The sequence below is a fragment of the Stenotrophomonas maltophilia genome, from assembly GCF_013464915.1.
In the GTDB taxonomy this organism is placed as follows: domain Bacteria; phylum Pseudomonadota; class Gammaproteobacteria; order Xanthomonadales; family Xanthomonadaceae; genus Stenotrophomonas; species Stenotrophomonas maltophilia_AT.
In genome coordinates this window covers 112,199-156,621 of record NZ_RAVT01000012.1, presented here as the reverse complement: position 1 = coordinate 156,621, position 44,423 = coordinate 112,199, and the positions used below count along the sequence as shown (strand labels likewise).

35 protein-coding genes (1 of these 35 cut by a window edge) are annotated in these 44,423 nt (G+C 68.6%); 19 read left to right on the top strand and 16 right to left on the bottom strand.

Annotation, left to right across the window (positions count from 1 at the left end; all coding sequences use genetic code 11):
* Positions 1–309: 309 nt before the first annotated feature.
* Positions 310–837, top strand: a complete 528-nt coding sequence (locus tag D7T59_RS04695) for a GNAT family N-acetyltransferase (RefSeq protein ID WP_180851096.1) — start codon at positions 310–312, stop codon at positions 835–837.
* A gap of 103 nt (positions 838–940) precedes the next feature.
* Here D7T59_RS04695 and D7T59_RS04690 read toward each other — a convergent pair whose 3' ends face one another.
* Positions 941–1,594: a YceH family protein gene (locus D7T59_RS04690; RefSeq protein ID WP_180851095.1), complete on the bottom strand. Its 654-nt coding sequence runs from the start codon at positions 1,592–1,594 to the stop codon at positions 941–943.
* A gap of 101 nt (positions 1,595–1,695) precedes the next feature.
* On the opposite strand from D7T59_RS04690, the gene D7T59_RS04685 reads away from it, so the two are divergent.
* The 4 genes from D7T59_RS04685 to plsB all read left to right on the top strand — a co-directional run bounded on the left by D7T59_RS04685 (position 1,696) and on the right by plsB (position 7,338).
* Complete coding sequence (locus D7T59_RS04685; protein WP_021202272.1) at positions 1,696–2,619, top strand: 5'-nucleotidase, lipoprotein e(P4) family; 924 nt, start codon at positions 1,696–1,698, stop codon at positions 2,617–2,619.
* Positions 2,616–3,341 (top strand): orotidine-5'-phosphate decarboxylase, encoded by a 726-nt coding sequence (gene pyrF, locus D7T59_RS04680; RefSeq protein ID WP_164139363.1) that lies wholly within the window; start codon positions 2,616–2,618, stop codon positions 3,339–3,341. Before D7T59_RS04685 ends, pyrF begins: the two co-directional genes overlap by 4 nt.
* 407 nt (positions 3,342–3,748) lie before the next feature.
* Entirely contained in the window at positions 3,749–4,702 is a 954-nt protein-coding gene (locus D7T59_RS04675) for a hypothetical protein (RefSeq protein WP_180851094.1), read from the top strand.
* The gene (plsB, locus tag D7T59_RS04670) at positions 4,702–7,338 is read left to right on the top strand and encodes a glycerol-3-phosphate 1-O-acyltransferase PlsB (RefSeq protein ID WP_043035304.1); all 2,637 of its coding nucleotides are present in this window, start codon (positions 4,702–4,704) and stop codon (positions 7,336–7,338) included. The genes D7T59_RS04675 and plsB overlap by 1 nt, the downstream gene beginning before the upstream one ends.
* 100 nt (positions 7,339–7,438) lie before the next feature.
* Here plsB and D7T59_RS04665 read toward each other — a convergent pair whose 3' ends face one another.
* Positions 7,439–7,642, bottom strand: a complete 204-nt coding sequence (locus tag D7T59_RS04665; RefSeq protein WP_049430910.1) for a YdcH family protein — start codon at positions 7,640–7,642, stop codon at positions 7,439–7,441.
* Between the two features lie 91 nt (positions 7,643–7,733).
* Between D7T59_RS04665 and ttcA the strand changes: the two genes are divergently transcribed.
* Genes ttcA through D7T59_RS04650 form a run of 3 tightly spaced genes read left to right on the top strand, consistent with a single transcriptional unit; the run spans position 7,734 to position 10,456 of the window.
* Positions 7,734–8,675: a tRNA 2-thiocytidine(32) synthetase TtcA gene (gene ttcA / locus D7T59_RS04660; RefSeq protein WP_180851093.1), complete on the top strand. Its 942-nt coding sequence runs from the start codon at positions 7,734–7,736 to the stop codon at positions 8,673–8,675.
* A 36-nt stretch (positions 8,676–8,711) separates the two neighbouring features.
* Positions 8,712–9,617: a recombination-associated protein RdgC gene (locus tag D7T59_RS04655; protein ID WP_005411825.1), complete on the top strand. Its 906-nt coding sequence runs from the start codon at positions 8,712–8,714 to the stop codon at positions 9,615–9,617.
* Between the two features lie 59 nt (positions 9,618–9,676).
* The gene (locus tag D7T59_RS04650) at positions 9,677–10,456 is read left to right on the top strand and encodes a M48 family metallopeptidase (protein ID WP_180851092.1); all 780 of its coding nucleotides are present in this window, start codon (positions 9,677–9,679) and stop codon (positions 10,454–10,456) included.
* 327 nt (positions 10,457–10,783) lie between these two features.
* Here the strand turns inward: D7T59_RS04650 and D7T59_RS04645 are convergent, their stop codons facing one another.
* Positions 10,784–11,650, bottom strand: a complete 867-nt coding sequence (locus D7T59_RS04645; RefSeq protein WP_164137139.1) for a methylglyoxal synthase — start codon at positions 11,648–11,650, stop codon at positions 10,784–10,786.
* A 159-nt stretch (positions 11,651–11,809) separates the two neighbouring features.
* Here D7T59_RS04645 and D7T59_RS04640 point away from each other — a divergent pair, with 159 nt between their 5' ends.
* Positions 11,810–14,230 (top strand): ATP-binding protein, encoded by a 2,421-nt coding sequence (locus D7T59_RS04640; RefSeq protein ID WP_219629883.1) that lies wholly within the window; start codon positions 11,810–11,812, stop codon positions 14,228–14,230.
* On the opposite strand, the gene D7T59_RS04635 is transcribed toward D7T59_RS04640, so the two are convergent.
* The 3 genes from D7T59_RS04635 to D7T59_RS04625 form a co-directional block, all read right to left on the bottom strand.
* Positions 14,216–15,661: an FAD-dependent oxidoreductase gene (locus D7T59_RS04635; RefSeq protein ID WP_164137140.1), complete on the bottom strand. Its 1,446-nt coding sequence runs from the start codon at positions 15,659–15,661 to the stop codon at positions 14,216–14,218. The two genes, D7T59_RS04640 and D7T59_RS04635, sit on opposite strands and share 15 nt — an antisense overlap.
* 95 nt (positions 15,662–15,756) lie before the next feature.
* Positions 15,757–20,211, bottom strand: a complete 4,455-nt coding sequence (gene gltB / locus D7T59_RS04630) for a glutamate synthase large subunit (RefSeq protein ID WP_180851091.1) — start codon at positions 20,209–20,211, stop codon at positions 15,757–15,759.
* Positions 20,212–20,386: 175 nt separating this feature from the next.
* Positions 20,387–20,776 carry an I78 family peptidase inhibitor gene (locus tag D7T59_RS04625; protein WP_099552806.1) on the bottom strand — a complete coding sequence of 130 codons (390 nt, stop codon included), beginning with the start codon at positions 20,774–20,776 and terminating at the stop codon, positions 20,387–20,389.
* A 112-nt stretch (positions 20,777–20,888) separates the two neighbouring features.
* Between D7T59_RS04625 and D7T59_RS04620 the strand changes: the two genes are divergently transcribed.
* Complete coding sequence (locus D7T59_RS04620; protein ID WP_180851090.1) at positions 20,889–21,944, top strand: DNA topoisomerase IB; 1,056 nt, start codon at positions 20,889–20,891, stop codon at positions 21,942–21,944.
* Here D7T59_RS04620 and D7T59_RS04615 read toward each other — a convergent pair.
* The gene (locus D7T59_RS04615; RefSeq protein WP_164137143.1) at positions 21,922–22,230 is read right to left on the bottom strand and encodes a hypothetical protein; all 309 of its coding nucleotides are present in this window, start codon (positions 22,228–22,230) and stop codon (positions 21,922–21,924) included. The two genes, D7T59_RS04620 and D7T59_RS04615, sit on opposite strands and share 23 nt — an antisense overlap.
* Before the next feature lie 166 nt (positions 22,231–22,396).
* Between D7T59_RS04615 and D7T59_RS04610 the strand changes: the two genes are divergently transcribed.
* Positions 22,397–23,812, top strand: a complete 1,416-nt coding sequence (locus D7T59_RS04610; protein ID WP_180851089.1) for an XVIPCD domain-containing protein — start codon at positions 22,397–22,399, stop codon at positions 23,810–23,812.
* Between the two features lie 3 nt (positions 23,813–23,815).
* Entirely contained in the window at positions 23,816–24,616 is an 801-nt protein-coding gene (locus D7T59_RS04605; protein ID WP_180851088.1) for a hypothetical protein, read from the top strand.
* On the opposite strand, the gene D7T59_RS04600 is transcribed toward D7T59_RS04605, so the two are convergent.
* Both D7T59_RS04600 and D7T59_RS04595 read right to left on the bottom strand, forming a co-directional pair.
* Positions 24,551–25,687: a serine hydrolase domain-containing protein gene (locus D7T59_RS04600; RefSeq protein ID WP_180851087.1), complete on the bottom strand. Its 1,137-nt coding sequence runs from the start codon at positions 25,685–25,687 to the stop codon at positions 24,551–24,553. The genes D7T59_RS04605 and D7T59_RS04600 overlap by 66 nt on opposite strands.
* A gap of 141 nt (positions 25,688–25,828) precedes the next feature.
* Positions 25,829–26,776: a helix-turn-helix transcriptional regulator gene (locus tag D7T59_RS04595; RefSeq protein WP_180851086.1), complete on the bottom strand. Its 948-nt coding sequence runs from the start codon at positions 26,774–26,776 to the stop codon at positions 25,829–25,831.
* A 130-nt stretch (positions 26,777–26,906) separates the two neighbouring features.
* On the opposite strand from D7T59_RS04595, the gene D7T59_RS04590 reads away from it, so the two are divergent.
* The 5 genes from D7T59_RS04590 to D7T59_RS04570 all read left to right on the top strand — a co-directional run bounded on the left by D7T59_RS04590 (position 26,907) and on the right by D7T59_RS04570 (position 33,275).
* The gene (locus tag D7T59_RS04590; RefSeq protein WP_239506904.1) at positions 26,907–27,299 is read left to right on the top strand and encodes a hypothetical protein; all 393 of its coding nucleotides are present in this window, start codon (positions 26,907–26,909) and stop codon (positions 27,297–27,299) included.
* Positions 27,289–28,509, top strand: a complete 1,221-nt coding sequence (locus D7T59_RS04585; protein WP_164137148.1) for an MFS transporter — start codon at positions 27,289–27,291, stop codon at positions 28,507–28,509. The genes D7T59_RS04590 and D7T59_RS04585 overlap by 11 nt, the downstream gene beginning before the upstream one ends.
* A gap of 17 nt (positions 28,510–28,526) precedes the next feature.
* Complete coding sequence (locus D7T59_RS04580) at positions 28,527–30,782, top strand: TonB-dependent receptor (protein WP_180851085.1); 2,256 nt, start codon at positions 28,527–28,529, stop codon at positions 30,780–30,782.
* A gap of 108 nt (positions 30,783–30,890) precedes the next feature.
* Positions 30,891–31,277, top strand: a complete 387-nt coding sequence (locus tag D7T59_RS04575) for a BlaI/MecI/CopY family transcriptional regulator (protein WP_049430885.1) — start codon at positions 30,891–30,893, stop codon at positions 31,275–31,277.
* A 3-nt stretch (positions 31,278–31,280) separates the two neighbouring features.
* Complete coding sequence (locus tag D7T59_RS04570; RefSeq protein WP_180851084.1) at positions 31,281–33,275, top strand: M56 family metallopeptidase; 1,995 nt, start codon at positions 31,281–31,283, stop codon at positions 33,273–33,275.
* A 67-nt stretch (positions 33,276–33,342) separates the two neighbouring features.
* Here D7T59_RS04570 and D7T59_RS04565 read toward each other — a convergent pair whose 3' ends face one another.
* The 4 genes from D7T59_RS04565 to D7T59_RS04550 all read right to left on the bottom strand — a co-directional run bounded on the left by D7T59_RS04565 (position 33,343) and on the right by D7T59_RS04550 (position 38,492).
* The gene (locus D7T59_RS04565; protein ID WP_180851030.1) at positions 33,343–33,657 is read right to left on the bottom strand and encodes an I78 family peptidase inhibitor; all 315 of its coding nucleotides are present in this window, start codon (positions 33,655–33,657) and stop codon (positions 33,343–33,345) included.
* Between the two features lie 66 nt (positions 33,658–33,723).
* Complete coding sequence (locus D7T59_RS04560) at positions 33,724–34,746, bottom strand: ribonuclease H-like domain-containing protein (RefSeq protein WP_180851031.1); 1,023 nt, start codon at positions 34,744–34,746, stop codon at positions 33,724–33,726.
* Complete coding sequence (locus D7T59_RS04555) at positions 34,743–37,232, bottom strand: DEAD/DEAH box helicase (RefSeq protein ID WP_180851032.1); 2,490 nt, start codon at positions 37,230–37,232, stop codon at positions 34,743–34,745. Before D7T59_RS04555 ends, D7T59_RS04560 begins: the two co-directional genes overlap by 4 nt.
* 93 nt (positions 37,233–37,325) lie before the next feature.
* Positions 37,326–38,492 (bottom strand): hypothetical protein, encoded by a 1,167-nt coding sequence (locus tag D7T59_RS04550; RefSeq protein WP_180851033.1) that lies wholly within the window; start codon positions 38,490–38,492, stop codon positions 37,326–37,328.
* Positions 38,493–38,735: 243 nt separating this feature from the next.
* On the opposite strand from D7T59_RS04550, the gene D7T59_RS04545 reads away from it, so the two are divergent.
* On the top strand, positions 38,736–39,209 hold the full coding sequence (locus D7T59_RS04545) for a hypothetical protein (RefSeq protein WP_180851097.1): 474 nt from the start codon (positions 38,736–38,738) through the stop codon (positions 39,207–39,209).
* A 40-nt stretch (positions 39,210–39,249) separates the two neighbouring features.
* Positions 39,250–39,924 (top strand): hypothetical protein, encoded by a 675-nt coding sequence (locus tag D7T59_RS04540; RefSeq protein WP_180851034.1) that lies wholly within the window; start codon positions 39,250–39,252, stop codon positions 39,922–39,924.
* Between the two features lie 90 nt (positions 39,925–40,014).
* Here the strand turns inward: D7T59_RS04540 and D7T59_RS04535 are convergent, their stop codons facing one another.
* The 3 genes in view from D7T59_RS04535 to D7T59_RS04525 are tightly spaced (each overlapping or abutting the next) and all read right to left on the bottom strand, a layout consistent with a single transcriptional unit that may run on beyond the window.
* Positions 40,015–41,823, bottom strand: a complete 1,809-nt coding sequence (locus D7T59_RS04535; RefSeq protein WP_180851035.1) for a hypothetical protein — start codon at positions 41,821–41,823, stop codon at positions 40,015–40,017.
* Complete coding sequence (locus D7T59_RS04530) at positions 41,820–43,994, bottom strand: hypothetical protein (RefSeq protein WP_180851036.1); 2,175 nt, start codon at positions 43,992–43,994, stop codon at positions 41,820–41,822. The genes D7T59_RS04535 and D7T59_RS04530 overlap by 4 nt, the downstream gene beginning before the upstream one ends.
* Positions 43,991–44,423: the final stretch of a BatA domain-containing protein gene (locus tag D7T59_RS04525; protein ID WP_164137158.1), read on the bottom strand. It continues 689 nt past the right edge of the window; 433 of the gene's 1,122 nt are visible here — the last part of the coding sequence; the start codon falls outside the window, past its right edge; its stop codon occupies positions 43,991–43,993. The genes D7T59_RS04530 and D7T59_RS04525 overlap by 4 nt, the downstream gene beginning before the upstream one ends.

The following is a 44,423-nucleotide window of genomic DNA, read 5'->3' as shown; positions in this document are numbered from 1 at the left end:
TCTGGGGCGAAAGGTTTGGTGTGGTAACCACCATTCTCCTCAGATGCCCCGGGTGAACAACCTACCGGGAAGTCACAGTTAGTCGACCAGCACTGGACTTGGCCGGGCGGGTGGGCTGGTCGGGACACGCCGTAAACCCGTCCATGGGGGCTCGGCCGCGGCATCCATGCCGCGGACGGTCCCGCCCAGCCCACCCGCCCGGCCTCTGACAGGTTCCGTGCGCGCCAGCCACGGAAAAGAGAAAAAACAGAATCAAAATCTACAGCCGGGCGTTGAGGCAGAATCGGGGTTTCGGCTGGAGGTCTGCCCATGCATCCCATCGAAAGTGAACGCCTGCGCCTGCGTGCGATCGAGCCCGATCGCGATGCGGCGCCGATGCTGGCGCTGCTGAACGATCCGGGCTTCGTGCGCTTCATCGGTGACCGCAACGTGCGCAGCGAGGAACAGGCGCGGGAGTACATCGCGCTGCGCGTGCTGCACAGCTATGCGTTGAACGGGTTCGGCATGTATGCCATCGAGCGGTTGTCCGATGGTGCCTGGCTGGGCAATGCCGGGCTGGTGCGGCGCGATGGCCTGCCGGGGCCGGACATCGGTTATGCGGTGCTCTCGGAATTCGCAGGGCAGGGCTATGCCGGTGAGGCGGCGCGGGCGGTATTCAATCACGCGCGCACGGTGCTGGGCCTGCAGGATCTGTACGGCATCACCGACCTGGACAATGTGGCGTCGGGGAAGATTCTGCTGGGGCTGGGCATGCACGAGCGCGGGGTGATCCAGCTGCCCGGCATCGACACGCCCAGTCGCCTGTTCGCTACCTTGGGGGCGGCCGACGTCGGGTAGTGCCGGCCGCTGGCCGGCAACCGGGTCATGCCTGGATGTCGGCCAGCGGCCGGCACTACCGGGTGCACCTGCGGTAGCGCCGGGCCATGCCCGGCGGATGCCTTCAGCCGCCGCGCAGTTCGGCCAGCTGCGCCTGCAGTTCGGCCACCGCGGCTTCCAGCTGGGCCACGCGTTCGGCCAGGCCGGGGTCGGCCGCGTCGTTGCCACTGCCGCCGCTGGCGTACTTCGCTGCCAGCGCCGCGCCGTCCACTTCACCGCACAACAGGTGCATGTAGCGGTCTTCGCGCTGGCCGCTGGCGCGCGGCAGCACCACCAGCAGCGCGCGCTGCTGCAGGCGCTCGATGGCGTGGCGGGCTTCGTCGGTGTCGGCAAAACGATGCAGGCGCTCGCTGCGCGAGACCAGCTCGCCCAGGGTCTGCGGCCCGCGCAGCAGCAGCATCGCCAGCAGCACGGTCTGCTGCCGGGTCAGGTCCAGCGCGCCCTGCAGCCGGTGTTCGTAACGGTCGGCGCGTGAAGAAAAGTGCTGGCGTGCCAGGCCCAGGGTTTCCAGCTGGCGCAGGGCGTGCTGCACGCTGCCGGCGTCGACGTTCATCACCGGCTCGCGGGCGGTCTTCTGGTTGGCGGCGGACTGGGCCGCATTGACCGTCAGCGGGTAGGTATCCGGTGTGGTTGCCTCCTTCTCCACCAGGCAGCCCAGCAGTCGGGCCTGCACGGCGTCGAGCAGGGGAACGTCGGGGGTCTGGACGGAATCGGTCATGGCGGCCTCCGGAAGGGCAACGGGTCAACCGCCAAGCATAGCCGTCCCGAGGCCGCCTTTGCCGGTAAAATGCGCCGGTATATCTGATTGCCGGTGAATCCATGCGTCGTCCTGTTTCCCTGTCCCTGACCCTGCTCGCCACCGCGGCACTGGGCCTGTCCGCCTGCAAGCGCGTGGATGCGCCTGCTGCCGAAGCCGCTGCCCCGGAGGCCCCGGCCGCTGCCGCCAAGGCTGATGGCGCGCTTGATGCGACCGCCAACGACAATCTCAACGCCGTGCTGTGGATGCAGCGCGCACAGGAGTACAAGGCGATCACCGAGCAGACCTACCGCGCCGCGGCCGACCACCTGGATGCCGCGCTGAAGGAAGCCCACTGGGACGCGCTGGTGCCGGAAGAACGTGGCAACGAGGCCAAGGGCCTGAAGCCGGCCGTGGTACTGGACGTGGACGAGACCGTGCTGGACAACTCGCCCTACCAGGCGCGCCTGGTGCGCGACGGCAAGGAATACGACGAGCTGAGCTGGGACCAGTGGGTGGCCGAGAAGAAGGCCAAGGCCATTCCGGGCGTGGTTGATTTCGCCAAGGCCGCCAACGCCAAGGGCGTGACCCTGCTGTACATCTCCAACCGTGCCGTGCACCTGAAGGACGCGACCCTGGCCAACCTGCGCGAGCAGGGCCTGCCGGTGGCCGATGACAGCGTGTTCCTCGGCCTGGGCACCGTGGTGGAGGGCTGCGAGCAGGCTGGCAGCGAGAAGAACTGCCGCCGCCGCCTGGCCGGGCAGAAGTACCGCGTGCTGATGCAGTTCGGCGACCAGCTGGGCGACTTCGTGGAAGTGACCGCCAACACCAACGAAGGCCGTGACGCCCTGCTGCAGCAGTACCACGACTGGTTCGGCGAACGCTGGTGGATGCTGCCGAACCCGACCTACGGCGGCTTCGAGCCGGCGCAGTTCAACAACGACTACAGCCAGTCGCGCCAGGCCCGCCACGACGCCAAGCGCGCTGCCCTGGACTACGCACCGTGAGCCGCGCGCCGCTGCCGCTGCGCGATGACGAGCGCCTGATCTTCGCGCTGGACGTGCCCGACCGCGTGCAGGCGTTGGAATGGGTCGATCGCCTCGGCGACAGCGTGGCGTTCTACAAGATCGGCATGGAACTGCTGGCGTCGGGCGAGTACTTCCAGGTGCTGGACGAGCTGGCCCGCCGCGACAAGCGCGTGTTCGTCGACCTGAAGTTCTTCGATATCCCGGCCACCGCCGCGGCGGTGATCAAGCGCCTGTCGCAGTGGCCGGTCAGCTACGCCACCATCCATGGCTGGCACCCGGCCATGATGGAGGCCTGCGCGGCCGCCAACAGCGGCGACATGCGCCTGCTGGCAGTGACCGTGCTGACCTCGATGGGCCGCCCGGACCTGGCGCAGATGGGCATCGACCGCGAACCGGTCGACGTGGTGGTCGAGCGCGCGCTGGCCGCCCAGGCCGCCGGTATCGATGGCGTGATCGCCTCGGGACAGGAAGCGGGGCCGATCCGCGCTGCCACGGGCGCAGGCTTCTCGATCGTCTGCCCGGGCATCCGTCCGGGTGGCCCGGTCGGCGACGACCAGAAGCGTACCGTTGGCGTGGCCCAGGCCTTCGCCGATGGCGCTGACGCCATCGTGGTGGGCCGTCCGATCCGCCTGGCCACCGATCCGCAGGCCGCAGCACGGGCGATCCAGCAGGAAATCGCGTCGGCGCTGGCTGCGCGCTGAGATTCCGCGGCCAGGGCTGCAGGCTCGAACGCCATCCCGCCCTGCGCGGGGTGGCGTTTCTGCATCTGCCAGGCAGTGGTTGTGCCCGAATCGCCGCAAAACCTGCCGTAGATTTCATGGGATCGTTGTGGTGGGAATCATACTTCAATTAAATCAATGATTTATTTGTGGTTACGTAAAGTGTTGCCTTAAGTTGAAGCGCAGCGTAGGATCGCCGCCATCCGGTCCTCGGGCCGGACATGTGCCACAACACTGTCCACCGGCCTTGTGCCGGCTTGAAGAGCCTGTGATCCCCGTGATCCCGGCTCTTTTTTTATGCGCGGGACCCGACCCCAGGTTGTCCCCCCTGCTTGCCGCTGTCACGTCACAGGCCGCAAGATGCGGACCGGTCCGGGGAATCCGAGTGCATGAGCGTGGCAGTGCGAGGAAGGTCTGCGCGTGGATGGGGGCTGGCAGCCATGCTGCTGCTGGCCGTGGCGGCGTGTCGTGAATCTGCCCAGGACCCGGCCAAGCCGGCGGCCGAGCCGGTCGCGGCGGTGCAGGCGATGGCGCTGCGCCTGGCCGAGGACGATCTGGTCGGCTACGCACAGCTGTCGGTACCGCCGAGCCAGTACCAGCGTCTGCAACAGGCCTGGACCGAGGGCCACAGCCAATGGCCGCTGACCGAACTGCCACTGGGCGACCAGCTGCTGCCGATGCTGGCTGCACTGCGCAAGCCCAACGCCGGTGCAGAACTGCAGCGCAGCTTCGATCGCCAGCTGGCCGGCCAGGCCGGCGCCGTGCGCCAGGCTGCACAGTCGATGGGCAACTTCGGTGTGCAGTACCTGCGCCACCAGAAGGGCTACACACCGGGCCAGCAGGCGCACTACATCGCCCTGGTCGAAACCCTGGCCGGCTGGGCGCAGGGCGCCCCGATCAGTGATCGTGCCCGCGCACGCAGCACCATCGCCGCGCTGGTCGGCGCCGCCAACAAGGTCGGCTTCGACGACGAAGCCGGCCTGCAGGCCGCGGGCATGGAAGGCAGCCTTGAGCAGCTGGCGCCGTTCATCCACACCCTCAAGGCGGTGCTGGGCAGCTACGGGCTGGGCGTGGACGACGCGTTGCGCAGCCTGCGCGGCGAACTGCTGTCGGTGGAAGGTGACAACGCGCTGGTACGCTTGCGCTACGACCTTGCTGGTCGCGAGATGAGCCTGCAGCTGCCGCTGAGCCGGCGCGAAGGCCACTGGTACCTGACCCGAACCCTGGCCGACACCGACGCCCTGCTGCGCAAGGCCGACGCGGCCCGCGCCGCAGCGGCCCCCGTACCGGCTGAAGCCCCCGCCGAGGGTGGGGAAGCGGCAACGCCACCGCCTAAGCCATAATGGCGCCGATGTCGAAACAGAACCCGCTGCCGTTCCCCGGCGAAGAATCCCAGTCGACGCCCGCCGATACGGTGCCGGCGTCCCCCTCGACCGGTACCGGGCCGAACCCGGTACCGCCGCCCGCGCACGCGCGTCCGGCCGGCCGCCGCCCGCTGTGGGCACGACTTCTGGGTCGCCTTGTCGAGCCGTGGCTGTCGCTGAAGATCGAGCCGGAAGACCCGGGCCAGTACAACGATGGCCGCCCGGTCATGTACGTGCTGGAAGACTACGGCCTGTCCAACGCGCTGATCCTGGACAAGGCCTGCCGCCAGGCCGGCCTGCCGTCGCCGCTGGTGCCGCTGGCCGGTGACCCGACCGGTCGCAAGCGCGCTTACCTGGCACTGTCGCGACGCAGCTCCAGCAATTCGCTGATCCCCGAGCAGCGCGGTGCCAAGACCCATTCCGATTCGCTGGCCAAGGTCCTGCAGGCGCACCGCGTGCGCGATGACCTGGACGTGCACCTGGTGCCGGTGTCGATCTTCGTTGGCCGCGCGCCGGACAAGCAGAGCGGCTGGTTCGCGGTGCTGTTCTCGGAAAACTGGGCGCTGGTCGGCCGCTTCCGCCGCCTGCTGGCGGTGCTGCTGAATGGCCGCAGCACCATCGTCCGCTTCGCGCCGCCGATCTCGCTGCGCAGCACCGTGGACGAAGGCCTGGAACCGGAGCGCACGGTGCGCAAGCTGCAGCGCGTGCTGCGCACCCATTTCCGCCGCATCCGTGAATCGGTGATCGGCCCTGACCTGTCGACCCGGCGCCTGCTGGTGGACCAGGTACTGGCCGCCGAACCGGTGCGTGAAGCGATCGCCGCGCAGGCCAAGCGCGACAATTCGAAGCCGGCCGATGCCTGGAAGAAGGCGCACGCCTACGCCTGGGAAATCGCCGCGGACTACTCCAGCCCGGTGGTGCGCTCGGCCAGCTTCATGCTCAGCCATGTGTGGAACCGCATCTATGCGGGCGTGCTGGTGCACCATCTGGACAAGTTCAAGGCCGCCGCACCGGGCCACGAAGTGGTCTACGTGCCCAGCCACCGCAGCCACATGGACTACCTGCTGCTGTCCTACCTGCTGTACGACCGTGGCATCGTGCCGCCGCACATCGTGGCCGGCATCAACCTGAACCTGCCGGTGGTCGGCACCCTGCTGCGCAAGGGCGGTGCGTTCTTCATCCGCCGCTCGATCCGTGGCAACGCACTGTACTCGGCGGTGCTCAGTGAATACGTCGCGCAGCTGGTTGCCGGTGGCTACTCGCTGGAGTACTTCGTCGAAGGTGGCCGTTCGCGCACCGGCCGCCTGCTGCAGCCCAAGGGCGGCATGATCTCGATGACCCTGCGCGCATTCCTGCGCCAGCCGCGCAAGCCGGTGCTGTTCCAGCCCATCTACATCGGCTACGAGAAGCTGATGGAAGGCGGCAGCTACCTGGACGAACTGTCCGGCCGGCCGAAGGAAAAGGAATCGATCTGGTCGCTGCTGTGGGGCATCCCCAAGGTGCTCAAGCAGAACTACGGCCAGGTGGTGGTGAACTTCGGCGAGCCGATCGCGCTGAACGACGTGCTGGCCGAGAAGGCCCCGGAGTGGAAGGGCGAGGCGGTCTCCGAGGACGAGAAGCCGGCGTGGCTGTCGACCACGGTGGATACGCTGGCCGAACGCATCCAGGTACGCATCAACGGCGCCGCCGACGTCAACCCGATCAACCTGCTGGCGCTGGCGCTGCTGTCCACGCCGAAGCACGCGATGGGCGAGGCCGACCTGATCGCGCAGATCGAGCTGTGCAAGACCCTGCTGGTCGAGATGCCGTATTCGGACCGGGTGACGGTGACCCCGCACTCGCCGGAGCGGATCATCGCCCATGCCGAGGAAATCAACGTCCTCACCCGCATCAAGCACCCGCTGGGCGATGTGCTCAGCGTCAGCGGCGATACCGCGGTGCTGCTGAGCTACTTCCGCAACAACGTGCTGCACCTGTTCACCGCCTCGTCGTGGGTGGCCTGCTGCTTCCAGAACAACCGCCGCATGAGCCGCACCGGCCTGGTCCAGCTGGGCCGCACGGTGTACCCGTTCCTGCAGGCCGAGCTGTTCCTGCCGTGGAGCGAGGACGAGTTCGCGCAGCGCATCGACCAGACCATCAACGTGTTCGTGCGCGAGGGCCTGCTGCAGAACGTCAACGATGACGACGGCGGTATCCTGGCGCGCAACACCGGGCAGACCGACGAGGTGTTCCGCCTGCGTGCGATCGGCCACTCGCTGCAGCAGGCGTTCGAGCGCTATTACATCGCCATCTCGGTGCTGGTGAAGAACGGCCCGGGCGTGCTGGGTGCGGCCGAGCTGGAAAGCCTGTGCCAGCAGGCGGCGCAGCGTTTGAGCCTGCTCTATGCACCGGCCGCGCCGGAGTTCTTCGACCGCACCCTGTTCCGCGGCTTCATCCAGAAGCTGCGCGAGCTGCGCCTGGTGTGGCCGGACGAGAACAGCAAGCTGCTGTTCGACGAGCGCCTGGATGCCTGGGCCAAGGACGCCAAGTTCATCCTCGGCCGCGAACTGCGCCACACCATCGAACGGGTCAGCCCGGAAGCGGCACGCCCGGACGAGCCTGCGCCGCAGGATTGAAGATAGCGCCGGGTTGTGCCCGGCGGGTGGCATGCCAATCAAGGTTGGCATCTACCGGGGCGAAGCAGTAGATCCACGCCATGCGTGGATGGGCCACCGCTCACGCCGGCTCGTCGGGAATCTGCAGGCTTTCCAGCTTGGCGATGCAGTCCTTCAACTGCAGCTTGCGCCGCTTCAGGCGCTTGGATTCCAGCTCGTCCTCGCCGTTGGCGGCCATGCGGGTGATCTGTTCATCCAGCAGGCGATGCTCGGCGCGCAGGGCGGCGAGGCGTTCGACGATCTCGGCGGGGCTGTAGGTGTCCACAGCCTCCGAGCATACACAGCGATGATGACTGCCGGGAGAGGGGAATTCCGACCCCCGGCCGGGGCGGCTCCGAGCCGTTAGAATGGGCCCCATGAGTGCCGTGATTTCCCTTCCCGATCCCCTGCCGCGTTCCCAGCCGCGCGCCGCCCGCGATCCGCGCGTGGCCGAGCGCGAGCAGCACAAGCTGGCCAAGCGCCTGCGCCGCCAGGTCGGCGAGGCGATCGCCGACTTCGGCATGATCGAGGCCGGCGACAAGGTGATGGTCTGCCTGTCCGGCGGCAAGGACAGCTACACCCTGCTGGACGTGCTGCTGCAGCTGCAGAAAAAGGCGCCGGTGCCGTTCGAACTGGTAGCGGTGAACCTGGACCAGAAGCAGCCGGACTTCCCCGAGCATGTGCTGCCGGAGTACCTGGCCGGGCTGGGCGTGCCGTACCACATCATCGAGCAGGACACCTATTCGGTGGTCAGCCGGGTCATTCCGGAAGGCAAGACCATGTGTTCGCTGTGTTCGCTGTGCTCGCGGCTGCGTCGTGGCGCGCTGTACAACTACGCCGAGATCCACGGCTTCACCAAGATCGCGCTGGGCCACCACCGTGACGACATGGTGGCCACGTTCTTCATGAACCTGTTCCACCACGCCAAGCTGTCGGGCATGCCGCCGAAGCTGCGCAGCGACGATGGCAGGCACGTGGTGATCCGGCCGCTGGCCTACGTGCGCGAAAGCGACATCGTCGAGTACGCACAGGCACGCCAGTTCCCGATCATTCCCTGCAACCTGTGCGGCAGCCAGGAGAACCTGCAGCGCCGCCAGGTCGGCCTGATGCTGAAGCAGTGGGAAAAGGACCACCCGGGCCGCATCGAGCAGATCGCGCGCGCCATGGGTGAAGTCCGGCCCTCGCAGCTGGCCGACACCACCCTGTTCGACTTCATGGCGCTGGGCCGTCGCGACGACGCGCCGCTGCCCGACGCCCATGCCTGGCTGGCCGGTTCCCCGGCCGACGCCGACGCAGATCCCGAGACGCCCGCCGTTTAAGGTCGGCCGCCCTTCCTCTTTGCCATCCGGAATTCCATGTTCTTTCGCAACCTGACGTTCTTCCGTTTCCCGACCACCACCGATTTTTCCGAAGTCGACACCCTGCTGCCACACGCCCTGCTCAAGCCGGTCGGCGCGCTGGAAATGAATTCGCGCGGCTTCATCTCGCCGTTCGGCCGCGAGGAGAAGGAACTGCTCTCCCACCGCATCGCCGAGCACCTGTGGCTGACCGTGGGCGGCGAGGACAAGATCCTGCCGGCGGCGGTGGTCAACGACCTGCTCGAACGCAAGCTGGAGGAGATCGAGGAGAAGGAAGGCCGCCGCCCGGGTGGCCGCGAGCGCAAGCGCATGAAGGACGACCTGCTGCATGAACTGCTGCCGCGCGCCTTCGTGAAGTCCTCGCGCAACGACGCCTTCATCGACCTGCAGCACGGCTACGTGGCGGTGGATACCTCCAGCCGCAAGACCGGCGAATACTTCATGTCCGACATCCGTGGCCTGCTCGGCAGCTTCCCGGCCATGCCGCTGAACGCCGAAGTCGCGCCGCGCTCGATCCTGACCGGCTGGATCGCCGGCGAGCCGCTGCCGACCGGGCTGAGCCTGGGCGAAGAGTGCGAGATGAAGGACCCGGTGGAAGGCGGTGCGGTGGTCAAGTGCCAGCACCAGGAGCTGCGCTGCGACGAGATCGACAAGCACCTGGACGCCGGCAAGCAGGTGACCAAGCTGGCGCTGATCTTCGAGGACAACCTGTCGTTCGTGATCGGCGACGACCTGATCGTGCGCAAGCTGAAGTTCCTCGACGGTGCCCTGGACCAGCTGGAGCACGCCGACGAAGACGGCCGCCGCGCCGAGTTCGACGCCCGGTTCGCCCTGCAGAGCGCCGAGATCCGCCGCCTGTTCCTGTTGCTGGAAGAAGCCTTCAAGCTCAGCAAGGCTGACTGAACAGGCAACCCGACGGCCGCCGGTCATCCGGCGGCCCGAAGCAGCGCTATGCTGAGCGCATGAGCCGTCTGCTGCGCCGCCTGATCAGCCCGACCCCGCCCGCCACCGTACAGCGCGACACCGTTCGCCTGCGCCTGGAGGATGCCGAGATCGAGGTGCTGCGCGTGCGCGACCCGCGTGCGCGGCGCATCAAACTGAGCGTGGACGAGCGCGGCGCGCGCCTGACCCTGCCGCCGCGGGCAAGCCTGGTGATGGGCGAACGCTTCCTGGAACAGCACCGCGACTGGCTGGCGCTGCAGCTGCGCCAGTACCAGGGGCAGGGCCTGCCGGCACCGCTGCAGCCCGGCGAAGACGGTGTGCTGCCACTGCGCGGCGAACTGCTGCCACTGCGCTGGCAGGAAGGTCGCTACGCGCGCCTGGAGATCGATGCGCACGGCGCCTGCGTGCAGTGGCCGACCCGTGGCGGTGATGCCACCCTGCGTCGCCTGCTGCGCGAGTTCTACGAAGCACAGACCCGCGCCGACGTCGGCCGCTGGTTGCCGAAGTACCTGCCCACCCTGCCGCGCGCGCCCAGCCGCCTGCGGCTGAAGGTGATGTCCTCGCAATGGGGCTCGCTGGCCCCCGACGGCAGCATGGCGCTGGACCTGGCATTGGTACTGGGCTGTTCGGAAGCGTTCGAGTACGTGCTGGTGCACGAACTCTGCCACCTGATCCAGCCCAATCACTCGCCCGCGTTCTGGCACGAAGTGGAGCAACGCTTCCCTGCCTGGCGCGAACAGCGCGATTACTTCCAGCTCGAAGGGCGACGCCTGAAAGCCATGCTCCGCCAGCTGTTGTAGAGCCGAGCCGATGCTCGGCTAACGCGCGTAGCGCGGATATTCAGCCCTCGCGATCAACAGCAGCCGAGCATGGCTCGGCTCTACAAAAGCGCGCGCAGCGCGCGACCCGCTCCTGCTCTTCTTTCTTCCTTCCGTGGTGGGCACACCGGAATCTGTCCGTGGCCGGGCGGGGKGGGTTGCGCAGGGGCGTGAGCCGCATGGATGCGGCGACCGAGCTTACAAGGACGTACTTGCAGCGACCCCTGCGCAATCCACCCCGCCCGGCCAAGCACGGCTTTGCCTTCGGATACCACCCACCACGAGGGGCTCAGCCGTTGGCCGAAACCCTCACCCCGCCCGCATCGCCGCCGCCGTCGCCCACCGCGCCGCCACCCGCGGTGCGGTAATGCACACCGCCTGGTCGGTCACCGTCGTCACCGCCCGCTCCAGCAACTGGATATCCGCCTCGTGCTGGCGCGCCACGTGCGGATCCTCGAAGAAGATCGCGCGCTGACAGCGTCCCTCCAGCACCCGGTCTGCAATCTGCGCGTCGCCGCCCATCGGGCCGCTCTGGTAGCGCGTCACCCAGGGTGTATCGCTGGGCCAGCCACGGCTCCAGGCCAGCTCGTTCAAGCGCTGGCCGGTAGTCCCGGTTGCCACCCGCTCACCGAAACGGGCCAGCACCTCGAAGTGCTCGTCGGCGAAGGCCAGCATCGCCGGCTTCATCGCGTCGTGCGCGATCAGCGCCAGCGTCTGCCCCTCGAACGCGTGCAGGTCGCCAGCCCCGGCATCGGCGGCCAGGCCGGCGTGGATGCGCTCCACCTCCACCCAGTCGCGCGCGGTGGCCACGGTGGAAATGAACGGCTTGCCGTGGATCACGCACTGCCGCTTCAGCGCCGTGGCTTCCGGAAACACGGAGGACGGATCGACCGGGTCGATCAGGTAGATCGCGCCATCCAGCGTTCGTTCCGGCCCCATGCCAACCACCTCGGCGACCAGCTTCATCAGGCCACCCTCGCGACCGTAGGGATAGCGGTGCAGGCCTGCGTATCCGGTCAGGAAGCCCTGTCGCTCGATCGCGTCATGGGTGCGGCCGACCGCGTGCAGCGACACGCCCAGCTCGCGCAGGCCGGGTTCGCTGACGCGCAGCCAGCGGAACAGGGCGGCGCGCGCATCGTGGTGATGGAGACGGTTGGCAGCCAGGCCGATGCGCATCGAATGCTCCGCAGATACGGGTGAAGGCGGCAGTGTATGTCGGCAGTCCCCTTCCTTGGCGCTTTTACAACTTTCTTCATTGCGCCTCGTCCACGCGCCGCTAGCGTGAGAGGCAGCGGTACCGCTGCGCGGCCGTTCATTTCCGCCCGCGAGAAGAGGATGCCCATTGTGAACGCCGCTGGCCTGCGTGCTGCCACCGCAGTCGTGGCCAGCCTGTTGTTGTTGCCTGCCATGGCCGCTGCTGCGGGTTGCAGGACGCCACTACGCATTGCCTGGCCCGCCGACCGCGCACCGCTGTCCTCCAGCGAGCAGGGCCGGCCGAGCGGGCTCAGCGCGGAGTACCTGAAGCTGCTGGGTGCGCAGCGACCCTTGCAGATGCAGCCATTGCCGGCCGCCGCCATCGCCGAAGGAACGGTGCCGCCCGGCACCCAGGCGCTGCTGGGCTGGCCGCGCTCGCAGTTGCCGGCGGGCTGGGTGGCCAGTGCTCCCTACGTGCAGCTGCCACAGGTCATCGTCCGGCGCCGGGATGCATCGCCGGTGCTGGGCCTGGATGCGTTGCGCGGAGGCACCGTGGCCAGTCCCGACCCGCTGTCGCTGATCGGGGCGCTGGCCGAACAGGCGCCGGGCGTGCAGCTGCTGCCCCCCGCTCCGATCGACGACGCCCTGTCGTTGCTGGGCACGGGCCTGGTCGATGCCGTGGTCGCCAATCTTGGAGAGGTCGAGGCCGCGTTGCGCAGCTATCAGGGCGAGCCGCTGGTAATCGCCGCGCCAACCGGAATCGACGACGCGCCGGTCCTGGCCACCGTTCCTGCCTGCGCCGAGGTCATCACGGTGTTCGAGCAGGCCGCGTCGCAGCTGTCCGCGAACGAACGTGAGGCGATCCGCACGGCCTGGTTGCCGGACCAGCCGCGACACCCATCATCGGCGTCACCCTTGCGCTGGCTGGTGCCGGCCTCGCTGACCCTGCTGGCGCTCGTGCTGGTGTACGCCTTCGGCTACTGGCGCGTGCATCGCGAGAGCGAACGGCGCCGTGTGGCTGCGCAACGCCTGCAGGAGGTGACCTCGAACCTGCCAGCGGTGGTCTATCAAGCGCGACGCTCCGCCACCGGCCGCTACAGCTTTTCCCAGATCGCAGGCGATGTGCAGGCGTTGTTCGGAATCAGCGTGCAAACCGCCCTGATCGATCAACAGCGCCTGCTGGCGGCGGTACATCCCGATGATCGCTCTGGGTTGATGGATGCCATCGACGCCGCTGCCCTCGCGCGGGGGCCGATCGACGTCACCTTCCGCATCTGCTCGCCACTGGGTTGGCGTTGGGTCCACTCGCATGGGCGGCCGCTGTCCCTGGACAGCAGCGACGTTGAATGGAGTGGCTACTGGATCGACATAAGCGAAGTGCAGTCGCGCACCCATGCGCTGGCCGAGGCGCGCCATGCGGCCGAGCAGGCAGCGCTGGCCAAGACCCATTTCCTGGCGACCATGAGCCACGAGATCCGTACGCCGATGAGCACCCTGCTGGGCATGCTCGAGCAGTTGGCGGGCAGCGATCTGGATCATCGCCAGCAACAGGTGCTGGTGACCGTGGGTGATGCTGCCCAGATGCTGCGCCAGATCCTGGACGATGTGCTGAACAGCCAACGGCTGCAGGCGTTGCCGGTGCAGCTGCGGCCCACGAGCGTGGCGGCACTGGTGCGTGCGGTGCAGCAGTTGCTGATGCCGGTGGCGGCCAGCCGGGGCCTGCATCTGCGGATCGAACTCGATCCGGATCTGCAGGCCGGATCGCTGGCCGACGGCCTGCGCCTGCGCCAGATCCTGTTCAACCTTGCCGGCAACGCGCTCAAGTTCACCGAGCATGGCGGCGTGGACCTGCGGGTGCAGGTGCTGCAGCAGCGCGATGGTGGCCAACGTCTTCGCCTGCAGGTAAGTGACAGCGGTGTGGGTATCAGTCCGGAGCGGCAACAGGCGGTGTTCGCTGCCTACACCCAGGCCGAGGCATCGACAACGCGGCGTTTCGGCGGCAGTGGCCTGGGCCTGGCGATCTGCCGTGAACTGGCCGCATCGATGGAAGCAGAACTTTGCCTGCGCAGCACGCCGGGCAAGGGCACCACCGTGTGGCTGGAACTGGATCTGGACGCCTGTGAGTTGCCTGCCGAGGCGTTGCCGCTTCCGACAGAGGCGGCGCGGCCACTGTCATCGGCCCGGGTGCTGGTGGCTGAAGACCATCCCACCAACCTGCATCTGCTGGAGCAGCGGCTGCACGATCTGGGACTGCAGGTGCACGCCTGCACCGATGGTCGCCAGGCCCTGGAGGCCTGGCAGGGGCGGGCGTTCGACCTGGTCATCACCGACTGCCACATGCCGCACATGGATGGCTTCGCCTTGGCACGGGCCATCCGTGCCGACGCCTGCGCGGTTCGCGCGCAGGTCCCGATCATCGCACTCACTGCCAGCGTGCTGGACCGCACCCGCGAGGCCTGCCGCGAAGCGGGCATCGATCATTTCCTGGCCAAGCCGGTAGAGGCGCAGGAACTGCGTGGCTTGCTGGCCGCGCTGCTGGTGCCGGAATCAGTGCGCCAGTAGGCGGATGATGCTGGCGGCAGCGTCGCGGCCTTCGGCTACGGCGGTTACCACCAGGTCGGCGCCACGCACCGCGTCGCCACCGGCGAACAGGCGTGGGTGCGCGGTCTGGAACGGCAGGCGGTCCTTGCCGCCGGCCACGATGCGGCCATTGGACTGGCCTTCCACGCCGTGTTCGGCCAGCCAGGCTGGCACCGTCGGCGAGAAGCCGAAAGCGATGATCACCACGTCCGCCTCCAGCAGCGATTCACTGCCGTCGATCGGCACCGCGTTCTGGCGGCCGTTGGCATCGGGCTCGCCCAGGCGGGTCTCGACCACGGTCACACCGATCACTTCGTCATCGGCACCGGCTTCGATCGACAGCGGCTGCCGGTTGAACAGGAACCGCACGCCTTCTTCGCGGGCATTGGCTACTTCGCGCGCACTGCCGGGCATGTTGGCCTCGTCGCGGCGGTAGGCACAGGTGACCTTGGCCGCGCCCAGGCGCACCGCGCTGCGCACGCAGTCCATGCCGGTATCGCCGCCACCGAGCACCACCACGCGCTTGCCATTGAGGTCGGGCAGGGCGATGGTGTCCTCCCAGCCGGCGATCGGCCTGCCCTTTGGATCATCGCCACTGACGATGCGGCTGTTCTGCACCAGGAATGGCAACGCCGGCAGCACGCCCTTCAGGTCCTGGCCGTCGAGGCCGCCATCGGTGTAGCGGTAGGCGCCGGTGCCGACGAACACCGCGTCGTGGCTGTCCAGCAGCTGCTGCACGCTGACATCGCGACCGATCTCCACACCGAGGCGGAACTGCACGCCCATGCCCTCGAGCACTTCGCGGCGGCGATGGATCACGTCCTTGTCCAGCTTGAAGCTGGGAATGCCGAACTGCAGCAGGCCGCCGATCTGCTCGTAGCGGTCGTAGACCACCGCAGCAATGCCGGCGCGCGCCAGGCGGTCGGCACAGGCCAACCCGGCCGGGCCGGCGCCGATCACCGCCACGCTGTGGCCGGTCGGCTGCACCGCGCCCAGGTCCGGGCGCCAGCCGGTGGCCAGCGCGGTATCGACGATGTACTTCTCGACCGCGCCGATGGTGACCGCGCCGAATTCCTCCAGTGTGCAGCTGCCTTCGCACAGCCGGTCCTGCGGGCAGACGCGGCCGCACACTTCCGGCAGCGGGTTGGTGCTGTGGCACAGCGTGGCCGCCTCGTGGATGCGGTTCTCCTGCACCAGCTGCAGCCACTGCGGAATGGCGTTGTGCACCGGGCACTTCCAGCTGCAGTAGGGGTTGCCGCAGTCCAGGCAGCGGCCGGCCTGGTACTGCGCGTCTTCCTTGCCGAATTTTCCGTACAGCTCACCCCAGTCGCCGGACGTGCGCAGTTCCACCGGAATGCGTTGCGGCATGGTGCGGGGCAGGTCGAGGAACTGGAAGGCGTGCTTGCGGCTCATGGCGGGCTCTGTGGTGTTTTCCGGATGCCGGCCAGCGGCCGGCACTACAGCGGTGGGGAGGTCGGGGCGCCAGCTGCGGACGGCGCCCCGCCTTGTCACGCCGCGCGGCGGAGGGTTTCGGTCAGCGACTCGATGCTGGCGGCCTTGGGTTTGACCAGCCAGAACTTGCCGATGTAATCGCGGAACTCGTCCAGGATCTGCTGCGCCCAGATGCTGCCGGTCAGCTCGCGGTGGCGGCCGATCAGGCGGTGCAGGTGCTGGCGGTAGTTCTCGAAGCCCTCGGCCGATACGCGGTGGATGTCGATCAGCTCGTGGTTGTAGCGGTCGACGAAATCGCGGTCGACGTCCAGCACGTAGGCCAGGCCACCGGTGAAGCCGGCGCCGAAGTTCAGGCCGACCTTGCCCAGCACCAGCACCACGCCATCGGTCATGTACTCGCAGCAGTGGTCGCCGGCACCTTCCACCACCGCCAGCGCGCCGGAATTGCGCACTGCGAAGCGCTCGCCCGCGCGGCCGGCGGCAAACAGCTCGCCACCGGTGGCGCCGTACAGGCAGGTGTTGCCGATGATGGCGGTGCTGCGGGCCTCGAAGCGCGCGCCGCGCGGCGGGCGCACCACCAGGCGGCCGCCGGCCATGCCCTTGCCGACGTAGTCGTTGGCTTCGCCTTCCACTTCCAGGTGCAGGCCACCGACGTTGAAGGCGCCGAAGCTCTGCCCGGCGCTGCCACGGAAGCGCAGTTCCAGCGGGGCGTCGGCCATGCCCTGGTTGCCGTGCGCGCGGGCCACGGCACCGGCCAGGCGGGTGCCGATGCTGCGGTCGGTGTTGTGGATCAGGAAGCGGTGTTCGCCGCCCTGCTTGTGCTCGATGGCCGGCGCCAGCAGGCCGTCCATCTGCGTGGCCAGGCTGTCCGGCGATTCGTACAGGCGCTGCGCGGCGCAGTGGCTGCCTTCGTACGTGGCATCGGCGAGCAGGCGCGACAGGTCCACGCGCACGCCCTCGCGCGGGGCGGCCTCGATCTGCCGCAGCAGGTCGGTGCGGCCGACGATCTCTTCCAGCGAACGCGCGCCCAGGTAGGACAGCCAGCCACGCACTTCCTCGGCCAGCAGGCGGAAGAAATTCTCCACGCGCTCGGGCTGGCCGGTGAAGTGGTTCTCGCGCAGGCGGTCATCCTGGGTGGCCACGCCGGTGGCGCAGTTGTTGAGGTGGCAGATGCGCAGGTACTTGCAGCCCAGCACGATCATCGGGCCGGTGCCGAAGCCGAAGCTGTCGGCGCCCAGCAGCGCGGCCTTGACCACGTCCAGGCCGGTCTTCAGGCCACCGTCGGTCTGCAGCAGGGTGCGCCCGCGCAGGTCGTTGGCGATCAGCGCCTGATGCGCTTCGGCCACGCCCAGCTCCCACGGGCCACCGGCATAGCGGATCGAGCTGACCGGCGAGGCGCCGGTGCCGCCGTCATGGCCGGAGATGGTGATCAGGTCGGCACCCGCCTTGACCACGCCGGCGGCAATCGTGCCCACGCCGGCATGGCTGACCAGCTTCACCGACACCAGCGCGGTCGGGTTGACCTGCTTGAGGTCGTAGATCAGCTGGGCCAGGTCTTCGATGGAATAGATGTCGTGGTGCGGCGGTGGCGAGATCAGGCCGATGCCCGGCCGGGCGTAGCGCAGGCGCGCGATCAGTTCGTTGACCTTGTGGCCCGGCAGCTGGCCGCCCTCGCCAGGCTTGGCCCCCTGCGCGACCTTGATCTGCAGCACTTCGGCGTTGACCAGATACTCGGCGGTGACGCCGAAGCGGCCCGAGGCCACCTGCTTGATCTTGCTGCGCTTTGCGGTGCCATAGCGGGCGGGATCCTCACCGCCTTCGCCGGAATTGCTGCGGCCGCCAAGGCGGTTCATGGCGATGGCCAGTGCTTCATGCGCTTCCGGCGACAGTGCGCCGAGGCTGATGGCGGCGGTGTCGAAGCGCGGGAACAGCGTGCTGGCCGGGGCGACCTCGTCCAGCGGCGTCGGCGTGGCCGCCGGCACCAGTTCCAGCAGGTCGCGCAGTGCCGACGGCGGCCGTGCATGCACGGCATCGCAGTACTGCTGCCACGCACGCGCGTCACCGCTGCGCGCCGCGCGCTGCAGGGTGGTGACCACGTCCGGGTTGTACATGTGGTACTCGCCGCCGTGCACGTACTTCAGCAGGCCGCCGACATCCACGTCCTGCTGCGCGTCCCAGGCCTGGCTGCACAGTTCGCGTGCATCGCCATCCAGGCGTGCGAAACCGGCGCCACCGATGCGCGAGGCGGTATCGGGGAAGCACAGGTCCACGACCTCCGGTTCCAGGCCGATGATCTCGAACAGCTGCGCACCGCGGTAGCTGGCCACGGTGCAGATGCCCATCTTCGAGATGATCTTCGACAGGCCCTTGTAGACACCCTTGCGGTAGCGGCGGCCGATCTGCGACTGCTCACCGCCCTTGCTCAGCTTGAGGATGCCGCGGCGACCGAGGTCGAACAGCGTCTGGTAGGCCAGGTACGGATACACCGCGGTGGCGCCGAAGCCGAGCAGGCAGGCCATGTGGTGCGGGTCGCGCGCGGTGCCGGTCTCGACGATCAGGTTCACATCGCAGCGCAGGCCCAGCCGCGAGAGGTGGTGATGGATGGCACTGGTGGCCAGCAGCGCATGCACCATCGGCCGCCCGGCCACCGGGTAGCGGTCGGACAGCAGCAGCATCACCATGCCATCGCGCGCGGCCTGCTCGGCCTCGGCGCAGATGCGTTCGATACCGGCGCGCAGGCCTTCATCTTCGCTGTAGGACAGGTCGAGCAGGCGGTTGGCCTGCACGTACTGGTCCATCTTCAGCAGCTGGCGCAGCTTGCGCTGGCTCAATACCGGCGAATTGAGGATGACGTGGTTCACCGTCTCCGGGCCGGCATGGAAGATGTTGGTCTCCTTGCCGAGCTGGGTGGACAGGGACATCGCGCAGTCTTCGCGCAGCGGGTCGATCGGCGGGTTGGTGACCTGCGCGAAGGCCTGGCGGAAATAGTCGTACAGCGGGCGGCTGCGCTGGCTCAGCACCGCCATCGGCGTGTCATCGCCCATCGAGCCAGTGGCTTCCTGCTCGGTCTCGGCCAGCGGACGCAGCACCTGCTCCACTTCCTCGCTGCTGAGCTGGTAGAGCTTGTGGTAGCTGCGCAGGGTGCCTTCGTCGAAGGGTTCTTCCACCAGCGACGGGTCGATCAGTTCGGTCTGCAGGTAGGTGACGCCCTGCTGCAGCCACTGCTTGTAGGGGGCGCGGCCGCGGTTGATGCGGTCCACTGCGTCGGAGTCGAGCAGGTCGCCACGCTTGAGGTCGATGGCCACCATCTCGCCGGGGCCGAGCTTGCCTTTGCGCACCACGCGCTCGGTCGGCACTTCCCACACGCCCGCTTCGGAGGCGACCAGGAAGTGGCGGTCGGCGGTCAGCATCCAGCGCGCCGGGCGCAGGCCGTTGCGGTCCAGCGTACACACCGCATAGCGGCTGTCGCAGGCGACGATGCCGGCCGGGCCGTCCCACGGCTCGCTGTTCAGGCCGTGGAACTCGTAGAACGCGGCCAGGTCCGGATCCTTGAATTCCAGCGACTGGGTGGCTGGCGGCACCAGGATGCGCAGCGCCTGGATCAGCTCCATGCCACCGGCCACCATCAGCTCCAGCATGTTGTCCAGGCTCTGCGAATCCGAACCGTGCATGGAGATGACCGGGTCGAACTCGGCGATGTCGAAGCGCGGCGTCTTCCACACCTTGCTGCGCGCCTGCGCCCAGCGCCGGTTGCCTTCGATGGTGTTGATCTCGCCGTTGTGGGCGAGCATGCGGAACGGGTGCGCCAGCGGCCAGCGCGGCAGCGTGTTGGTGGAAAAGCGCTGGTGGAACACGATGGCGCTGGAGGCCAGTTCGCGGCGCTGCAGGTCCGGATAGAAGCGGCTGAGCTTGTCCGGCAGCACCATGCCCTTGTAGCTGATCGCATCCGGGGTGAGGGTGGTGACGTAGAAGTCGGCGTGTTCGCGCAGCTGTTGTTCGCTGCGGCGACGGGCCAGGAACAGCGCCAGCGCGAAGCCGCCGTCATCCTGGCCGACGCCGGCGTCGACGAACACCTGTTCGATACGTGGCAGGGTATCGCGCGCCAGCTGGCCGCAGACGCTGTCGTCGGTGGGTACCTCGCGCCAGCCGGCGACCTTGCAGCCCACCGCTTCCACCTGCGCCTGCAGCTGTGCACGGCAGGCCTGCGCTGCGTCGGCCGCATGCGGCAGGAACACCAGGCCGGCGGCGAAGCGTGCAGCGACGCTGATGCCGGCCTCGCTGGCCAGCAGTTTCAGGAACGCATCGGGGCGACGCAGCAGCAGGCCGCAGCCATCACCGGTCAGGCCGTCGGCGGCGACGCCGCCACGGTGGGTCATGCGTGAGAGCGCGGCGATGGCGGTATCAACCAACAGGCGCGATGGTTGATCGTCGAGCTGGGCGACCATGCCAAACCCACAGGCATCGCGCTCGGAGCGCGGGTCGTAAAGCCCTTGGCGGTTGCGGGGGGCCATCTCTACCTCGATGCGTGATGAATTGAACGGGGACACTCAAGCCCGCTCAATCCCTGGAGCGCATCGTGAGGCCACCGGATGCCTCGACTAGATCACAGGTTGCTGCAACGCCGCAATACACGGTTGCAGGTGCAACAGAACGCGCCGGCAACCCAGTGCCGGCGCGGGGCCGGACTCAGCCGCAGCGCGCACCGCTGACCGCGCCCTTGTCGTCCACTTCGATGTTCAGGCGGTCGCCGAGGAACTCCATCGTGGCCACATCATTGGGCTTGAGTACGCGCACCTGGCTGGCGCCGGCATCTTCCTGGGCCTGCTTGCCGAGGGCATCGGTGTACGCCTGGCCGACCAAGCTCTGCACCTGGCTGGCATCGCAGGTGCCGACCGGCGGCGCTTCGGTGGCCTTGCCGGCGTCGTCGGCCGGTGCCTTGGCGGCCTCGGCGGCCTGCTGGGCATGGGCCGTGGCCGAATCCTGTTCATCCAGCGCCGGTGCCTGGCAGGCGGTCAGGGCCAGCACGGCCGGCAGCAACAGGACGGAGAGCGAACGGGCGCGAATCGGAAACGACATCATGACTCCGGAAGGGGTTGTGAAAGCCCGAGCATAGCGGCGAACCGACCCTCACGTGTTTGTCTTGTGTTATCGACAGGATCACTGCGCCGCACCGGTGACACTGCCGGACATGCCAACACCCGCCACTCCGGAACAACAGGCCGCGCGCGCTGCGGGCCTGCGCTATGTCGATGACACCCAGCCCGGCATCAGCCGCCGCCGCGCTGGCAAGGGCTTCAGCTACCGCGATGCCGATGGCCACGTGCTACGCGATGCCACCACCCTGCAACGCATCCGTGCGCTGGCGATTCCGCCGGCCTACACCGCGGTGTGGATCTGCGCCCATGCCAATGGACACCTGCAGGCGACCGGCCGCGATGCGCGCGGACGCAAGCAGTACCGCTATCACGCCGACTGGGCCAAGGAGCGCGACGCCGGCAAGTTCGACCGCATCATTGCCTTTGGTGAGTCCCTGCCTGCACTGCGGCGGCGGTTGTCGCGCGATCTCAAGCGGCCCGGCTTCCCGAAAGAGAAAGTGCTGGCCATGGTGGTCGCGCTGCTGGCCGACACGCTGGTGCGGGTGGGCAACGAAACCTATGCGCAGCAGAACCGTTCGTTCGGGCTGACCACACTGCGCAACCGCCATCTGGAACTGCTGCGCGGCGGCCGGGTGCGCATGCGCTTCCGCGGCAAGTCCGGGCAGCTTCAGGAAGTGACCGTGGGCGACCGCAGGCTGGGGCTGCTGGTACGCCGCCTGCAGCAGCTGCCGGGGCAGGCGCTGTTCCAGTACCGCGATGACGATGGTGCGCTGCAGCCGGTGGATTCCGGCGCGGTGAACGACTACCTGCGCGAGGTGATGGGCGAGGACTTCACCGCCAAGGATTTCCGCACCTGGGGCGGCACGGTGGCGGCGGTGCAGGCGTTTGCCGCCACCGAGCTGCCGGAACCGGCCAGCCAGCGCGCGCTGGCGCAGGCGCAGCGCGCGGTGGTGTGCGAAGTGGCATCGCTGCTGGGCAACACGCCGGCGGTGTGCCGCAAGGCCTACATCGACCCGTGCGTGTTCGCCGGCTGGGAGCGCGGCGAACTGGCCAAGCTGGCCGGCCTGCGCGGGCCTCGCCAGTGGGAACAGGCCACCCTGCGCGTGCTGCGCAGGGCGCGCCGGCTCAGCCGCAGTAGATCGCGGTGATGTTGTTGGTGCGGCCCTTCTCGATGGTCAGGCGGTCACCGCCTTCGCTGGCCGGCGGCACCCGCGGGCCGTCGTGGCGCAGCACCCGCACGTGCAGGCTGTCGCTGTCCACGCGTGCCCGCGCCACGGTGGCGTCCGAAGCGGCCAGTCCGAGTGCGCCGCGGACCATGTCGCTGTGGCACTGGCCGGAAATCACACCGTCGATCGGCTGCACCTGGGCTATGGGCGAGCTGCTGCAGGCCGCGAGGGCAACGGTGAGTACAGCCACGCTGAATGCGCGCATCATGGTGCAGCTCCGTGGTGGTGAGGGCGCCAGCGTGACGCCCGCTGTGTGGTGATCGCATGAATGGCCCGCCCGCATCGCAGCGACGGTGCGGGTGTGCGGCGTGTCAAAGCCCTGTTCGACCGCCTGGGGTAGGCTGCCCATTCCCGATCACGTTCAAGGAAAGATCATGCCGGAGATGGATATCAACGCAGCGGCCGATGAAGTCGTCGCCCTGTTGCGGCAGAACGACGCCCTTGGCGCGGCCGCGCGCCTGCAGGCCCTGCACAACGGCCAGAGTGCGGTGGTGCAGGAATCGCTGGATCGCTACATCGCGGCGCGGGGTGCCACCGAGCTTGAGGCGCTGCGACGGAGCGGTGGCGTATCCGCCGCGGATGCGGCCACGGTCAACCCGATGCTGGAGCGCCTGGGTGAGGCGACGCGCCCTCCGCGCATGCCCGATGCAGCAGAGACCGCGGGCCTGAGCCAGGCCCAGCAGTACGACGTGTACGGCAGCATCGTGGCCCAGCGCGGCAACGCCGCAGCGCACGATGCGATGGCCACCCAGGATCGTGTGGTGCTGGGGTTGCGTGATGAGAACCGCACGACCGAGGCGCGCGGGCGTGGTGTCTACGACGACCGCATCGTGGTGCTGTGGAAGGATGCGCAGGGCCACGGCCATGTGCGCGAGTTCAACCAGGCCACGACAGAGCCGACGGCCCAGTACGACGGTCACGCCAAGACCACGCCACGCAGCCCCGGCTTCGGCAACGTGGCGCCGCGTACCAAGACCGAGGGCGAGGACGTCAACGGCGACCGGGTCAAGGATCTTGGACGGTTGGGCGAAGGCACCACCGAGATGCGCGCGACCACGCATCCGCGCAACGGCCATCCCGATGAGTTCGCGTTGCGTCCTTCGCAGGCGGCCATCACCGCCGGTGCTGGCCGGGTGGAGCGCGACAGCAATGGTGATGGCTGGTTCGATGCCCGCGATACCCAGGGCGTGCAGGACCTCAACGATACCTTCAAGATCCATCGTGGCAGCCGGTCCAACACCGATTCGGCGGGCTGCCAGACCATCGGCGGCGGCGAGTACGACGACTTCGTGGCGACGGTACGCGGTACTCCTGGGCAGAACCGTTGGCAGTATGTGCTGACCTCGGTTGCGCCGGGCCAGGCGCGCGAGCTGGGACAGGACGCGCCGCTCGCGGCCAATGGCGATCCCCGGCAGCCGCAGCATCGCGACCATGCCCTGCAGCAGCAGATCAGCACGCACCTGCAGGCCTTGGGCGGACGCTACGCCGAGCACGCCGATGAATACAGTCTGGTGATGCTGCGCGAAGCGAAGGCCGCAGGCATCACCCGGGTCGACCAGATCGTGGCCAGCAATCCCAGTGGTGGCCGCGCCGCGGGCGAGACACTGTTCCTGGTGCAGGGCAGTCCGGGCGATCCTGCGGCAGTGCGCGCAGGCGTCAACGCAGCCGAAGTGCGCGAGACCACGGTGGAAACCAGCCTGCGCCAGCTGCAGCAGCAAGCGCGCGAACAGGGTGCGCCGGCGCCAGCGCCTGCACAGCAGCAGGAAGCGCCGGCGATGGGAGGGCGTTGAACGATGGCCCGTCAACCCTTGATGTCCGGTCTGCCGTTGGCGCTGCTGCTGGCGTGCAGCGCATGTGCGCCTGCCGGTGAGCGCACCGCTGCAGCCCCGGTTGCCACGCCCGCAGCGGCGCCAACCGCGCAACCTTCTTCGCTCGATCGTGGCCTGCCCGGGTTGCCGGAAGCCTCCGGCAGCGCGCATGCCGGAGGCCGTCACGGCGCGCTGCCCGAGCCCGCCCGGCGGGTACTGCAGCAGCTGAAGTGCGACGTCGCCGGCGCGCACGACGCGCTGGTGGTTTCGATTCCGGGGCAGCAGGGCGAGGCCGACGTCATGGTGACCGACCAGAGTGGACCGCGCTTCCGCTACTGGTTGCGCTCGTTCTCCGGCGGTGGCGGGAAAACCGGCTATCTGGTGCAGTTGAAGGGGTGCCCGGCCAGCACCACCGGCATGCGTGCCTATATCGCTGAGGCAACCGGACCGCTGCAGGACGTCACCGGCGCACTGCTGGCGCAGGCCAGCCTGCCGGATGACACGGCGTTGGCGGCCTACCAGGACAATGGGGCGGGTGAACTGTTTGCTTTCACCGGGCAGCTGGACAAGGTGCCGGTGCTGCGCTGGGTGCTCGAAGCTGATCCAGACCAGCCGCTGGGCGAGGACGCGCGCACCTTCGACCATGGCAATGCCGTGCATGCCGGATTCCTGCGCTGGAACCAGGATCATTTCGAGGTGACGCAGACCCTCCCCGCAGCGCTATGGCCGTGCAACGATGGACCGCTGCTGCCCTGCACGGGCGACCGCTTTGTCATCGGCCGCTGAGGCAGCGCCGGCGTGGAAGTCGGCGATACGTGGAATGAAGCGCTGCGGATTGGCGCCGACCAGGTTGGTCAGCACCACCACCGCCACGCCGCGCTCGGGATACACCACGAAGGCCGAGCGTGCACCGCCGATGCCGGCGACCTGCAGGTCGGGCGTTGCCTGCAGCACGGGCCAACCGCCGGCCCAGGGGCCGGCACGACCATCGGCCAGACGCTCTGCCGACCACATGCGTGCACGCGCGGCGTCACCCAGCAGGCGGCCTTCGGTCAGTGCGACCAGCCAGCGTGCGGTGTCGTCGGCGGTGGTGAGGATGCCGCCGCCGGCCCACAGTGAGGGCGGTATGTCGTAGAACCAGTGCGACAGGCGTGGCGGCGTATTGGCTGCATCGGTCGCGCGCGGCGCCAGGCTGTACATCGTCGCCACATCCGGAATCAGGTCGTAGCTGTCGCCGAAGGTGGTGCGCGCCATGCGCGCGCCGCTGAACTGGGCAGTGGCGAGGAAGCGCTCGTAGGGCATGCCTGATTGCTGCGCGATGATCCGCGCCAGCAGCACGTAGTTGGTCTGGTTGTAGGCAAAGCGCTGCCCGGGTGCGGCGTCGACCGGGCGCGCGGTGACCGCCGCCCATGCCTGCGCCTCGGACCCACCGCCCAGCAGTCCCTTCGCATCGAGGATGTCTGGAAGGCCCGAGGTGTGGGCCAGCAGTTGGCGCAGGCGCACGTCCTTCCATGCCGCGGGAAGATCATCCAGGTAGCGCGAGGCGGGCGCGTCCAGATCCAATCGCCCCTGTTCGGCCAGCTGTGCGATGGCCACCCCGGTGAACGCCTTGGTGGCGGAGTTGAGCGGGAAGCGGGTGTCGCGCGAGGCGAGCACGCCGTTCTCCACATTGGCCAGCCCGTAGGCTTCGGACAATACGATCTGGCCATCCTTGACCACTGCGATCTGCAGCCCGGGAATGCGCTCATCGCGCATGATCTGCCGGATCAGGCGGCGGGTCTGGTCGTTGGCCTGGTCCTGGCTGGCTGACACAGTGGGCAGGGGCAGGGCGGCGAACGGCAGGGCGCTGATGAGCATGAGCACGACTCGAAGCGTTGGGCGGAACATGCGGGAGTCCGGCGGGCGTCGAGGATCGGATGCAGTGGGCGCGGAAAAGGTTTAAGCGGAACCTGTGTTGCGTGGGCAGGTTCCGGGCTGGCGCGCAGGCCGCGCACGCGGCTAGCGGATGCGGGAGGGCGACCGCCCGAACTGCCGCTTGAACGCGGCGCTGAAGCTGCTGGTATGGGCGTACCCGGCAAGGCTGGCCGCCACGTCCACCGATACCCGCCGTTGCAGCAGCGCATCGTGTGCCCGTTGCAGGCGCAATGCACGCAGCCAGGCGGCGATGCTGCTGCCGTGCAGCTGCTGGAAGGTGCTTTGCAGGTCGACGGCGTTGGTTCCCAGCCTGCGTGCCATCTGGTTGATGGTCAGGCCATCGGCCTCGCCGCTCTGCAGCCACTGCTGCAACTGGTCCACGCAACGCCGCAGATGCGCGCTGGGGGCAGGCGCGTCGCGTTCGGCGACCACGGATCGGATCGCGCTGGCCGCGACGTCCAGCGCAAAGCTCTCGCGCTGCAGGCTGGCCAGCAGAGGCGGCTCCGCCGCTTCTGTCCCGAACAACGCAGCGGCTCGCCGCAGCAGCGGCGCAGGCGGCTGCCATGCCTGGTTGCGCGCGTGGCTCAGGCGCAGGCGGCTGAGTCCGGCCGACGCAATGCCATCGAGCTGGCGCGACAACCAGTCCTGGCCGAGGTGCAGGCTGACCTTGGTTTCCTCACGACCCGCCTGCCAATGGCGCTGGAACGCTTCCTCCTCGCGAAGGTGGACCAGCATCGCCGGGTTCCCGGCCCGGCGGCTGTCCATCTGCAGGCGCTGGTTGGCGATGACCACTTCGGCCTGCCCCTGCAGCAGGAAACTGGCGGTGAGGCCCGCAGGCAGGCAGTTCTGGCTGCGGCCGCCGACCATGTCCTGGCTGCGGCTGAGATAGAGCACCAGGCCGCAGTCCATCGACTGCACCTGCTGCCAGCCGGCCAGCACCGGCAGCGCATCGGGAAGGCCCGATTCAAAGTCGACCCGGCCGCCCAGCGCGTGCGCGGCGCTCATCAGTTCGGCGCAGGAATAGACCTGCATGCAAGGCACCCACGGAATGCTGTCGTGCCTAAATTTTCTTTCGTCGCGCCTAAACTTTCAACGGTATTGCAAATTATTCTCATTTGCGGGGCGGGTCGCCGCCCCTTTTCCCTGTTCAGCAACAAGGTCGATGGCAATGGGTCTGGTGATCAACGAGGCGGTGGTGCTGCGTGCCGTCTTCCACGGGGCGGTGGATGCGGACCAGATCCGGTACTGGCTGGACCGCGTGCAGGCGCTGATCGCGGCCCGCCGTCCCTTCTACTTCGTCGCCACCACCGCGCCCGGTGCCACCTTCTGCGACGACTACCGTGCGCTGCAGGCAGTCTGGTACAAGCAGTACAAGGCCGCCTTCCGGCAGTACTGCCAAGGCCTGGTACGCATCGCCAGCAGCGCCGCCGAGCAGCTGCGGCTGGATGCGCCGGCGCTGCACGCGGCCTGGGCCGTACCCTATTTCGTCACCACCGATGCCGGCGCGGGCATGCGCTGGATTGGCGAGCAGCTGGAGCAGGCCGATGCGCACTGAGCGCGCCGCCGCCTCGCCGTTCGGCCTGGGCGTGATCGTTGCGCTGTACATGGCACATGCACTGCCCCTGTACTTCTACAACGTGGCGGTGCCGGCCATCCTGCGCAGCCAGGGCGTGGATCTGCGCTGGATCGGCATGCTGTCGCTGCTGTACCTGCCGTGGGCGCTCAAATTCCTGTGGGCACCCCTGGTCGACCGCTGGCATCTGCCGGCCCTCGGCCGCCGCCGCAGCTGGCTGTGGCTGACCCAGTTGCTGCTGCTGTCCGGAATACTGGTGCTGGCCTTCACCGGCCTGGACCATGGCCTGACAGTGTTCGTGCTGGTCGGCATGTGGATCTCGACCATCGCCGCTACCCAGGACATCGCCATCGACGGCTACACCGTGGAGGCGCTGGCTCCCGCCGAGCACCGGCTGGGCAGCATGGCGCAGAGCGTCGGCGTGGCCCTGGGCAGCATGATCGGTGGCGCCGGCGTGCTGTGGCTGTATGAAACCCGCGGCTGGAACGTGGCCCTGCTCAGCCTGGCTGCAATGAGCGCGCTGACCCTTCTGGCGGTACAGCAGATCAATGAAACGCCGGCCAGGCCCGACGCGCCGCGGCCGAGCGTCCTGCGCGCGCTGCGCCGTCAGGAGCTGCGCTGGGCGCTGTTGCTGATCGTGCTGTACCGGGTGGTCGAAGCACCGGCCATGGCAATGATCAATCCGCTGCTGGTGGACCAGCAGTTCAGCCTGACCGAAATCGGGCTGCTGATCTCGGTCGGGGGCGCCGGTACCGGCATGCTGGCAGCCGTTGCGGCAGCCTGGCTGCTCAAGCATCGGCGCGCCGAGCAGCTGCTGATGCATGCCGGCTGGTGGCGCACGGCGCTGTATGTGCTGTTGGCGCTGATGCTCTACAGCGGCGCGGTGGCGACGTCACGGCTTGGCCTGGGCGCGCTGGTGATCGCCCTGCTGGCCCTGCGCTATGTGGCGATGACCAGCCTGTATGCCTTGTTCATGAGGGTCAGTTCGCGGCAACAGGCCGGCACCGACTTCACCCTGCTGGTGTGCTTCGAGCTGCTGGTCAATTTCATCGGCGGCGCATTGTCCGGCTTCCTCGCCAAGGGCATGGGCTACCCCACCTACTACATCGCGCTGGCCACGGTTTCGGCGCTTGGACTGTTGCTGTGCGGGCCGCTGATGCGCCGCTTCGCAGCACCTGTGAACTCCCCCTGATACGCAACGAGGACACCATGCGGCATACCGCAGCAACCCTTCCGCTGGCTGTGCTGGCGATGGCCATCAGTGGCCAGCTGGCGGCGCAGAATGCGTCCGCTACGGCCGGCACCCGGCAACTGGATGCGGTGAGTGTCACCGCCGTGCGAGGCGCACGCAGCGTGGCCGAGATCGCCGGCACCGTATATGCCATCGAGCACGAACAGATTGTCCAGCAGATCACCGCCGGGCGCAGCACGGCCGACATCCTCGGCCAGCTGGTGCCGTCGCTGGCGCCGGCCAGCGGGACCACCAGCAACTACGGCATGACCATGCGCGGCCGCAGCGTGCAGGTGATGATCGATGGCGTGCCGCTGACCGGCGCACGCGATGGGTCGCGCCAGCTCAACAGCATCTCGCCGACCATGATCGAGCGCATCGAGGTGATCTCCGGCGCCACCGCGCTGTATGGCGCCGGTGCCAGTGGCGGCATCATCAACATCATCACCCTGCAGTCCGGCGAGCAGCCGGTGCAGCTGGCCAGCCAGTTCGGTCTGCGCAGTCCTTCGCACCTGTCCAGTGACACGTTGGCCTGGAACGCCGCGCAGACCATGACCGTGCGCGGCGATCAGTTCAGTGGCGCGTTCGGCTTCGCCTATGGCCGGCAGGGCGCCTCGCTGGATGCGCATGGCCGCCGCATCGGCCCGGAGATCGCGCAGACCGATCGCCAGGACACCGAGATCCGCGAACTCAATGCGCGCCTGGACTGGACCCCGACGGAAAGCCAGCAGTTCAGCGTCGGTGTCCGCTGGTTCGACGATCAGCAGGACAGCGATCATGGCCCCGACTATGGCCCGCGCCTGGCAGCGCTGTTCAGCCCTGCGTTCACGCCCAGCCACCAGGCGCTGCCCGGCCTGCAGCTGGAGGCACAGCCACGTACGCGCCATCAGGGGGTCAACGCGCAGTACCGCAACCGCGACCTGCCGGGCGGGCAGGAACTGAGCATGGAAGCCTATTACCGCAACGAGCAGGGACGCTGGTTCCCGTCGGTGTCGACCCTGGTGCATCCGGCACTGCGCGGTGGCTTTGCCTACGTGGCGATGCAGTCCAATACCGATATCGATGTGTGGGGCCTGCGCACGGCACTGCACAAGGGTTTCGACGTGGCGGGCCGCAGCCTGCAGCTGTCGTACGGCGTGGATCACGAGCGTGAACAGGACAGCCAGCGCGGGCAGATGTACGACATCAACCGCTTCATCGCCAGCAACGGCCTCGATTACAGGCCGACGGCGCAGTACGCGATGGGACCGGACGTGCGCGTGGACACCACGGGCCTGTTCCTGCAGGCGGACCATGCACTGAGCGAGCGCTTCAGCGTGCAGGCCGGCGTGCGCCACCAGATCCTGCGCAACCGGGTCGAGGATTCGCTTCCCTACACTGAAGCCATCACTGCCGATGCTGTTCCGGGGTATGCGCCGCGCCCGCTGCAGGGTGGACGCGTGCGTCACGCGCAGACTCTGTTCAATGCCGGCGTGGTGTACCGGCTGGATGCATCGCAACAGCTGTTCGCCAACGTCTCGCAGGGCTTCAGCCTGCCCGACACCCAGCGCATGCTGCGCGATGTACCGGCAAGCTTCGTCATCGACAGCCGCAACATCGGCCCGATCAAGGTCGACAGCTACGAGCTGGGCTGGCGCCGCAGCGATGCATCGCTGCAGAGCGCGGTGACCGTGTTCTACAACCGCTCGGACAAGACCGTGCAGTTCAACCGCGACTACAGCGTGTCGGTGGCCGACACCGACGAGCGGGTGTGGGGCGTGGAGGCGAACCTGCGCTACACGCCAGCCACGCAGCTGGAACTGGGCGCGAGCCTTGCCAGCACCCGTGGGCAGTACCGCGATGCTGCCGGACGCTGGCGCGAGCTCAATGCGTTCCGCGTTTCACCGCTGAAGGCCGGTGTGCATGGGCAGTGGCGCTTCGCCAATGACAGCCTGCTGCGGCTGCAGGGGCAGGTGGTGGGCGGAACCGATCGCGCCTGGCGTGATGCACCGGCTGCTGCAATCAGCCCCAGCATCCGCGCAACCCCGGCCGCGAAGATCCACGGCTATGCGGTGTTCGACCTGATCGGCGAAGTACCCGTGGCCGGAGGGCGCTTGAGCGCTGGCATCTACAACCTGGCTGATCGTGACTACCGCACGGTCTATGGCCAGCAGGCCGAGGCGACCTACGGAAAGATGTCCAGCCTTCCGGCGGCGGGGCGGACCTTCTCGATCGGGTACCGGGTGGAGTACTGAGGAAGGCGAGCACCGCCCTACCGTTCGTCGGCCCATGACTTCCGGGGGGTTGACTACAGTTGTCGTCACGCAGAAAGTGACGACACGTGTAGTCAAGGGAGTGGTGTCATGCGTGGCAAGACCATCGGGGACCAGGAGCTGGCCCTGCTGCAGTACATCGATGAACATGCGCCGGCCAGCGTCGGCGAGGTCGCCAGTGGCTACGGGGAGGCCCGTGGCCTGGCCCGTTCCACCGTGCTGACGATGATGGAGCGGCTGCGGGCGAAGGGGTATCTTCAGCGCCAGCAGCAGGACGGCGTCTACCGCTACCAGGCCACCCGTGGCCCGCAGAGCGTACTGCAGGGGGCCGTGGCCCAGTTCGTCGACAACACCCTGCAGGGTTCGGTGTCGCCGTTCGTGGCCTACCTGTCGCAGCGCCAGCAGGTCAGCGACAACGAGCTGGCCGAGCTGGAAGCGCTGGTCGCCCAACTCCAATCGCGTCGCCACGAGGGCTGAGCCATGGACACCACGATGCTGATCCCGATGTTGGAGCGGCTGGGCTGGACCAGCCTGCAGACCGTGCTGCTGGTGGCCCTGGTGTACGGCCTGTGCCGCGCGCTGCCGTCGCTGTCGGCGGCTACCCGCTGCCGCCTGTGGTGGCTGGTGTCGCTGCAGGCCGTGCTCGGCCTGTTCTGGAGCCAGCCGTTGCAGCTGGCCTGGCTGCCGGCCCCCCAGGCCGTGGCGATGACCGCTACCGAAGTGGCCACCGAGGCGCTTCACCCGTTGGCGCCGGAGGCCTCGGCACAGCTGCTGGCCGCGATGCCGATGCCTGCCGCCGAGGTGCCGGCGGTGGCCTGGTGGGCCGTTGCATTGGCCGCGCTATGGCTGTCCGGCGTGCTGCTGATGGCCCTGCGCACCTTCGGTGAGTGGCGCCGCTGCCGCGCACTGCTGGCTGCGGCGTATCCCTGCGAGGATGAGGCGCTGGTGCAGGCCCTGCAGCTGGCCGCCGATGCGCACGGCGTGCGTCCGGCGCCGCGGTTGTGGATGAGTACGCAGGTGGACGCACCGCAGGTGATCGGTCCGTTCCGCCCGGTGCTGCTGCTGCCCGCCGGCGACAACGCGCTGCAGGGCGATGCGCTGGACCTGGCACTGACCCACGAACTGCAGCACCTGCAGCGGCGTGACCTGCAGTGGGGCCTGCTGCCCGCACTGGCCCAGCACCTGTTCTTCTTCCACCCGCTGCTGCGCCTGTCGGTGCGCGAATACGCCCAGGCCCGCGAGGAAGCCGTGGATGCGGCCGTGGTTGGCCAGCACGGCGCCAGCCGCCAGGCCTATGGCCGCCTGTTGCTGCAGCTGGGCGTGGCCCCGCAGCCGCATCTGGGTGTGGCCAGCGCCGCACCGAGCACCACCAGCCTCAAGCGTCGCCTGCTCTCGCTGCAGCCGCGCCGGGCCTGCCCGCGCATCCTGGCGATGGCGCTGACCGCTGTGGTGGTGGTGGTGGGCGTGGCGCCGATGCGGCTGGTCGCAGCGCCGGTGCCGCCGGCCCCGCCCGTGCCTCCTGCAGCACCGAAGGCCGTGGTGCCGCCGCCGCCGAAGGCACCGGAAGCACCGCCCGCACCACCTTCGGCCGCGCGCGTTCCGGCCGTGCCGGTGGCCCCCGCGCCGCCCGCCGAGCCGGCTGACGTCGAGGCGCTGTCCGGTCCGGACGATGCGGATGTGGCGGTCGACGTGGATGTCGATGTCGATACCGGCATGCACGGTGAACACACGACCTCCCGCACCACCTCCATCACCACCTACGGCCGCCTGGACCTGGGCAAATCGCCGCCGGAGGCCTTCGTGCTGGTCGATGGCGATTCGACTTTCGCCAACGGCGGCATGGACGATGTGACGGTAGCCCGCAGGCAGCTCGGCAAGGGCCCGGCGCTGTGGTTCCGCAAGGGTGACAAGCGCTACGTGGTGCGAGATCCGATGATGATCCAGACCCTGCAGCGTGCCTATGCCGGTGCAGCGGACCTCGGTCGCCAGCAGAGCGAGCTGGGCCGCCAGCAGAGTGCGCTGGGTCGCCAGCAGAGCGACCTTGGCAAGCAGATGGGTGAGATGGGGCGTCTGCAGGGCGAGGAGGCGCGTCGCATGGCGCTGGCCGCAGCGGAGGCCGCGCGCAGTGCGATGGCCGCGCATGACATCAACCGCGAAGCGGCGGCGGAAGCGGCGAAAGCGGCGCGGGGCGCGACCAACGACGCGGCGGTTGCGCGTGAGGCCGCACGTGAGGCTGCCGCCGAGGCGCGTCGTGCGATGCAGGAAGTGGACAACGAAACCGCGCGTGCCAGCCACACCCGTGCCATGCAGCGTGTGGCCAGCCAGCAGTCTGAACTGGCCAGCCGCCAGGCCGCGCTGGGCAGCCAGCAGGCCGCGTTGGGCGAGCGCCAGGCGCGCGTGCATGCGCAGGCATCGCAGCAGGCACAGCAGGTGATCGCGCGCGCACTGGCCAGCGGCAAGGCCGAGCGACTCTGATCGGTAGTGCCGGCCGCCGGCCGGCAATGTGGGGTGCCGGCCWGCGGCCGSCACTACCCTGGGAACATCAACCGCAGCTGGCGCGCTCGATGCGGTTCTGCGCGTCCACCTGCACGGTCACGCGGTCCTGGCGGAAATCCATGGTCACCGCCATGCCCGGCTTGACCACCCGCGCGTTGCGGGCGCCGCTGTCGGCCACCAGCTTCTTGATGGTGGCTTCGTCGGCGGTCTTGCCGGTGAAGGCGTCCAGCGCCTCCGGCCTGCATTCGTGCGCGGCATCGGCCACGGGTGCTGGCGCGGGATCGTGGGTGGTGCTGCTGCCGGCATGACTGCAGGCGGCCAGCGGCAGGATGGCGAGCAGGACAAGGGGGTTGAGGCGCATCGTCGGGCTCCAGGCGTGGATGGTGGCGGCAGTGTCGCCGCTGCCACCGTCAGGCCGTGTCAACGCCTACTGCCCGACCAGCGCCAGCGTCTCGCGCTCGCGTTGCTCCTCGCGTACCAACCGCTGCAGCAGCAGGGCCAGGGTCACCACGTCCTGGTGGTTGTGGTCGGCCACCCGGCGCAGGTTCACCGCGTCGCCGCCGCGCAGGAAACGCAGCCATGCACCGGGGGCCTCCGAGCCGGGCAGGTCATCCTCGCGCACCACGCGCAGCAGCTGGCGCTCGATGGTGGACAACTTGCAGTTCTCCCACGTGCCGCGATAGCGGCGGCGGGTCGGATAGAGCAGATCAATGTGATCCAGCGCCGTGATCGGGCACCGCTGGCGGGCCAGTCGGTAGCGGGCCTTCAGCAGCGGTGCGTCGTAGCTGCGGCCGTTGTAGCTGCAGAACACGGTGGACGGCTGCAGCCAGCTGGCGAACGTCGCCAGCATCGCGTCTTCGGCGGCCATGGTGGACATCAGAAGCTGGCGGATGCGCAGGCCTTCACCGCGTTGCGGGCACACATGCCAGTCGGCGGCGCCGATCATGAAGGCGCGGGTGCCGGTGCCGCCGGCCAGGCCCGTGGTCTCGGTATCGAAGAACAGCAGGTCGCGCGGGGCTACGTATTCGCCTTCGCGGCGGGCGAAATCCAGCGACAGCGGCTGTGCCGGAATGGGCTGCGGCTGCAGCGATTCGATCAGGAACAGGCCCGGTGCGATCTCCTCACCGGGCAGCTGGCGATCCTGCGCGCTGGCGCGTGCCGGCGCGGCTCCACCGCGCGAACGCAGGCCGAGCAACCGATGCAGGCTGCCCACCTCTGGTTGGCGCAGCGATGCCGGTGCAGCAAGGGGCGCCGCTGCGCCAGTCGGCTTGTGGCGGATTTCCTGTTCGACCCAGGCGAACACCGAGCGCTCGGCCGGTGGTTGCCGTGCATCGTTGGCGGCCACGGGTGCGGGGGGCGCAGGCGTTGCATCCGGCGCCGCCGGCGTGGCCGCTTTCGGGTCGCCGGCCTGCCTGCGCAGCAGGCGCAGCTTGTCCAGGCTCAGGCTCACGGTGCCAGCAGCTCCATCGGATCGCGCACGGTCACCACCACGTCGGGCACATGCTGGCAGGCCTCGGCATCGAACAGGTCGAGCACGCGCAGCGCCAGCGCACGCGGCGAAGTTTCATCCTCTTCCTGCGCCGCCAGTACCGGGCCGACACAGGCCGGGCACCCGGCCTTGCAGTCGCAGCGCTGTACCAGTTCGCGCGCGCGCTGCACCAGCTCGGCCTGGCGCTGCCACAGCGGCTCGCTGAGGCCGACGCCGCCGGGGAAGTTGTCGTACAGGTAGACGGTGGGCACGAACTCCTGCAGCAGCTCGACGACGCCGGGATCACCCTCGCTGCCGCGCAGCTGGCCACGGCCACTCTGGTCGGCGATCGCGAACCAGGCACCATCGCCGTTGCCGACCGACTTCTGCAGGTCGCGCGCATCGGCCATCACCGCCACGGTGGCGACGATGTGCAGCGCGTAGGCCGCGCCGAGGAAGCCATCCAGCGCATCCTGCCTGCTGGCGAACGCGCGCAGCAGCAGCGCCTGCGGCAGCTGCCACCACACCGCAGTGGTGTGCAGTTCCTGGTCGGGCAGGTTCACCGGGCCGTAGCCGATGTTCTCGTGGGTGTAATAGCGGATCTTCTTGTAGCCGGCCACGCGGCGCACCACATGCACTTCGCCGTGATGTGAATCGCCACGGCCGGCCACACCTCCATCGAAGCGGTCCAGCACCTTGAGCTTGGTGAAGTCGATGCTGTCGGTGTAGTAGTCCACGTGGGTGCGGGTGACGTAGGCCTTGCGGCCGTCCCAGTCCAGCGTTTCCACCTGGTACGGGGTGGACTGCACCATGTGGATCGCGCCTTCGTACAGGGTGAGCGCGGCGGCCGAATAGTCGACCTCGGCGATGATCTGCTGGCGGCCATCGCTGCGGTCGACCACCACGAAGTTGCCGTCGGCCACCGCACGCAGGCTGACCGCGTTGGCCGGGTAGCTGTCGGCGATCCATTCCCAGCGCTCGCCTTCGCGGTGGATGACCTCGGTTTCGGCCAGCGCTTCCAGGAACACTTCGGGGTCGATCGGGCCGAAGCCATCGCCGACCCGGAACGGCAGTTCGAAGGCCGCGCAGCGGATGTGGTCGAACAGGATCAGCGGCTGGTCCGGCGCGATGCGCGCATGTTCGGGCGAGGCTTCGGCGAAGAAGTCCGGATGGCGTACCACGTACTGGTCCAGTGGCTGCGAACTGGCCACCATCACGCCGAGTGCGGGCTGCTGACGGCGACCGGCACGGCCAAAGCGCTGCCAGGTGGCGGCCACGCTGCCGGGGTAGCCGTTGAGGATGACCACGTCCAGGCTGCCGATATCCACGCCCAGCTCCAGCGCCGAGGTGCTGACGATGCCGTCGATGTTGCCGGCGCGCATCGCGCGCTCGGTCTCGCGGCGCTCGGTGGGCAGGTAACCGCCGCGGTAGGCGCGGATGCGGGGTGGCTTGCGCGGGTCGTGGTCGAAGATGTCCTTCAGGTACTTGGTCAGCACCTCCACCATCAACCGGGTCTGCGCGAACACCAGTGTCTTCAGGCCGGACTTGATCGCGATGCGGGCGATGCGGTTGCTCTGCGAGCGCGCCGAGGCGCGCAGGCCGAGGTCCGGATTGATCACCGGCGGGTTCCACAGCAGCACCTGCTTCGGCCCGCTGGGCGCGCCGGACTCGGTAATGGCGGTGACCGGCGCTTCGATGAGTGCCTCGGCATGCGCCTGCGGATTGCCGATGGTGGCCGAGCACAGGATGAACTGCGGTTGCACGCCGTAGAACGCGCAGATGCGCCTGAGCCGGCGCAGCACGTTGGTGACGTGGCTGCCGAACACGCCGCGATAGGTGTGTACCTCGTCGATGACGATGTAGCGCAGGTTCTCGAAGAACTGCGCCCACTTGGTGTGATGCGGCAGGATGGCCTGGTGCAGCATGTCCGGGTTGGACACCACGATGTCGCCGTGCAGGCGGATGGCCTGCCGCGCATCGCCAGGGGTGTCGCCATCGAAGGTGAAGGCCTTCACCCCCAGATCGCCGGCGCGGTTGAGTTCCAGCAGCTCGGCCACCTGATCCTGGGCCAGTGCCTTGGTCGGGAACAGGTACAGCGCCTTGGCCTTGTCCTGCATCGCCGCGCTGACCACCGGCAGGGTGTAGCACAGCGACTTGCCGCTGGCGGTGGGGGTGACGATGGCCACGTGCTCGCCGCGCTGGCTGGCCTCCCACGCTTCGGCCTGGTGGCTGTAGAGCTGTTCGATGCCGCGCGACTTCAGGGCGGCGGCCAGCGCCGGTGGCACCGAACCGGGAATGGGCGCGTAGCGGCCCTCGCGGCCGGGAATGGCGAAGCTGCCGGTGATGCGGTCCTGGTAGCGGCGCTGCAGGCGCGCACTGAGCAGGGCGCCATCGCGGGCGGGCAGGCCGTCGCGGGTGGCGAGCTTCTGCTCGGCATCGGCGGTGCGCTTGGCGAGTTCGTAAGCCATGGAAGATGGAGCCGGGACGGATTGCGAGGGGTCACATGGCACCACATCCACGTCTCAGGATGTGAGACACCGGCGTGGGATGCAGTGAACCGTTCAGAGCGCGGGCGCACGGCGGCTGCTCAACTCGGCCTGCAACCTGCTGCTGCAACGATGCCATTTCCAGGCTTTGTGCAGCAGTTGCCCGGCCTGCCACAGTGCGAAGACTGCCGCAGACGGCCACCACAGAACCCACGTTGGGCTCTCCTCGCTCAGGGGAGGCAATCCTGCAAATATCAGAACGAGTGGCATCATTCCCAGCCAGGCCATATGCCACCAGGCCCCGCGTGGCGGAAAGCCGCGGCGATCGTCCGCGAGCGACCAGCCCGGGCCGGCCGCCAGTACCTGCCCATCCGACTCGCGGATATCCAGCAGGACACGGCGCCCCTCCTGGAAATGCGGGCCTCCCATCCACTCAAAGGGAAACTCGATGCGACGGTCATTGCCGATCAACCAGACACATGAATGGGCCGGATGCAGCCGTAGCATGCAGAGCCTGCCGGACACCTGCAGCACCCGTGTTGCGGTTGCCGGTCCTTGACGCCCGCGCATGGCCAGCCAGATGGCCAGCCCGGCAATGGCAAGCAGGGGGCTCGACAACAGCCACTGCTCCCACTGCAAAGCATCATTGACAGTGAAGGTCACTGCCCCCAAAGCGAGCACGGCCGCGCCCCAGCCGCCTGCGCGCGAGCCCGTGGCGCGTCGCAGCGCAACCTCTTCCGGGGATTCCAGTCGATCGCCGCGCAGCTGGCTCGGTGCGCAGTCCTCAATCCGCTGGCGTCGAGGCCGCAGGCCGGGTACGTCGAAGCCCGCATCGTCCAGCGCCGCATTCCGCCGCGCTCGCCGCTGGGCACCCACGATGTGGAAGCGATTCAGGCGCACGGCCACGGCCATGTCGCCGATCAGCACCACTTCGGCATCATTGTCCTCGGCCAGATGGCGCCAAGCATCGAACGGCAGCAGGACCTGCACACCCGCGATGCGCGCGTGATTCGTTACACGGTCTCCCCACGCATACTGATCGCCATCGACGGCGCCGGAAAGGTGCCTGACCTGGTTGTCGTGCATCTGACCCGTCGTGGCGCGGACCGGACCAAGGGCAGCGTGTTCATCGGCGCTGAGCATGCGCAGCGGTGTGCGTCGGCGAAGCGCCACCAACGCATCACGCATCCGGGATGACCATTCGAAGCCAGCCGCTACCAGCATCAACGGCACGATGATCATCAGAAGAAGCACAGTGGGTGGCATTGGCGTGCGTTATGCGATCTGGAATGAACCTGTCAGGGTCAACCGTCCGACGGGGGAAGCCAATGCAACGAGTTGCAGATTTCGCTATCGCCGGCTGAACGCCTGTCCGCACTTCCAACGAAATCTGAAGCCGGCATCCGTATCCTTGGGCGCTGGACGCAACCAACAGGGTGGGTGGCTGTGGCACGACGTGGAACGCAGGGAGCACTGCTGGCCGGCATGCTGCTGGCCGGCATCGCGCAGGCGCAACAGCCCGCTCCGGTGGCGGTGCCCGATCCTGCACCCGTTCCCCCTGCTGATGCCCCGGCAGTAGCCAGCGCGCCGGTTTCCACCCCCCTTCCGCAGGACAACGTCACCACCCTTGGCGAAGTGCGCGCACTCAAGCCCGATGACGAGCCGCTGGATCTGTACCGCTTCAAGAATCCGGTGAAGTTCGGCGACAACCGCTTCAGCCGCGACTGGAGTGAACCACCGTCACCGGAGCAGGTCAGCATGGGCGGCGGCTACATCATGATGGGCGTGGTCAAGGGCGTGATGGCGGCCGCAAAGGGCGTGAACAAGCTTACCGGTGGACCAGCGCAGATCCAGGCGGCGGTGGCGCGGCCACCGCCGGAACTCAGTGCCGAACAGCAGCAGCGTGCGCTGCGGTTCACCGAGGAGCAGGGTGCCGCTGAGCCATCGCCGGTGAAGTAGGCCGGTATATCCTGCCGGCTTCCCCATCGGTGCCATCGCCATGTCCCTGCGTTCCTTCTGCCTGGTGGCTGGGTTGCTGCCGGCCTCCGCCATCGCTTCCGGCATCGCCGATGGCGGCGCCTGCCGCAACGGCGCGTTCCCGTCCGAACAGAGCGGATTCGCCCTCGCACGGGTGATCGATGCACCTCGCCTGTACCTGCTCGGTGACATGGACGGCTGCCCGGGCAAGGGCGAGCCGGCCTGCCGCCAGCGCAGCTATGTGGTCAACGGCGATACGGTGGTGACCGGGCGCGACCTGGGTGGCTATCGCTGTGCGTTCTTCCCGAACAAGGTGGGCGGCAGCGCCGGCTGGGTGGACCGCAGCAAGCTGCAGACGTTGCCTGCGGTCGTGCCGTCCCTGCGGGACTGGGCAGGCCATTGGAAGGATGGCGACAATGGCCTGCGCATCTCGGTGCAGGGTGGGCAGTTGCATGTGGAAGGCGACGCTTACTGGCCCTCCGCCAACCCGACGCCGGAGCAGCGTCCCTATGGGCCGAACATGGGCCAGGTGGAAGCACGCGCGACCCCACGCGGCGCCGATGTGGAGTTCGCCGAAGACACCTGCAGGGTGCGTGTGCATTCGCTGGGCGAGGTGCTGATCGTGGCCGACAACAGCGAGTGCGGTGGCATGAACGTGCGCTTCAATGGCGTGTATCGGCGCGCGGGCACGCGCTGAGAGGCGCCAACCAAGGTTGGCATCCACCAGGGCAACCGGCCAGTAGATCCACGCCATGCGTGGATGCGGTCCACGATCCAGTCGGCGGGGTCAGCGCCGCCGTTCCAGCCACCACAGCAGCGCAGCGCACAGCACGAAGGCCAGCCACCACGGCCAGCGCGAGCCGGCCACCGGCTGCGTGGCCTGCACATCACGGGGCACGCTGCGGGCCAGCACCCGCGTGGTCGCATCGATCATCGCCTGCCGATGCAGTGCAGCTGCGTCCTTCGGGTCGAATACATAGCGCCAGACGATACTGTCCCCATGCTGCAGGCGCTGCCAACCTGCGCCACGTGGCCACCAGCCGGCACACCGCAGCGCCGATGCCGCACCATCGACGATCAGCGGCACGCTGTCGCCACGCTGGCTGAAGGCCTGCAGCGGCGCCTGCACGCCGCACAGCACCTGGCGTTCGCCGGCCCAGGCAATCGCCTGTGGTGACCACAGCACATCACCGCTGCCCTGCGCGCGTGCCAGTGTGGCCACCACGCCGCTCCACAGTTCGCCGTGGCGATCATCGCGGCCTGCCAGCACCCAGCGCCAACTGTCGGTGAGTGGCAGCAGGCCGATGCGCCCCTTGCCGGCCGCGCGCCAGCCGCCGACGGCCTTGCCGCCCCGATCGTGCAGCAGTACGTTGCTGCCCGGTGCCTGCAACGCCAGTGCTTCCAGCGAAGGCAGCGCAGCGCTGTGCGAGCTGCGGTCGGCCTCTTCGCCGTAGCCGGTCGGCAGTGTGCCGGCGGCAAGCGGGCCACGGCGCGCGGCAAGGACCGCGCTGTCACCGTCGCCGGGAAGTTCGAGGGTGTGGCTGCTGCCATCGCCCTGCACTGGCAGGCCAAGATCGTGCAGGCGCTGGCGCGCACTGGCCGAAGGTGCCCCGGCACTGCGCACCAGTACACCCAGACCCTCGCGCAGCGCCTGGCGCACGACGGCCAGCTGGCCTGCACCCAGGGCAGACAGACTGCGTTCGTCCAGCAGCAGCAGATCGCTGCGCGCCAGCGTTGCAGCATCGAGCGAAACCACGCCATCGCCCACGCTGAGCCCGGCACCGGTATCGGCCTGCACCTGCACGCGGAGGCCGGCATCGGCGGCCCAGCGGCGCAGATACTTCAGTTCCGGGCCGGGTGCGCTGGCACGCACCAACAGGCGCAGGGGCGCTGCCGGCAAGGTCTGCTGCGGCACCGGTACGGTATCCACCACATGGCCTTCGGTGTCGAGCAGGCGCAACCGGAATACGCTGCGGCCTTCGGCGCGGGCGATGCCGGTGAGCTGGACGCGGCCGTCTTCGGCAACGTCCGCGCGATCGACCACGGTGTCGCCCGGGTCCAGCAGCTCGGCCTTCGCCTTTGCCGCGCCACGAGCCTGCGCCTGTACCTCGAAGCGTCCGCCGGGAGCAACGTCGGCCGGTGGCTGCAGCGCGACCCAGCCACGCGGTGCGGGTGCTGCCTGCCAACGCACGTCGCCCGGCAACGCCGCGTCGCGATCGCGTGCGGCCAGGCCGGCGCCCACCAGGGTGAGCGTGGAGGCCGGGTGTTGGCGCAGCGCGGTGGCCAGGTCGGGAACGCGCTGTGCGCCGGGCACATCGGCAGCTTCCGGCAACAGCAGCAGCGGGCCTTCGCTGGCCGGCGGTGCGCCTGCTGTGTCGGCCTCGGCGCTGAGCACGACCAGCCCGGCGGCGGATTGTTGATGGGTGGGTGGCACCAGGCAGAAATACAGCAAGGTGGCAGCGACGATCTGCAGTGCGATCACGCTCCACCGGCGGCCCGGGTGCGCGGTGCTTCCACGCAACTGGCGCACGCTGGCGATGACCACGACCACAGCGAGTGCCAGCGCAATCCACAGGTTCAGGCTGGAGGCGTTCATGGCTGCGCCTCCAGCGCATCGAGGTAGCGCTGGCCCATCGCATCGGCCGCACTGCGCCGCATCGCCTGCGGCAACGGACGCTGCAGGGCACGCCACAGCTGCGCACGCAGGCGCTGGCGGCAGTCGCGGCAGCCGGGTTCGATGCGCAGCTGTTCGATGGCGGCGGCCAGGTCCAGTGCATCGGGCAGGTAGGCAGCGTTGCGTTGCTGCCAGCTGGCGAGCGCATCGAGATCGGGTGTGCCGACGTCATCGCCGAGACGCTGCCAGGCTTCGACAATGGCCGGGTCCGGCGGCGTGCGTGCGGCCAACGGCAGTTCACGGCTGGACAGCCCGGCGCGATCACCGCCCAGCCGGCGGCCTTCATCGATCGGTGGCAGCTCCGGTCCGACCCGGGCCAGGTAGATGCGCTCGGCCTGCTGCACCTGCTTGATGAAGCCCAGCGCCTTGTAGGCGAAGGGCAGCGCCTGCTCCGGGCGGCCCTGGCGCAGCTCGCCTTCGGCCGACCACATCTGGTCCAGCGCGGCCTTCAGCGTGGCACGGGTCTGCGGATCGAGCAGGGTGGCCGCCTCGGCGTGGTCATGGGTGTGGCCGTACTCGGAAAGCACGTCGGTTGCGCTGCCGAACACCGGTGGCGTATCGGCATTGGCCGGCTGGCCGCCGTGATCATGGCCATGGTCGTCGTGCGCTCCGGCATCGGCGCCATGGTCGTGATCGTGCTCGTGATCGTCGTCGTGGCCATCTGCGGTCGGCGCATCGCTGGTGGGCAGGTCGCTGGTCGGTGGCGGCTTCGGTGCGCCTTCGCTTTCCTCGCCCAGGAACTGGCCGTAGCGCAGGCGCAGGATGCGCTGGTCGACACCGATCGCATCGCTGCGCTTGATGAAGTCATCAGCGGCGAGACTGCGCCGCTGCCGGATCAATGCCTCGGCATCGATGATGATCTGCCGCTGGCTGCGGAAGTACGCCGGCAGGGTCTTCTTGATGCGGCCTTCCAGTTCGGCGGTGAGGGCGACTTCTGTGCTCGGCAGGCGCAGGATCACGCTGCTGCTGCGCCCGGTCTGCGGAGTGGGCGTGTGGTTGTCGCGCACTTCCAGCTGCGCGATCACATCGTTGCCAGGCTGCGCACCCAGTGCGGCGAGGTCGAGCGTATGCGCGAAGCGCCGTGCGGTCGACTCACCACTGCCGGTGAGGCTGACGCTGCGACGGACGAAGGTGATGTTCTCACCGCTGCCCTGGGTGGTGGTGATCGACAGCGCTGCCTGCGCGGCCACGCCGTAGTCGTCGCTGGCCTCGAAGCGCAGCGCCCATTGCCGTTGCCCGGGCGTGCCCAGAACCAGGCTGGCGGCCGGTTCCAGCACGCGTACGGAGGGTGCACGGTCGGCCACCACGTCCAGCCGATGCAGGCGGGTCTCGGCCAGTGCCGGTTCGCTCACCACGCGGTACAGCATCGGCGTGCGCGCCACATCCTGCGCGTGCCATTGGCCGTCCTGCTCGTTCAGCGGCAGGCGCCGGCCATCGTGGAACTGCAGCCATGCCTTGTCCGGCGCGCGATCGAAGCGCAGCGACCACGACAGCCGGCTGTCGGCGGCAACCTTGGCATCCAGCGCATTCTGGGTGAGCGCAGCCTGGCCGGTATAGGCCGGTGCGTCGATGCGCAGGCGGGTCGACTGCAGGTGCAGTGGGCCCGCGGGCATGGCGTTGTCGTGCGCCGTGGGTGCAACGGCGGCGGGGCCGCTGTTCGAGCGCGGCCAGCCGAGTGCCAGCAGTGCGATGGTCAGGCCCGCGATCCAGCACAGGGCCAGCGCTGCACGCGGCCAGCGCGGTCGCAGTTCCGGCATGTGGCGCTGCAGCGTGGCCAGCACGTGCGTGCGTTGGCGCTGCTGCAGCGGATTGAGCGTGGTGGTCTCGGCGAACAACAGGTCCGCGCTGTCTTCGCTGGTGCCGCTGGCATCAAGTTGCCGCTGCAGCCACCGACGGTCGAGCCGGCGGGTACGCGCCGTCGCAACGGCGGCGCAGGCGAGCACGACGAGCGTGCCAGCCACGCAGGCCAGATCGAAGCCGGCCAGGCGCAGCGCCAGCGCGGTGGCGGCCAGCGCCAACGGCAGGCCAAGCAGCAGGGTGATCAGGGCGCGTCGGCGCCGCGCACGCTGCCAGGCACGGTGCAACGCGTTCATGCTGCCACCCTGCGCCGGGCGCTGCTGGCCATCCAGCGTTCCAGCGCGAACAGCAGCACGACGGCCAGCAGCAGCCAGAGGGTTGGTTCACGCACTGGCGGAGTGGTCGCAGGCAGTACGGCCCGGTGCGGTGCCTGGTCCTGCGCGTCACCCAGGCGAGGTGACGCAGGCGGTTGCAGGGCCAACAGCAGGGCACGCGGCAACTGTGGATCGCGCAGCGCAGCGTTGCCTGAGGCATCCCAGTCGCCGGGCAGAGACAGCAGGACACCGTGGCCGATGCGTTGCTGCCACAGCAGCGGGGCGCCCTCGGCGTTGCGCAGCAGGATGCTGGCCTCGGCGGCAGGCTTGCCCGCAGTCACTACACGACCGCCGTCGCGCAGCCACCCCTGCCAGTTCGCCGGCAGTGTGCCGTTGCGGCTCCATATGCCG

What these genes read in the sequence shown, in the direction of transcription:
- D7T59_RS04655 (WP_005411825.1), top strand. Translation starts at nt 8,712, where the DNA reads ATGTTCTTTCGCAACCTGACGTTCTTCCGTTTCCCGACCACCACCGAT.
- D7T59_RS04580 (WP_180851085.1), top strand. Translation starts at nt 28,527, where the DNA reads ATGCGGCATACCGCAGCAACCCTTCCGCTGGCTGTGCTGGCGATGGCC.
- D7T59_RS04550 (WP_180851033.1), bottom strand. Translation starts at nt 38,492, where the DNA reads ATGATCATCGTGCCGTTGATGCTGGTAGCGGCTGGCTTCGAATGGTCA.
- D7T59_RS04565 (WP_180851030.1), bottom strand. Translation starts at nt 33,657, where the DNA reads ATGCGCCTCAACCCCCTTGTCCTGCTCGCCATCCTGCCGCTGGCCGCC.
- D7T59_RS04645 (WP_164137139.1), bottom strand. Translation starts at nt 11,650, where the DNA reads ATGCGCATCGGCCTGGCTGCCAACCGTCTCCATCACCACGATGCGCGC.
- D7T59_RS04555 (WP_180851032.1), bottom strand. Translation starts at nt 37,232, where the DNA reads ATGGCTTACGAACTCGCCAAGCGCACCGCCGATGCCGAGCAGAAGCTC.
- D7T59_RS04675 (WP_180851094.1), top strand. Translation starts at nt 3,749, where the DNA reads ATGAGCGTGGCAGTGCGAGGAAGGTCTGCGCGTGGATGGGGGCTGGCA.
- D7T59_RS04530 (WP_180851036.1), bottom strand. Translation starts at nt 43,994, where the DNA reads ATGAACGCGTTGCACCGTGCCTGGCAGCGTGCGCGGCGCCGACGCGCC.
- D7T59_RS04535 (WP_180851035.1), bottom strand. Translation starts at nt 41,823, where the DNA reads ATGAACGCCTCCAGCCTGAACCTGTGGATTGCGCTGGCACTCGCTGTG.
- D7T59_RS04635 (WP_164137140.1), bottom strand. Translation starts at nt 15,661, where the DNA reads ATGAGCCGCAAGCACGCCTTCCAGTTCCTCGACCTGCCCCGCACCATG.
- D7T59_RS04600 (WP_180851087.1), bottom strand. Translation starts at nt 25,687, where the DNA reads ATGCTCATCAGCGCCCTGCCGTTCGCCGCCCTGCCCCTGCCCACTGTG.
- D7T59_RS04605 (WP_180851088.1), top strand. Translation starts at nt 23,816, where the DNA reads ATGGCCCGTCAACCCTTGATGTCCGGTCTGCCGTTGGCGCTGCTGCTG.
- D7T59_RS04695 (WP_180851096.1), top strand. Translation starts at nt 310, where the DNA reads ATGCATCCCATCGAAAGTGAACGCCTGCGCCTGCGTGCGATCGAGCCC.
- D7T59_RS04575 (WP_049430885.1), top strand. Translation starts at nt 30,891, where the DNA reads ATGCGTGGCAAGACCATCGGGGACCAGGAGCTGGCCCTGCTGCAGTAC.
- D7T59_RS04540 (WP_180851034.1), top strand. Translation starts at nt 39,250, where the DNA reads ATGTCCCTGCGTTCCTTCTGCCTGGTGGCTGGGTTGCTGCCGGCCTCC.
- ttcA (WP_180851093.1), top strand. Translation starts at nt 7,734, where the DNA reads ATGAGTGCCGTGATTTCCCTTCCCGATCCCCTGCCGCGTTCCCAGCCG.
- D7T59_RS04685 (WP_021202272.1), top strand. Translation starts at nt 1,696, where the DNA reads ATGCGTCGTCCTGTTTCCCTGTCCCTGACCCTGCTCGCCACCGCGGCA.
- D7T59_RS04545 (WP_180851097.1), top strand. Translation starts at nt 38,736, where the DNA reads ATGCTGCTGGCCGGCATCGCGCAGGCGCAACAGCCCGCTCCGGTGGCG.
- D7T59_RS04620 (WP_180851090.1), top strand. Translation starts at nt 20,889, where the DNA reads ATGCCAACACCCGCCACTCCGGAACAACAGGCCGCGCGCGCTGCGGGC.
- gltB (WP_180851091.1), bottom strand. Translation starts at nt 20,211, where the DNA reads ATGGCCCCCCGCAACCGCCAAGGGCTTTACGACCCGCGCTCCGAGCGC.
- D7T59_RS04615 (WP_164137143.1), bottom strand. Translation starts at nt 22,230, where the DNA reads ATGATGCGCGCATTCAGCGTGGCTGTACTCACCGTTGCCCTCGCGGCC.
- D7T59_RS04625 (WP_099552806.1), bottom strand. Translation starts at nt 20,776, where the DNA reads ATGTCGTTTCCGATTCGCGCCCGTTCGCTCTCCGTCCTGTTGCTGCCG.
- D7T59_RS04650 (WP_180851092.1), top strand. Translation starts at nt 9,677, where the DNA reads ATGAGCCGTCTGCTGCGCCGCCTGATCAGCCCGACCCCGCCCGCCACC.
- D7T59_RS04610 (WP_180851089.1), top strand. Translation starts at nt 22,397, where the DNA reads ATGCCGGAGATGGATATCAACGCAGCGGCCGATGAAGTCGTCGCCCTG.
- D7T59_RS04590 (WP_239506904.1), top strand. Translation starts at nt 26,907, where the DNA reads ATGGCAATGGGTCTGGTGATCAACGAGGCGGTGGTGCTGCGTGCCGTC.
- D7T59_RS04570 (WP_180851084.1), top strand. Translation starts at nt 31,281, where the DNA reads ATGGACACCACGATGCTGATCCCGATGTTGGAGCGGCTGGGCTGGACC.
- D7T59_RS04595 (WP_180851086.1), bottom strand. Translation starts at nt 26,776, where the DNA reads ATGCAGGTCTATTCCTGCGCCGAACTGATGAGCGCCGCGCACGCGCTG.
- D7T59_RS04640 (WP_219629883.1), top strand. Translation starts at nt 11,810, where the DNA reads ATGCCCATTGTGAACGCCGCTGGCCTGCGTGCTGCCACCGCAGTCGTG.
- plsB (WP_043035304.1), top strand. Translation starts at nt 4,702, where the DNA reads ATGGCGCCGATGTCGAAACAGAACCCGCTGCCGTTCCCCGGCGAAGAA.
- D7T59_RS04585 (WP_164137148.1), top strand. Translation starts at nt 27,289, where the DNA reads ATGCGCACTGAGCGCGCCGCCGCCTCGCCGTTCGGCCTGGGCGTGATC.
- D7T59_RS04690 (WP_180851095.1), bottom strand. Translation starts at nt 1,594, where the DNA reads ATGACCGATTCCGTCCAGACCCCCGACGTTCCCCTGCTCGACGCCGTG.